The organism is Rhizobium sp. BT03, from assembly GCF_030053155.1.
In the GTDB taxonomy this organism is placed as follows: domain Bacteria; phylum Pseudomonadota; class Alphaproteobacteria; order Rhizobiales; family Rhizobiaceae; genus Rhizobium.
The window spans coordinates 346,028-403,698 of the sequence record NZ_CP125643.1 but is presented as its reverse complement, the minus strand read 5'-3'; the positions used below and the strand labels follow the sequence as shown (position 1 = coordinate 403,698).

Sequence of the window (57,671 nt, the reverse complement as noted above, 5' to 3'; positions counted from 1 at the left end):
CCCGACGATGAGAAAGCGAAATGCGATAGAAATCAGGGCGGCGATGACGATCCACAGGACCACGGAATAGGAAAGGCCGTGGATATTGCCGCTCGTAAGTATTCGAAGCCAGCTTGGCGTTGAACCGGGCGCGCGGCCGGCGCTCATGTATTGGACGATCCCAATCAGAATGGCCGAAACACTTAGTGTGGAGATAACGGCAGAAGCGCGCACGTATGCTACGAGTATTCCGTTTACACCCCCCACAGCTAGCCCAATCACAACAGGCATGAGGACGGTCATTAGCGGTGGATAGTTGTTGAGCTGGCCCGAGCTGGCCAGATAAATCGCGAACGCGAAAATACCGCTGACAGAGAGATCGATGGATCGCACCCGCATGACAAGCGACTGGGCGAGCACCGCGATCCCGAGCGGCGCTGACTGCTTGAGGATTACAAACCAGTAGTTGGGATTTATGAGCGTGGCGCTCACTGCTGGAGCAACCGCAACCAGGATTGCGAGCACATAGTATGCGGGCGGTAGCCCGAGTATCCACGAAATGGCGCTCTTACCCCTCAATGAGCGAGATGGTGCTTCAGTTTTCGAGTCTGATGTGGTCATCGAGAAGTCCATTTCTTTCAAAGTCCGATTGTTTTGCGTCGCTGCGAAACGACGAGTACGAGAAGCAACACACCCTTGACGACCGACTGAAGAAATGCAGAGACGTTGGCCAGATTCATCACATTATTCACTGTCCCGAGGATCGCCGCGCCAACGACGGTTCCCACAATGCTTCCGATGCCCCCGGCGAGGTGGACCCCACCCAATGCTGCAGCCGTTACAGACTCAATCCCGAATGAAGCGCCGCCCTTAGGATCACCCGATGCAAGGCGACCTGCAAGAAACATCCCCGCAGCGCATGCGAATAGAGCGGAAAGAACATACGCTTTGATGATGGTGCGCTCGACGGGAACACCGTTCATCCGTGCGTTGAAGTCATTGCCGCCGGAAGCGAAGAGGTAGAGGCCGAAGGGACGACGATAGAGAATCCAGGATGCGAAGAGCGATGCCGTGATCAACCAAAACAATGAGTTAGGTACGGGGCCGATGGATCCGGCTACCGAGCCGGAAAGCCACTCCGGCACGCGCCCGCCTGGGATTGGCAAAATGATCAACGCGATACCTTGGCCGATGCCCATTGTTGTCAGCGTCATGATGATTGGATGTACATTGAGGCGCGCGACACCGTAACCGTTCGCTACTCCGAACCCCATCGCCACCGCGATGCAGATAAGCACGCGGGTTATCTCAGGAAGATCAAGCGTCATGATCGTCGTCGTTAGACTGATGACGGACCCAACCGACACGTCGAGGCCGCCAGTGAGAATGACGAACGTCTGACCGAGAGCCGAGATGACGAGCACCGTCGATTGCGCCAGGAGATTAGACAAATTCTCCGGATCCATGAAGTCCGGCAATAATATTACCGAGGCGACAACCATCACCAGGAGCGTTCCAATGGAAAGCCCGATCGCTCCCGCGCGATAAGGGAGCTTCAGGCGACTGGCAAATGAATTCATAAGTTATCCTCCTCAATGCACCGCAGCACGGGGATCCGGTGACGCACTCGCCCCCAGCGCAGTCTCGAGGATTCTTTCCTCGGTCGCCCCCTCTGCGGACATCTGCCCGACGATCTTCCTGTCATGAACGACCAAAATGCTGTCGCAGAGCCCTATAAGCTCAGCGTGCTCGCGCGACGAAACCACGACCGCACCGCCACGATCACTGAAGTCCCGCAGCAATCTGTAAATCTCTGCCTTTGCACCGACGTCGACGCCGCGCGTGGGCTCCTCAATAACGAGGATGTCCACTCCGGAGAGCAACCAGCGGCCCAGCAGCACCTTCTGCTGATTCCCGCCCGAGAGTTTACCTACGGGCGCATTGGGATCGGCGGCCGCAACTCGTAACGACTTGATCACCTCGCGGACCCTCGACACCGATCGCCACGCAACGCTTGCCATATTCCGATTGAGCTGTTTTCCCAGCGCGATGTTGTCGTAGATAGGCAGGCGCAGGAACAGCCCTTCCTGCTTCCTGTCCTCAGGGATAAAACCGATTCCTGATCCGACCGCGCGAGCGAACCCTGACCCTACATTCACCACGTGCATGCTGTTGTCGGGGCCGGCACGCCACACGGCGATGGCCTTTGGCGATTCAACGCCCACAATGGCACGCATTATCTCTCGCTGGCCCTGTCCTTCGAGCCCTGCCAGCCCGATGATTTCACCTTTTCTGACAACGAAAGTGACTGTCGAGCTGCTGTCGTCGAGGCGCAAGTCCGAAACCTCCAGCATTGCCGCTCCGGTGGCCTGCGAGCGCGGCGGAAAGAAGTTCTGAAGTTCGCGACCAACCATTGTCGCTACCAGCGTTTGCAAGTTGAAGTCCTGCGCTCTTGCAGTCCTTACCCAAGCGCCATCTTTCATGACGGTGATGGTGTCGCATAGTTCGAAGACTTCATTCATGCGATGAGAGATGTAGACGACAGCCTTATGTTGAGCCTTAAGGTCGCGGATAACCTTGAAAAGATGCGCGACATCGGTCGAGTTCAACGCCGCCGTTGGCTCGTCGAAGATGAATACGTCCGCGTTCGACGTAAGTCCCTTCGCGATCTCTACTGCCTGCTGCTGCGCGACAGTCAGTGTCTCGACGATCGCGGTTGCGTCGAGCTGTGGAAATACGTCAGCCAGCAAAGCGCGAGCGCGTTTCACTACCTCGACGCTATCGATCGAACCGTCAATGCGACGAGGTTCGTGGCCCAGGAACATGTTCTCAGCAACGGTGAGATTGGGGATCAGGGTAAACTCCTGAAACACCGTCGACACTCCCGCCAACCGTGCCTCCTTAGGGGAACGGAAATTGACTTCCTCCCCGCGGAGCCGAACACTTCCTGCGCCCGGCTGATATACCCCCGCCAGAATACGCATCAGGGTGGACTTCCCCGCGCCGTTTTCCCCCATCAGAGCGTGCACGGAGCCACGTTCCAGGGAAAAGCGAACGTCCGAAAGGACTTTCGTGAAACCAAACGATTTGTTGATGCCGACCATCTCGACAAGCGTGCTCATGGGAATTTCCATCTTCGACAGGGATACGGGCACGAGTGATCGTGCCCGTAGTTCATCAAGCCTTGAAATAATCAAGGAGCTTTTCGTTCGGCATTTCGGTCGGCGCCCAGTACGCATCAGTGAGATCTGCGCGATAGAACTGGGAGAGCGTCTCGTCGGTGATCGGCTTGGGGCGGTTCGTCCAGTTACGCTGAATCGGCTTCCCATCCAGCAAGGCGAAGGCGGCCCGTAGCGCGGCAGTAGACAGAGCGGGTGGGCAAATCGGACCGATCGAGGAAAGTTTTTCGTCATTCCAACGACGCATCCAGCCGTTAAGTGCTTCGCCCGTGATTGGCGGGATCGTTGAGGCGCCAGCCTCCTGCAAGGCATCCAAAACGCCAAGAGACATGTTGGCTCCATCGGTCCAGATGCCCGCGACATCTGGGTCGGAGAGATACAAGCTTTCGGCGATCTTCTTTGAGTCCTCATAAGACCAGCTTCCGTGCTGGGTCGACGTGATCTGAAGTCCAGACTTGCTGAAGACTTCCATGGCGCCTGCATAACGATCTGCATCGATGGGATGCCCGGCGACGCCACGCAGAACCCATACCTTGCCCTTGTTGCCAAGCTTGTCGACGAGGAACTGAGCCATCACGCGCCCGAAATAGAAGTCGTCGCCCTGGACCTGAACCGTAAACTCCTCGGTGTCGACGCGTCCGAGATAGACTACGGTTGGAATGCCAGCAGCCTTTGCCTTCTTGATGCCCTCGACGGCGGAACCGGTGGTTAGCGGTGCGATGATGATCGCATCGACCTTCTGGGCGATCAGATCCTCGATATCGGCAACTTGTTTGGAGGCATTGAGATCAGCGCTCCGGAACTGGTAATCAGCGATCCGATCCTTGTTCTTTTTTATTTCATATTCGGCTTCAAACGCCGTCTGGTAGGTATGCGTTGAACCAGCGAGGCCGTAGTGGCTGTGTCCGATCTTCCACGGGCCTGACTTCTTGAACTTACCCGCGTCGACAATTGGGTTGGCGCCTTCGGAGGGCCAAGTGTCAGGTAGGATACTGATCGCGTCGTCGGCGCGAAGAATCCCCGGCATTCCGAACGTGCCGGCTACAGCAATTGCCCCGCTCGCTTGTAGAAATGTACGTCTCTTCATGAAAATTCCTCCTCCGGCCGCTCTGGGCGGCATTGTCTGTTAAGGCGAGAGCCTTGCCTTCCCAAGCCGTGCCGGACTCTCCTCAATACGGCGGAGTGCATTGGTATGAGCTATCAGACAATCTGTCAATAAATATAAACTTCGACGTTTGTTTTTTCGACATCGTTTTGTTTTCACTTGCACATAGTCGCACTTGACGGATTGTCCGATGGTGCGACAATATTCGTGTTCGCTAAATCGATGGGAGGGTTATGAATGTCCACTCTGGTGATTGTCCGGCATGGCCAAAGCGAAGGGAACGCGCGCGGGGAGTTCACGGGTACGAGCGACGTGCCGCTCACACAGGAGGGCTGGTCTGAGAGCAGGCGAGCCGGCTCACTGCTCGCGAACCTCGGCATCTCGTTCGATATTGCGTTTAGCTCTGCCCTCTTGCGCACAGTCGACACTTGCAGAGCGATTTTGAACGAAACCAACGGCGATCTGCTGGAGCCAATCAGGAGAACCGAGTTGAACGAACGCGACTACGGACAGCTCACCGGCATCAACAAGAACGTGGCACGTGAGCGGTGGGGCCAGGATGTTGTCCAGGTTTGGCGCCGCTCGTACAGCACTCCACCACCTGGGGGAGAAAGCATACGGGACATAAGCGCGAGGGTTCTGCCCTTTTTGATAAGCGAAGTGTTCCCCCCCTTGTTGAGAGGGAAATCGGTTCTTGTGGTGGCCCACGGGAATACGATCAGGTCACTAAAGCAGGGCATCGAACGCCTCACGATCCAGGATACGCTCGCTATTGAGTCACCGACCGCCGCGCCAACTGTATACCGGATTGCGTCGGACCTCTCGATCATCGAGAAGACTAACGTCCTGGTTGGTACTGTCTGTTAAGCCTGGCTGGCAGTAGCATCGTTTGTAGTCGGTTGAACTTGGCAATACCGGTGTCTCGAAGCTGTCGATAGCCTTCAGAACCGGCTCGACGTCGGCAAGCGACGCCATCCGGCTCGCCTCACACGTTGCTACTAAATTTTCGTCAGCCGATCTTTCAGCCCAAAGCGGGACAAGACGCATGCTCCCTTTCGAACATGCATCGGAACCCTTTGATCACTTCAAATCAGCGTTCACTCGTGACTTTGCAAAAATGCAGCCCTGCTCCGGTTGAACTGATCTAATTTTAGAGTAATTATTGACTGATTGTCTGACGATGAGTACGTTCGCGCGAATTGCGTTGTGAGCCTTGGAGGAACAGTTACATGAAGCAGGCATATGCGGCGGTCTCGCGCGAAAAGGCGAAGCCCTTGATCTTGGAGTGCATAGGGATTGAGGAACCTCGTGCAGACGAGATTTTGGTCCGCATCGTCGCATCGGGGGTATGTCATACCGACCTGGTGGTCAGGGACCAGGGATATGACGTACCTCAACCTGTTGTGTTGGGACACGAAGGCTCTGGCGTCGTCGAGGCCGTCGGGAGCGCAGTTAAAGATCTTGTGCCCGGTGATCACGTTGCTTTGAGCTACGCCTATTGCGGCAAGTGCGAAAAGTGCCTTTCCGGTACACCTTTCTACTGCGAGGACTTCTTCGGTCGCAATTTCCGCGGCACTCGTCCGGATGGCACCTGCCCGATCCATGATTCTCACGGGAAACAGATTAGTGGCTGCTTCTTCGAGCAGTCGTCATTTGCAACCTACGCCATCGCCAGCGAACGAAACGCCGTGAAGGTTGCAAAGGATGTTCCACTCGAGTTGATCGGACCGCTCGGGTGCGGGCTTCAGACCGGTGCTGGCGCGGTACTGAATTGCCTCAAGCCGAAGCCCGGCTCGTCAATAGCAGTGTTCGGTGCTGGTGCGGTTGGCATGGCGGCTACGATGGCCGCGAAAATCGCCGGATGCGCGACCATCATCGTGATCGACTTGAACGATGAACGGCTGGAACTTTCGCGCGAACTCGGGGCGACGCACACGATAAATGCCCGCAAATTGGACAGCGTTGCCGCGATCAGGAAGATCGTCCCCGCAGGCGTTGATTTCAGCTTGGAATGCACGAGTTCGCCGCGAGTTTTCCGTCAGGCAGTCGACTGCCTTGGTACGCCGGGAACATGCGGTCTCGTTGGCTCGTCCGCTCTCGGCACTGAAGGCACGATCGATATCGGGAACTTCCTTTTCGGCCGCACATTGATCGGCGTTGTCGAAGGACAAAGCGTTCCGTCCGAGTTCGTCCCGCAGTTGATCGAGTATTGGCAGCAGGGACTTTTCCCGTTCGACAAACTGGTTCAGTTCTATGACCTCGACCAGATCAACGAGGCGATGGCTGATTCCGAGAGCGGCAAAGTCATTAAGCCGATCCTTCGCATGAAGCATTAGTTTTGCGAGACTTTTCGAAAGACAAGACGGACCGCGATTAAATGCGATCCGTCGGAACAGCCGTGCTCAAGACGAGATATGGTCGAACGCTGCTTTCGATGCAATCGCGGGCCACATCACTCCGATAGGCCTGCACGAATGATGTGCTGGCAGGGCCCACGCAAAAGCTCTAGGACTCTGCCGGTCAAAGGCGGCCCCCTACAATCACCGGCAGGTAAGTGGCGAGGGCGGCTCCGTTATCCAAGGGGTCCAGAGAACACCTGCGCGCCAAACACTGAAAAGACGTTGCTCCGGCCGACGTGTTCAGCTGACGTGTCCTGGTCCAACAGGTGGCCAAACCGATCGCGCTTTGTCTTAAAATAAGTGATGTTGGACGCGCTAGATGCGGCGATCAGACTCTGGCGAGACGACACGATGACGCCTGACGTTCGCAGCGCCTCTATTTTTGTAGGATTGTTGGTCAGAAGCCGAACGCTGCCGATACCGAGGTCGCGGATGATATCCGCCGCTGCGTTATATTCGCGGGAATCAGATGCGAAGCCGAGTTCCCGATTTGCCTCAAGAGTATCACGACCATGATCCTGCAGGCTGTAAGCCGCAATTTTGTTTCCTAAGCCAATGCCACGCCCCTCTTGCCCACGCATGTAGATCACGCAACCAGCGCCCGCTAACTGGACCGCCCGAAGAGCCATTTCGAGCTGTTGACCGCAGTCGCATCGCATGGACCGGAACGCCTCACCTGTCAGACATTCAGAATGCACCCGTACCAGAACGTCTTCCTTCTCGCACAACTCGCCAAGTGTCAAAGCTAAGTGTTCCGTTCCCGTCAAACTATCGCGATAAGCAATTGCCTTGAAATCCCCAAACCGCGTTGGCATAAAGGACTGCGCGTAACGCTTTACCCTCGTATCACGACTCCTGCAGTACTCAATCAAAGCGTCGATCGTTACTATGTGCAGGCCATGTTCGATTGCGAACTTCTCGAGATCTGGCAGTCGAGACATGGTTCCGTCGTCATTGGCGATCTCGCAGATTACGCCAGCCGGCGCCAGGCCGGCAAGTCGTGCAAGATCCACGGCAGCTTCGGTGTGGCCAGGACGGCCCAGGACACCGAGACGATTTGCACGCAAAGGAAAAATGTGACCCGGTCGCGATAGGTCTTCCGGCCGCGTCTGCGGATCGATGAGCGACTTGACGGTTGCTGCTCGATCTTCGGCTGAAATCCCTGTCGTTGTGCCGTGTTTGCAATCGACGGAAACGGTAAATGCCGTCTGCAGTGAGTCCGAATTACGTGTGACCATCAGGGGGATCTCGAGTTTGTCGAGACGTTCGGCTGGAAGTGGCACGCAGATAAGGCCTCTCGCATATTTCATCATGAAAGCGATGTGCTCAGCTGTTATTTTTTCGGCAGCAACGACTAGGTCGCCTTCATTCTCCCGGTTTTCGTCGTCGACCACGATAACCATCTCGCCCGCTTCGATCGCCTCGATCGCCTCATCTATGCTCGAAAAAGACATGGAATCCTCCTCCTTATTATGGGCTGACGGCGCGACGCGCGGCATCGAGCTCTCTGTCGACAAGCGCGCGCAGGTTCTCAGAAAGAGCATCGTTCTGAAAATCTTCATCGAGAGCGAAAATGAAACGGCTATGTATTTGCGCTTCGAAAAAGTCGAATAAGGCTTCCATCGAGGCTTCGACGAGCGGCTTGTGACTCGATGCTTTACCGGTTGCAAAAGGGATCACATAGCGGCCCTTAAGCGCTTTCATGTCGACAAGGTCGAATAAATGCTTCAGCAACCCAGTGTAAGATGCTTTGTAGACCGGACTACCAACAACTAGCACGTCACTAGCCAAAATATCGTTGAGTGCCGCTTTAACAATCTCAGCGGCGCTGGAGGGCAACACTGTTGCCCCAAGGTGCGGATGAAGGTCGACAAGGTCCCAGCAGCTTGCTTCGTTGCCGGACGCGCGCACCCGATCCACCATGAAGTCTGCTACGGCCCGGGTTTTCGAGGGGCGCGATAAATTCCCCGTTATTACAACAACTTTCATGTCACAGGACTCCCAACATTCTCGCATAAGACAATCTTACAATTTTCACTCACACCGCAATGGAGGTCGTTGAGGACCCGTGGGGGCAAAAATAGTCCTGCGGTGTCCTGAGCCCTCACAACCCGTAATTTCCCAACCTCGAAGGCTGGATTGCTTCGCAGAAGTCTTCTGTCTCGTACGACTTTATTCTCTCAATGGGTGGGCTCGCCGTGCAAGCGCACCTACTGTCTGCAATCCCTGCCGCTTTTACCGACCCAGCACGTTTGCGTTAGAACCTCCTGGACACGGAATGAGGCGTTGCCGCTTGATATACGGTCGCCGTGGCTCCACCTCAGTTACGACAGGTAGTATCCCGGTCACTTACGGGAACTCTGGTGAGCTTGCCTTCGATGGATCATGGGCGAGCCAAGGTTCCGCATGCGATACCCATACGTTTGACATCGGCACACTTCCAGGATCGGTATCGAACGTGCCGGCTCTAACGACTTTGAGCTCCGGGCTGGCCGGCCGCTCCGCATAAACGTGCGAGCCACATACCGAACAAAACCACCGCAGCTTTCCAGGCGTCGATTCGAAGCTATGAAGCGTATCTTGGCCTGTAAGGATCTTGAAGTGCTCGCTTTTCACCTTCGCAGCGGTATTGTGATCAGCGGCGTGTGACTTCCGGCATGTTTGACAGAAGCAATTCCACATGGGTCCATCAATTTCCTGAACCTGGTACGTTACCGCTTTGCATTGGCATGATCCGAAGATTGGCATCGGGTATCCTTTCACTGATTCATTACGTTGATTTCAAATTTCTCGTCGCCGCTAAGCCAGCGTTTGATGTTGCGCGCAGCCTGGCGGATGCGGTGTTCGTTCTCGACGAGCGCCAGACGGACGTAGTCGTCGCCCATTTCGCCGAAGCCGATACCCGGTGCAACGGCGACGTCGGCCTTCTCGACCAGCAGCTTGGAAAACTCCAGCGAACCGAGATGACGGAACTTTTCCGGGATCTTTGCCCAGGCGAACATGGTGGCAGCCGGCGGCGGCACGTCGAAGCCGGCCTTCCCGAAGCTTTCGACCATGACGTCGCGGCGACGCTTGTAGACGTTGCGAACCTCCGCAATGTCGGAACCGTCGCCGTTCAGCGCATGGGTCGCGGCCACCTGGATCGGCGTGAAGGCGCCGTAGTCGAGATAGGACTTGACGCGGGTGAGCGCCGCGATCAGCCGCTCGTTGCCGACGGCAAAGCCCATGCGCCAGCCGGGCATGGAAAAGGTCTTCGACATCGAGGTGAATTCGACGGTCACATCCATTGCACCCGGCACTTCGAGAACCGATGGCGGCGAAGCGCCGTCGAAGTAGATCTCGGAATAGGCAAGGTCGGAAAGCACGATGATGTCATGCTTCTTGGCGAAGGCGACGACGTCCTTATAGAAATCGAGCGTCGCGACGAGGGCCGTCGGGTTCGACGGATAGTTGAGGATCAGCGCCAACGGCTTCGGGATCGAATGCCGGACCGCCCGCTCCAGCGGCGGGAAAAAGCTCTCATCCGGCTCAACCGACATCGAGCGGATCACGCCGCCCGCCATCAGGAAACCGAAGGCGTGGATCGGATAGGTCGGGTTCGGGCAGAGGATCACGTCGCCGGGCGCGGTGATCGCCTGCGCCATGTTGGCGAAGCCTTCCTTGGAGCCCAAGGTGGCGACCACCTGGGTATCCGGGTTGAGCTTGACACCGAAACGGCGGGCATAATAGGCGGCCTGGGCACGGCGCAGCCCCGGAATGCCCTTGGAGGAGGAATAGCGGTGGGTGCGCGGATCCTGCACGACCTCGCACAGCTTGTCGACGATCGACTGAGGAGTGGGAAGGTCGGGGTTTCCCATGCCGAGATCAATGATATCGGCGCCGCCCGCTCGCGCGCTTGCTTTCAAACGGTTGACCTGTTCGAAAACATAAGGCGGCAAACGTTGAATTCTGTGAAAGTCCAGCACACTATTTCCAATCAAATCGCAGATACCTCCCGCGCCGATTATAGAAACCGACGCGGGAGGCTGGGAGGTCTCCTTCCGGAGAACATTCATTACTTCTTCGGCCGCCAAGCTAACGGATCTTCAGGACGTTCGAAGTAGTTTGCAGCGACGTCTGCAGGCCACCAGCCGTTGTTCTTCGGCTCGATCCAATCCGTGGAATTGGGATCGCAATCTTCCTTCAGCACTTCCTTCACGTCATCAATGGTGTAAGGAAGCGCAGGACGAAGAATCGACTGGATCTTTGGTCCCTGGCCTTCGAGCGTTCGCATCATGACGTCCCACACAAGGCGGGCATCAGACCGCGGCGGCCAGAAATGGAAGCTCTTGCTTATGAAATCAGGGTTCTTACGCCAGTAGCAGGCTGCCGAAGCCTCACCCCCGAGCACGATAGGCATCATGTCGCGGCCGGATTGCTGTACTGCGTTCACGACACCGTTTTCTGAAGCGGACTGAACGAGAATGCCATTAACCTCAGCAAGATTGGTGGCAAGAAACTTCTGAACCTCAACCTGGGCGACCTGGTCGGTCCATTTGCCAGCTATCGTGCCTACAATTTTGATACCGGGGAATTTATCGAACGCGTTCTTCGCGCCGATGTCGAAGCTGTCCGATGATGCGAAACCGGGGATGCCCGATACCATCAGGACGTTGCCTTTTTCACCGATTTCCTTGGCAAGCCATTCAGCAGCCTTGTAGCCACCGTCGGTGTTATTCTCTGTGGCATTGATTGCGTAGGGTGATGTGACATAGCCCGAGACTGAGAAGACTGGCACGCCTTTCGAATGAGCATACTCTATGGTCTTGTTAAGTGCGGTAATGTTCGAGCAGCAAATGACGATCGCATCAACACCGTCGTCAACCATCTGCCGCATCTGCTGGATTTGGACAGCGTCTTTGAGGTCAGACTGCGTGACGATTAGATCGGAGACTAGGCCTGCTTCCTTATATCTCGGAAGCAATACGTTGGTGAATTCGTCCAGGATGTTCGCGCGCCAGGTATTACCGGCATATGTGGATGCATAACCAATTTTCCACGGCGGTGGACGTTTTGGAACAAAATCTTTGTACACCGTCCCCCCGAGCGGAATGGCGGGATCGATATTCTCGTAAAGCGCCTTTTGGTCCGGCGGCAACGAATCGAGGCCGTCAGCCTTCGCCACGCCGTTCATGTGATAAAGGCTCGACAGCGTAAAAAGCGCTGCAACGATTTTCTTCAGCATTCAGGGCCTCCTCCCCTTGTGGTTCCGCTCAACCGCCGGCCCCTTTGGCCGCCAGCCGCGAAAATCCTGCCAGAATCTGGCAGAGTTCGTGTCGGGACGGCAATCGCCGTCCCGAGGACTGGTTCAGTTGCGCAGACCGGCTTGCTTGAGCAGCGGCATGACACGGTCGTTAAAGAAGGGAAGTTCCTCGTTGTAATCGACCATTGTCAGCAAGGCGCCGTTGACGCCTGTATTGCTGAGATCCACGAGCTTGTCGGCGACTTGTTCTGGATTGCCGACGATCGGGTATCCACCCCAGCCAGCGACGAAGCGTTCCTTGAATTTTTGATACATTTCGGCAGAATGGTTTTGAGATTGCACCTGCAGAACTTCACAGATGTTCTCGCATGCCTCCCAGTCACCCTTCTGGTTGACGTAGTAGTCGTAGTATTCCTTTGCTTCCTTCTCCGTTTCGCGAACGATAACGGGGCAAGCTGTGAATGTGCCAAGATCACGGTTATATTCAGTACGCGCCAGGTCCTTCACCTTTTTGACCCAGGCAGCGCCGGATTCCATGTCTTGCATGAAGCCGAAGTTGAAGTCGCAGAACTTGGCGGTGAAATGCAGTCCCTTGCCCGAGGCGCCGGCGCAGATCAGGAGCGGGCGACCCGCCTTGTTGTAGGGTTTGGGTTCACTGAAGGCGTCTTTGACTTTGAGGAACTCGCCTTCGAAGGTAACGCCATTGCGTTTCCAGAGCGTCTCGACGATATCCATCCATTCAGTGGCGTATTCATAGCGGGTGTCGTGCTCCATCATAGGAACTCCGAACATTTCCATTTCGGGAGTGAACCAGCCGGTAACGAGATTGAGGCCGTATCGACCCTTCGAGATGTGATCGATTGTTGTCGCCATCTTGGTTGCAACAATCGGGTTTAGCGTCGGAATGTGAGTCGTTGAGAAGAACTGGAGCTTCGTGGTGACCGCCGCGAGAGCGGCCGCCCAGGTGAACGTATCCATGTTCACGCCATTGAAGTTTGAAGGACCGCCAAAACCACGCCAGCGTGCAATCGGCACCATGCATTCCCAACCGGCTGCCTCAAGCTTCTTTGCAATCTCGACGTTGTGGTCGAAGGTAGGTTCGAACGTTGTCTCAGCGAGCGTAATCGCGCATGCATTCGAGCAATTCGTGCCAAATACGCCGAGCTTGAGCTTGTTATCATTGAACATTGGGTTTCCGGCAGCGCGGAAATCGTCTTGTGCGGTCACTGTAGTCCCTCCTCGGGCTGGCAACGGATGATGCTCAGCCCACTCAAATGCGTTGAATAACTAGATGCCCATCTCGTCGAAAACTTCCGCTGCCACGCGGAAGCTGTCGATGGCCGCAGGAACACCGCAGTAAATCGAAACCTGGAGGAAAACCTCCCGAATTTCCTCTTTGGTAAGACCGTTGTTGATTGCTCCGCGAACATGCAGTTTCAGCTCATGCGGACGATTGAGGGCCGAAATCATCCCGAGATTGAGGATGCTGCGCTGCTTGCGCTCCAGGCCCGGCCGATTCCAAATCGCGTCCCAGCAGTATTCTGTGACGAGGGTTTGCATCGGCCAATTGAAGTCGGTGGCTTTGCTGACCGACGCATCAACATAGCCCCCCCCCAAGACTTCGCGCCGGGTCTTTAGTCCGCGCTCAAAGCGCTCTGTGACTTCACGTCCATGAATTTCTCTTGCGGGTGCCATATTGCTCACGCTTTTCTCCTTGCCGCCCTTGGGCTTTCGATGAGTGATGTGATTGGTGGTTAAAGCCACCTACTATGCGGCCGATCCACTGATGGACGACGACCTGACGAGTTGACCGTTTTCGTAGAGAAGCGGCGCGATTGACTCGATGAACCGTGCTTCGAGCACTTCTCCGAGCACAACATCATGCGTTCCAACGTGAACGACATCTTTTAGCTTGCAGACAAACGCCGCCTGCGCATCGGACAGGACCGGCATGCCGTCGAGAGACAGCCACTCGCCGTAATGAAAGCGCTCTTCACCCTTCAATTGCCCACTGAACAGCGGCACAAGATCGGCATGTGAAAGATGCAGCATGTTCACGGCGAACTTCCCGGAGATCTTCAAAGGCTGATTCACCGAAGCCGATTGGTTGATGCAGACAAGAACAGTTGGTGGGTCCGCGGTAACCGACTGGACCGCGGTGGCGGCCATGCCATGACGGACCCCGTTGAGTTCGGTCGTGATCAAGCAGATGGTTGATGTGAACCGACGCATAGCTGCCTTAAAAGCCAACTGCGCCTCAGTGCTGGTATCGGCCATATTGTCCTCCCACGGCCAAATTCGATCGAGCCTAGATAAACAGATCAGCAGACAATCTGTCAACTGGATTTTCACAATTGACAGATTGTCTGCTAAAATGTCTTCTAAGGCACCCAAAAATGAGGAGATGGTCGATGGATTTGAATCAAAGAGTTTGTATCGTCACAGGGGGCGGCAGCGGCATTGGTCGTGCGACAGCCGAGCTTTTCGCAAAGAACGGCGCCTATGTGGTTGTTGCTGATGTCAATGAAGACGCCGCGGTTCGTGTGGCGAACGAGATCGGCTCGAAGGCTTTCGGTGTTCGCGTCGACGTCTCGTCCGCCAAGGACGCGGAAAGCATGGTTGAGAAGACGACCGCAAAGTGGGGCCGGGTCGACGTGCTCGTCAATAATGCCGGGTTCGGAACGACGGGGAATGTGGTGACCATTCCTGAAGAAACTTGGGACCGGATTATGTCCGTAAACGTCAAAGGGATCTTCCTTTGCTCAAAGTACGTCATTCCTGTTATGCGACGGAACGGCGGAGGTTCGATCATCAATACGACTTCCTACACCGCAACCTCAGCAATCGCGGACAGGACTGCCTACGTAGCATCGAAAGGAGCAATATCTTCGCTGACGCGCGCGATGGCCATGGATCATGCGAAAGAGGGAATTCGTGTCAACGCGGTCGCTCCAGGGACAATCGACTCTCCTTACTTCACGAAAATCTTCGCCGAAGCGAAGGACCCCGCGAAGCTTCGCAGCGATTTCAACGCCCGTGCCGTCATGGATCGGATGGGGACAGCTGAAGAGATTGCTGAAGCAATGCTTTTTCTTGCGTCCGATCGTTCGAGGTTCGCGACCGGTAGCATTCTGACGGTCGATGGCGGCTCCTCGATCGGAAACCACCTGGTCAAGTGAAGGAAAGGGCGGCACTCGTCATGCCCTTACATTTGAGGCAGGAACACCGGGTATAAGGCTCCAGCCTCGTTGATCATTGACGTGTTCCTAACCCGTCAATGACAGCACAGAGCTGTTGGCCTAGGCGCAGCTCTTGTCGGACTTGCGGCACGCTCCAGCAAATATGATAGAGAAGGAGAAGGACTGCCGGCGACAACTAGATCTAACAGCGGAAACTGGATCAAGGACATTTCGCAATTTTTGTCGAATAACCCCACGATGTCGGTCAGATGACGTCATGCGAGTGCCGACCTTCCGGAATAGCCGCATGCTGGTTCCGAATGCCCTCTATCGCAACGCTGTCGGCATAAGTTTAGTCCGGAATACAAGGTGATACGATCGTGTCCCGGGAGGTGGTGTAGGTCGCGGCTGATGGCCGTGCTTTCCCGACATGGGTCGGAAGGGGATATCAGCGTGCCACAGCGGGGCAGGCTGATTTGGGGCTCATCTCATTTGGGCCATGGTCTCAAGCGTCATATACTTGGCGCGTTGAACGGCCCATTCGTCATTCTGTTCGAGCAGCAGTGCGCCGACGAGACGGACGATGGCTTCGTCGTTCGGAAAGATGCCGACGACCTCGGTGCGTCGCTTGATTTCGCCGTTGAGACGCTCAATTGGATTCGTCGAGTGCAGCTTTGCCCGGTGCTCTTTCGGGAAGGTCATGTAGGCGAGCACGTCCTCTTCAGCGTCGTCCATGATGGTGGCAAGCTTCGGCACTTTCGGCCTGATTTGATCGGCGACACTGCGCCATTGTGCGGCTTGCTGCCTCCGGGGTCTCCTGGGCAAAGGCCGTCGCGATGAAGGCGGATACGACCCGCCTGCCGCTCTTTCCAGCATGCGCGAGCACGTTCCTCATGAAGTGAACCCGGCACCTTTGCCAAGTGGCATTGAGAACCTTGGAAACGGCAGCCTTGATGCCCTCATGTGCATCAGAGACAACCAACTTCACCCCGCGTAGACCGCGGCGCGTTAGCCTGCGCAGGAATTCCGTCCAGATCGGTTCGGCCTCCGAGGTGCCAACTTCCATACCCAGGACCTCGCGCCGACCGTCGTTATTGACGCCGACCGCGATAATGACGGCGACTGAGACGATGCGGCCGCCACGCCGGACCTTGAGATAGGTCGCATCCACCACAGGTCGTCGACAGAACGAGTCGAGATTCCCTGGATATACGCTTCCTGGATAACGGCCGTCAGAGCTTTCTCTGCCATGCGGCGCGGTTCAAGGAAGCTCGGAAAGTAGCTGCCTTTGCGCAGCTTCGGAATGCGAAGCTCGACGGTGCCAGCCCGCGTCTCCCAATCGCGGTCACGGTAGCCATTGCGTTGAGTGAGCCGCATGGGGTTCTTCACACCGAAGTCAGCACCCGTAGCCGAGCCGACCTCCAACTCCATCAGCCGCTCGGCGGCAAAGCCAATCATCTCACGCAACAAATCTGCATCGGCACTCTTCTCAACAAGGGAGCGCACGTTCATCATGTCATTGGTCATCGGTGATCTTTCCGTCAGGTTGGTCTTGAACAACCCGACCCTAGCGGAAAACACTGATGGCCGCCCGCAAAGCCGATCACCCGCTACAGCGCAACGAGAAGCGCGCGGGCGCTCGGCTTTACTCCCTACCGTCACCTACGCCACGTACTGGGACACGATCGGTAAATGGCCAACGCGGTTGCTTTGTGATCAGCCGTTATCTTCGACGAACCGAATAGCGTCTTGCAAGAAGCTCCGGAAATAGTCAGGATTTTCGCACATCGGAAAGTGCCCAAGCCCCTCCATAACGACATGACGGCTGCCAGGAATGAGGGCCGCTAGCGCTGCTCCGTCTGCAGGCGTCGCAGAGTAGTCATAGGTCCCGGAGAGAAGAACGGTCGGTGTTCGCTTGGCATCAATCTTCGGACCGACGACGGCACCGTCGAACTCGTCGCTGTAGAACGAAAGATCGCCGGGATAAACTCCAGGAGCACCCTGCGAGTAGATCCAACTGGCGCGGCGTCGCTCTTCTTGCGGGCTGAGCGGGCTCATGATTCCGCGGACATAGGCTGAGTTATGAAGCGACCCATGAACGTTGACGTTGTGTTGAAAGGGGTTGCGACGGCCCTTTGACTTCAACGGCGGCTCGACCGCAATTACACCCATTAGACGTTCCGGTCGCTCCGCCGCCAGCACCATGCACATCGCCGCGCCCATAGATCCTCCAACGACGATAGCTCTGTCTCCGACGAGCTGGTCGAGTATCGCCGTGCACCAGGTCAGGTAGAGATCCGTTGTGAGTTGATAGGGCGAGCCGTCCCAAGTTAAAGGAGGCATCGAACGTCCGTGAAACGGCAGATCAACTGAGATCAATCGGTTCGTACGCGCAAACCCAGTGTCGGAGAGTTGCGGTAGAAACTGACGGCCGTCTGCGCCAGCCGTATGGAGGAAAAGGATAGGAGTTCCTGCACCGGCTTCCTCGTAAAAGATATCGTGTTCTACGCCGCCGACCTCTACCCGCTTATAGCGTCCGGTGACCTGTTCAATATTTCGATCGACCTTCGGCGCAACTAGGGGCGGAGACGCTACGACGATTTCGAACAGTCGCTCCAGAGCGGGACGCGCTTGAGCGATTGCTACGGGCGAACCAGATAACGTGAACTCAGGGTTAGCGAGTTGAAAGGCGGTGAACGAATGGTAGGTTGCCGGCGGCGGCACCTGCATAACCTTTTCCCAAGCTCCTTCTGGGGCACTCAGTATGACGTCAGCATTTTCGTCCGCGCCGTCCAGTGCGACTATCCCGCCTCCCACAGCAAGTGATGACTTTTCTGGTCCAACTTGCAACGAGATCCGTGTTGTAAGACCTGGGGTCAGTCGCGGTAGCTCCGGATCTTCGATCGCCAGGGTTACGCGTTTAATCAGCTCGGCATGGGCGCCCATACGTCCTCCCTAACAAAATGATGTTGTTGGGAAGCCGCACTTCCTGTGTCTCACCTCCCATAAGAGAGGTAAGCAGATTTTCAGACAATCTGTCAACCTTAGCCGTCGCCTGAACTTCGTTTTGTGGAACTACTCGGAGGTTTCGACGGGGTTCTTGCTCAAGTAGTCCAACGCCACCTTAGCCGCGATTTCGATATGGCGCTTGCAAAGCGCGGCTGCCCTGTCGCCATCACGCAACGCAATAGCGGCCGCAATCTCTCTTATTTCGAAAACGCTGTTCTGCAGCCGCCCTGGCTGGGTCATCGATGTCATCCGCAACAATGTGACCCGGTTGTGCAACGACGTGAGCATTTGCTTCACAAACACGTTCTTGCTGCCGGTCATCAAACAATCGTAAAAAGCGGTCTTGGCTTCGATGATCCGCGTTCCGGAACCGCTCTTGGCTGCGGCTTCGAACGCTTCCACGGTCTCGAGGAGAGCAACGATCTCTTCATTCGAACCGTTCTCGGCGAACTCCTGGCCGGCAAAGCTTTCAAGCAGCGCGCGTACACTATAAAGCTGCCTAGCCTCCTCGTAGCTGATAGTGCTGACAACCGGCCCCCGATGCGGATAGCTAGTAATAAGCCCTTCAGCTTCTAACTGGCGTAGCGCCTCGCGAACTGAAGTTCGGCCAACCCCGATAAGTTCGCACAACTCGCGCTCCACCAGCCGCTGCCCGGGCTTGAAACGGCCACTTGAAATAGCCTGCCGGAGCTTATCCTCAACAAGGATTCGAAGAGAGGCGTTTTGACGTCTAATCTGGAGGTCGATCGTTCCCATTCACAACAAACCTTCGATGAAATTTCTAGTGACGCACAGAATCAATATACTGCCGGAGCGTTTCGTAGGACAACCCGATTGTCTGCAAACAGCAAAAAATTTCAATCGGTTTATTGTGGGTCACAGGAGAACTCTAGCGAACTGGAGGTCTGGCGCAAGGGGAGAAAATTTCTGTAGCACCTCAGGGTCATGACCCGGAATGATGAGTCCGTTTGCTCCGGCAAGGACGCGGAGCTTGTTGTAACCCTCGATGACCTCTAGGTAATCTGCAAACAGGGGAAACGCGCCGTCATTTTCAAGATAGTGCTGGAAATGAAGCGCGTCGGAAGCGATAACCAGCAAAGCGCCGCCTGTTGCCACCGTAACAACTTGCAAACCTTTCGAGTGACCGCCAACCAGATGCACCCTGCATCCAGGAACAATTTCCCCATCCCCATCATGGAACCGTACCCGTGACTGAAAAACGAGCCGGACCGCGTCGACGACACCTTCTGTAGCAAAAGGCCGACGCATTCGCTCATGGCACATACACCGCCCCGTTCCATACGCCATCTCCCGATCCTGAATGTGAAAAGTGGCGTTAGGAAAGGCCGGGAGGTTTCCGGCGTGATCGTAGTGCAGGTGTGTCACAACGACATCAGTAATTTCGCTGGATTTGATGCCAAGGCTGCTCAGTGCTGCCACCGGATGGATCAAGAGGGTCCGCCCTCTGGCCGCGCCCTCTCCGGCTTCGAAACCAGTGTCAACAAGAATTAATCGGTCCTCGAGACGGATCAGCCACACGAAGTAGTCGATTTGTGATGGACGATCATGAATGTCATTCGTCTCTAGTATCAGGTCACTTACTGGTCTTTGCGCGGTGCCGTAATGGATGGCGAGCACTGTCCACTCGTTCAAGAGAATTCTCCCCGCCATCAGTCCATCAAGACTAGGTGTCGATTGATCTCGGCCCTGTCAAGACGGTCGAAAACCTCATTGATCTCATCAAGGGGGCCAGTGCTCGACAGCAATTTGTCCACTGGCAGCTTACCTTTGAGGTAAAGGTCGATATAGCGGGGTATGTCGCGCGATGGCACGCAGGAACCCATATAGCTGCCCTTGATCGTTCTCTCCTCTCCGACCAACGGCAAGGGCGAAACCTCGAAACGGGAATTTGCGCTGGCCAGTCCGGCCGTAGCGGTCATCCCTCCGCGCCGGGTAATCTCATATGCAAGCTCGAATGCCTTTTTGGATCCAGCCATCTCTATCGCGTAGTCTACCCCGCCGCTTGTCGCGCCTTTTACTTGGGCAACAATATTCGGCGAGGTGGCCAAAAAAGTCTTCGTCGCTCCCAGCTCCTTGGCAAGATCCAGCTTCGCTTGGATTAGGTCGATCGCCACGATATCGCTTGCACCGCTCGCAACAGCGCCAAGTATCGCCGAAAGGCCTACGCCGCCGAGCCCGATTACCGCCACACTACGGCCTGGGCGGACCCCACACGTGTTCATCACAGCTCCAACGCCGGTCATAACGGCACAGCCGAAGAGAGCAGCTGTCGCCAAATCGATATCTTTGGTCACTTTGACTACCGAGCTCGCCGACACGACAGCATATTCGGAAAACGCAGAAACGCCGCTATGGTGGTTAATTTCGTATCCTCTCAAACGGATGTGCTTGCCGCCGGATAGAAGCGTTCCTGCAGCATTGGCCTGGTAGCCCGGTTCGCAGAGGCTGGCGCGGCCTTCAGCGCAATATGAGCAATGGCCACAAACCGGCAGAAATGACATGACTACATGGTCACCAACCTCAACCTTCTCGACACTCGGTCCGATTGCTGCGACGACGCCAGATGCCTCATGGCCTAGAGCGACTGGAAGCGGACGCGGTCTGTCCCCATTGATTGCGGACAGGTCAGAGTGGCAGACACCGGCAGCCTTGATCTTGACCAACACCTCCATGGGGCCAGGCGGCGTCAGTTCCACAAGCTCAATCTTAAGAGGTTTCGAATTTGAATAGGGCTTCGGCAGACCCGACTCCCTGAGGATTACCGAACGCATCTGCATCTTTGAAATTCCTTATCGATGTGCAAGCAACTGCATTGGAGAGGGGATATAGCGGAATCCGTCTCCGTTTCGCACCACATGCCCGGCACCTGGCCATGCGAAGTGATAGGACATTACCGCAATGCGATCTGTCGCCAGCATATCAAGCACGCGCGTGCGGGATCTAGCTGACAGCTTCGGGTCCGTGTCGTATCGGAATTCCATCATCGGCCTCTCCATCAACAGGATATGATGGTGCGTAAGGTCGCCGAGAAAACAGAGGCGATCGTTTCCCGACTGCAGCATAAAACAATGATGACCGAGCGTGTGGCCGGGGGCCGAAATCGCGTGAACGCCCGGCAAGAACTCCTCGCCGTCTTTGAAAAAGAAGGTCCGATCCTTGTGGGGAAGCAGGTTTCGCCGAGCGTTATCGATTTGAAATTGAAATGAAGAATCGATCGACGACCCGTCCGTCCAGTCCGTGAAGTCTCGCTCACTGATGAAGATGTCGGCGTTCGGGAAATTTAACCTTCCATTGGCATCGCACAGACCGCCGATATGATCGATATGGGCGTGCGACAGAACCACCGCATCGATCTCCGTCGGATCTCGACCTGCCTCTCTCAGGCTGGCTAGGAGTCGACCTGTGGTGGGCCCGAAAGCTTTGGAAGACCCCATCCCGGTATCAAATAGAATTGTTCTTCCATTTATCTCAACAAGCGGCACGTTTTGCTCGAGTACAACTTTGTTCGTTGGCAGGAAATTGTCCTCTAGCATCAGGCTGACCGTGCGTGGCTCTACCCCCAAGAAGTTCAGGCGAGGATCTCCTAGCTCTAACGGCCCGTCGGACAGTACCGTGATTTTTCCATCGCCAAATTCGAACGGATAAAAATACGGAAGCTTGGCCAGGTGATGCATACTAAGAGACACTGATTTTCCTCCCATCAGGTGCTTGGCGACATTTTTGGCAGATTGTATGATAATCTGTCAAATATTTTTGAAGAAAGCCATATCGAGAGCGACTGCCTTGCTTTAGGAGCCGGTGTACCGCGTTTTCCCCGGCCTACCGAATGCCGCGCAGTAGGAGCAGAGCATTCGAGAATGCGGCTCGCGGGGCCGCACAACGCATGGTCGTTGACCCAGCGTTGCCCCCTGTTCCGCGAAAAACCGCAGACATTCAGAGATTGACGAGGCTCAAGTTGAGTTGTCTCACAGCGCGCACCGCATCACCGTCCATCAGACAGGTGACATTTTCCCTTATTCGCGCTCATCATCGCGAAGCGGCGTAACGATCTGAAACGAAGCCGGTGGCGGACGCGCGCACCCAAAGAGCGATCAATTCCATCTTCGGCAGGGCCTTGCTGTAAAAGAAGCCTTGCGCCGAACCGCATCCGTTCGCTGCGAGAAATGCTGCCTGCTCGGCGGTCTCAACACCTTCCGCCACCACGTCCTGCCCAAGACATTGTGCAATGGACAGAATCGCTTTGACCAATTCTTCGTTCCTTTTGTCCGAGCTATTTATGAATGACCGATCGATCTTCAGCGTGTCGATCGGGAAGCGGGCTAGATAGTTGAGCGCCGAGTAACCGGTGCCAAAATCATCGATAGCAATCGAAAATCCCATTTGACGCAGCTTAAGAAGCGTCTGCAGGGTCTCGCCCTTCCGATCGAGAAGCAGACTCTCCGTGATTTCGATTTCGATCCATTCCGCGCGGCAACCGGTTTCACCGAGGATTGCAGCGATCTCGTTTACCAACCGTGAGCATTGGAATTGCTTACCCGAAAGGTTGACTGCAATCTTGTGCAGGTGGTGGCAATCGGCGTTCAGCTCCTTCGCCGTCTTGCACGCTTCACGCAGCACCCATCGCCCGAGTTCAACGATCAGCCCGGTATCCTCAGCGACCGGAATGAATCGAACCGGCGGAATCATGCCCATCTCGGGATGAGGCCATCTCAACAACGCTTCCGATCCTATCATTACGCCGCTGTCCAGAAGCACCTTGGGCTGGTAGTGCAGCTCCAATTCTTCGCGCTCGATAGCGCGGCGCAATTCAGATTCCAACTGCATGCGCTCCTCCACGCCCACAGTCAAATCCTTCGAATAAAAGCGAAAACTGTTTCTCCCCGAGCGTTTGGCAAGATACATCGCAGAGTCGGCGTATTTCACCAGATCGTTGACATCTGTGCTGTCGTCGGGCGAGATCGCGATGCCTACACTGCATGACACGTAGACTTCCTTGCCATCCAATAGGAAAGATTCCTTGAATCTCTCGAGGATCGAGCACGCAACCCAATCGAGATCGTCGGTTGTCTGGATTTCCGGCAACAGAATCGCGAACTCGTCGCCGCCGAGACGCGCAACCGTGTCGAGATCGCGGACAGATTTCTTAAGCCGGGTAGCGACCTGGCAGAGTAGTTGATCACCCACAGGGTGACCCATCGTATCGTTCACGACTTTGAAATGGTCGATGTCAATCAGCATTACCCCTGTCCGCCGACGTTGAGACGACGCGTCACTGACGACCTTTTGCAATCGCTCGTTAAACAGCAAGCGGTTCGGCAAAGAAGTCACCGGATCGTAAAAGGCCATTTGCCTGATTTTTTCCCGCGAGGCGTTCAGTTCCGTGACATCGCGAGAGACCCCGAGGACTCCTGTAACCTCTCCCCCGGCGCCGAGGACCGCAAGTTTACGTGTTTCGAGAAGAATGGACTGACCGTTCTCCGGGGAAACCACCCAATTCTCGTCGATAAGTATGCCACCGGCTTCGATCGTGGCCTCATCAGATTTTCCGGAAATGTGAGCTCTCTCAGCCCCGAACAATTCAAGGTCCGTTTTTCCAACGACCTCCGCCTCCGATTTCCCGGTCAGCCGCTCAAATGCATGATTGCACAACAGGTGTACGCCATCGACATTCTTTACCCAAACCATGTCAGGAATGGTTTGCAGCACACTTAGCAATTGCGTCCGCACGGAGTTGATGGCGTCTTCCGCCTGCCTTCGTTCCGTGACATCACGCGAAAATGCCAGGAGCGTGGTGGCGGCGTCAGGATCGGCGCTTGGTCGTCTAGCCACCGACAACTCGAACCATCGGGTCTCGCCGTTTGGCAAGGATACGCTAATGCATCGACCGTAGGCAACTCCTTCACTGCTTGCAGTTCGAAGCGCCTCCATTGCAATAGCCGCTTGATCAGGCGCAAGAACTTGGTCGACCGTCCTACCCAGTAGCATTTCCCGCTGCTGGGCTAGTAGTTCGGGATTTCTGGTCCAGACCTGAAGATATCGCCCATCCTCGTCGACCTCAAACAGAACGTCTGGAATAGCGGTGACGATCCCTTGGGCTAGTTCGAGAGCGTTTTTGAGTTCCTGCTCCGCCAACTTGTGTTCGGTTATGTCGATGATAACGCCAATCAGACCCGCGGGCTCGTCGTCGTGACCTCTGAAAACTGCCTTGTTGCAGACAACATCCAGGATGGCGCCGTTTGCGAGAGCGATCTTACGCTCGGAGACTTGGGCTCCACCCCTTTCAAGAAGGCCTTTCTCTTCAATAGAATAAATTTCCGCCAGTTGCGTTGAACTGAGATCAAAATCTGTATTCCCGATGATCTCGTCGCGCGAGCGACCGAGGAGATCTTCGAAAACCTTGTTGCAACCGACATAGCGACCGTGCAGATCTTTGAAGAAAATTGGGAGGGGCAACACGCCGATCAATGCTTCAAGCAGCGCTCCTCGGTCGGCTGAGGTATCATGATGCAGCGCTTCGTCTCTCCGGCGATTGCGCCTTTTCTGAAAAAAGGAGCGTTGCCAAAGCGGTTGTAAAGTCGAATTCATCGTGAAGCTCCTTACCGAGGGCCAAGACAGATGCATCATCCATCCGATCAGGAATTCCGGGAACGCCACCCAAATCATTCGAGCAACAAATTGATGCAGATATGTCAGTAAGGCGTCGAACCGCGCGTCGGCCTGAGCCGGATAGTGCGGTCGGAAATGAACTTTGCTTTCACATTCGAAGCAACAACCTTCGCGGCAGCACGTAGATTGAAAGGCGCAATGAGTATGTTGTCCCGTTTGGCGAGAGGAGGGCCGGAGTAAGAATGCTACCGCGGAGCAAATATGTTCGTTGGAACCGGATCGCTTGTCTCATGTCTCCTGAGGCGACCCGGGCATTTCCCAATTTGAACTGTCATTCCTTAGCGCAGCCTACCTTGCACGAGAGCCGATCATGAAGGCACCGCATTCCACACAGACCCCGCATGCGATCTTCAATCGGCCGGCTTCCAGGAGAGCGGATCCGCTGGGTTATCGAAATATTTAGCAGCAGCGCTGGCAGACCACCAAGCTGTATTCTTCGGCTCGATCCAATCCTCAGAGTTAGGATCGCAATCAGCTGGCAAATCCGCCATTACATCCTCTATGGTACTGGGAATTGCTGGCCGCAGGATTGTCTGAATTTTGGGGCCCTGTCCCTCAAGAGTTCGCATCATTACGTCCCATACGAAACCCGCCTCAGAGCGCGGCGGCCAGAAATGAAAACTCTTGCTTACGAAGTCGGGGTTCCGTCGCCAGTAACAGGCTGCCGAAGCTTCGCCCCCTAGAACGATTGGGATCATGTCGCGCCCGGACTGGCGCACCGCGTTGATAACACCATTCTCAGCTCCCGACTGAACGATAATACCATCAATTCGACCGGGATTCGCTGCAAGGAATTTTTGCACCTCGGCCTGCGCGACCTTGTCTGTCCACTTCCCGTCGACATGACCTACGATCTTTATCTCGGGATAATACTCCAGAGCCTTCTTTGCGCCGACGTCAAAGCTGTCCGAGGAGGCAAAGCCGGAGATCCCCGAAACGAGAAGCACATTGCCACTTCCTTCGATTTCTTCAGCGAGCCACTTCGCCGCCTCAAACCCGCCTTGCATGTTGTTCTCAGTTGCGTTGACGGCGAACGGCGATGTTACGTAACCAGAGTACGAGAACACAGGCACTCCTTTTGAATACGCATACTCTATCGTAGGATTAAGCGCCGTGAGGTTCGAACAGCAGATAATAATTGCATCAACGCCGTCGTCTACCATCTGCCGCATCTGCCTGATCTGGACAGCGTCTTCAAGATTTGACTGGGTGACGATGAACTCGGAGACCAGCCCCGCTTTCTTGAAAGCTGGAACAATCTTGTTTGTGAACTCATCAAGAATACTCGCACGCCAAGAATTGTCAGCATATGTCGATGCGTACCCAATTTTCCACGGCGGTGCTCGCTGTGCCTTAAACGTGCGGAAGACAGATTCACCTGTAGGCAACTTTGGATCGAGCAACTCGTAGGTTTTTCGTTCCTCCCGCGGCAATTCCGTAAGGCCACCGGCGGCCGCTACAGAAGGGATCACCAAGCCGGTGATTAGAATAATGGCTCTTGTAATTTCACGTATGCGCACGGATTTGATACCTCTCGTGTCTCTGAGCATTGCAAAGCAGTTGATCTCTTGAAGGTTGATCGGCTCTAGGTGGGTTTTTTACAGTCAGACGGGCGGCGAAAGGGAGACCAAGAGCCTATGGCCGGATTTCGCTTCCGTAAGCGGATTTCCCTTCAGTAGAACGCCGCTATCACAGTGGCCATCCGACGCGTGGCAGTCCCGTTCGATGCGTAGCTTACGCCACTAACCTAACCCGACGCGTCGACTTATCTTCGGTCAATTTGAATGAAGCGAGCCGCTCGCTGAGTTCGTTAGTCTGATCCGAGAGAGTCTTTGCCGCGGCATTTGTCTGCTCGGCCATGGCAGCGTTTTGTTGTGTTCCCTGGTCAAGTACATTGACGTTATTGTTGATCTCGGCGAGGGACGCCGCTTGCTCGCGGCTCGAATTGACGATTTGATCAATCCGATCGGAAATCTTCAAGATCGACGCCGTTATGTTGTGTAACGCCTCACCTGCTTTCCCCACGTAATCTGAGCCGATCGCCACCTCCGAAGAGGATTCCGAAATCAGGTGGCGAATCTCGCGGGCTGCAGCTGATGATTTCTGGGCAAGTTCGCGCACTTCCTGGGCTACGACTGCAAAACCCTTTCCGGCATCTCCAGCACGAGCCGCCTCGACACCAGCATTTAGTGCCAAAAGATTTGTCTGGAACGCAATCGTATCGATCAAACCAATGATTTGGCCGATCTTGTGGGACGCGTCTTCTATTCTGCCCATTGCGTTGATCGCATCGGTCACAATGGTTGCCGCACCCTCGGCGTGTTCTTTAACAACGGACACGAAAGCCTGGGTTTCATAGGCATTCTCGGATGATTTTCTGACCGTGACCGTCACCTGTTCGACGGCGGCCGCAGCCTCCTCCAGTGAGGCGGCTTGCAATTCAGTTCGCCGCGACAGATCATCTGAGGCTTTGAAAAGCTCGCTGGTTCCCCATTGAATTTGATTGGTATTCTCGTCGATATGAGACACTGTCTCTCTCAGGATCGAAAGCGAGTGATTGAAATCGCGCCTCAGCGGCTCAAGATTGGGATGGAATTGGCGGTCAATTTCTTGAGAGATGTCGCCACGCGCCAATCGAGATAACGCCTCTCCTAGAATGGTGACGGCAGTTGCGACCTCCTCCTCCATCTGAGCGCGTTCGCGTTCACGATCCATCCGCTCCTGTTCAACGGTTTTCCTATCGGCTTCCGTTCGTGTCTCGATGTCCATCTTCGAGACAGCATTTTCACGGAAAACCTCGAGTGCGCGAGCCATTTCACCTATTTCGTCTCTCCGGTCACGTCCGACAATCTGCGATCGAAGATCGCCCTTTGCCAGCTCTTGCATGCGCTTCGCGATCCGTTCGATCGGGGCGCGAAGTGTCGCCATCAGGCCGGCGCCAGCCGCCAAGGCTACCAAGACGCCGGACACTGTGGCGATAGTTGACAGCAAGCGGGCAAGATTGCTTTCATTGCGAGCATCGTTTTCCTGAGTTGCTGCAAAAGTTACGAGGTTTTTCCAGATCTCCTGACCGGTTTTGTCCGCCTCAGAATATTGCGCTTGGCGGGCTTCCGCTATCTTGACCAGCTTCTCTGTGTTCTCTTGGATAGAATCCACCTGGGCGAATAGATCTTCCTGCATTTTATCGAAGCCAGATATCGAGCTGGCAACGCCTCCAACTGCCACGGTGTCACGCGCCAATTTTGTAAGTTGCTCAACGAGGCGCTGCTGATTCTCTGCGTTGGCTGTACGGAACAGGTTATTGATTTCGATTTCGATCGAATCGGCGTCCTGGCCGATCGTTGTCGCCGTCGCAACAAGCATTTCGGAATCCGTCAACGCTTTATCCAACGCCCGGATCGCATTTGTTCCTTCAATCATGTGCTGGATCGCATCCACTCGCAGGTTCGTCGCAAAGCTCTGTAGGTCAGAGCCGGCAAGCCGTGTGGAAGGGTCGACAAATTCGGGGTTGGCGATTAGCTTGGCGATAGTCCTCTCAATTTTAGTAACGGCCTGCTCGTCAGCAGTCGAGACTACCCGCTTAACTGTTTTTAGCGACTTTTTGATCACAAGCCCTTGCTGGGCGACAGTCGGAGGCTGCTTCGCTCCGTCCGGCAAGCTCACCAAGTCTTCCGCCATGTGTTGCATAACTGATGCCGTATCGAGTGAGCGGGTAGCCTCCCGGAGCATGGTTTTCCCGGAGTTCTCCTGATTGCGTACTTGTGAGCGCACATCAACCGCAGCCAATTTAAGGGCGCCTCCGACCTCCTTGATCTTCGACAAGTTGGAAACAATGTCGCTGCGAACGGATTCCTCGTCATTATGCAAAGACCACATGCGGCCGATGCTGCCCGAGATAACGGACATTGCCGATACACTGTTTTCGAGCGCACCAGTTTCGCTCCCGCTACCTGCCGCCGCTTCCTGGAGCGACTGCATGGTTGCGCTCTGCCCGTTTAAACTTGTCAGCGCCTCATCTCGGTACTCCGTTGAGCTTTGCGCCAAAAAGCGGTTCATGCTTTCCGCGACACTTCGAAACCCGCTCAAGGTCTGAAGAACCTCATTTGAAAGCCGAAGACGAGACTGAAGCAAGCCAGTTGCTTTTAAGCCGACCCCACCAACTGCCGCCAATATCAGGATCAAGGGTACAAGTACCAATAACACCTTTGCTCTTATGGTAAAGGTGGATAACAGGCGATCGACGAACATACTTACCTCCAAAGGGCTCAAACGGTGCTGGGGCCTCGCTTTTGGAATAGTAATGTTTGAGCCTGAACGAACATGGATAAGAGTTTCACTAAAACAATCGAAACTTTTTTACGTGTTGTTAGGATTTGACCTCTTACCCATTGCGTCTTTCGAGAAACTTAACGGAAGGTTAATACCTGCAGATTTGCCGGATCAGAACGTGGGAGTGGATCTATCTGCACCGAGGATCGATCTCCAGCACGTTCCCTGTCAGCTTTCCGGACAGTTCCGAATTCGCCAGGAATTGCACGGCGTGGATCACTGTTCGAAGCACGTCATTTTCGCTTGAAGACGTAGAGTTCACATCGCTGGCGTGTACAGCATTTATCCTCAGCCCGGAACCGAAATATTGCCTAGCAATTGCGGAGGTAGTAGTGCGCAACGCCGCTTGAAGGACGGCTTCTGCTTCCAGCGAGGTCGTCTCTTCGAACCATGCGACGTCCACTACGGCAAGCTCCGCGCCCTGAAGTCGAGAGCTAAAGGCACCTGTAACTCTGATTAGATTGGATACGGCATCAAGCCCCAGATTCGCGCTGGATAGCGATCCCGTTACAGTTTGGGTTGTTTCATTTCTGCGGAAAACTATGTTCACCAGAACGTCGACCCGTCTCCAGCGCAAATACACCTGGTCAGCCATTGAGTTGACGTAAACGTCTCTGTTCGGGTTGACTTTGACCGGTAAAAAATTGTTTCCCTGGCCTTCAGCCAGGGAGGCGAAGTCGGCGGGATTGGCGTCGCCTACGGCGACCCGATAGCCTTTTTCTATAAATGAGCGCGCCAAACAAAGACCAACAGGATTTGACGCGCCTATCAAGACACAGACTTTTTCCCCAGGAGAAATGTTGGCGTCACTGTCACGTTCAACCAGTACCTCGGTCGATGGAGTATGACACGCCTTGTGAGTCAGAGACGCTTGTATCACGCGCCGGTCGCCGCTTCCGGCAGATTAAGAAGGTCGACAATTTGTGCATTTTTGGCCAAGTTTAGCACTTATAACTCCCGGTCCGTCGCTGCGTCTCCCGCGAACAAGCAATGCGCGGGCGATATAGTAAAATTTTTGTCCGACAATCTGTCAATTCCTTTTTTGCGATTTTCGGCGGACACATGTCGAGACCGGCGTCATTTTGAGGCCTCATGCACGCAATGCCGTAAGCATCGGTATTCCGACACCCGGTTGAGTTTGATGTGGTCTTTCCTGTTAGTCTTCTCTCGCCGCCACGTTCCGATTTGATCGCGCTTTTCGCGTTCGCGCGGCACAGACAACAGCACGCCTATGGCAGCACAAGCTGTTTGACCATCATCAGGTTTCGTCCTTAAGCTCTTCTTTTGCCCAATCAGACGCCCGGAGTCCGTACCCGCTAAGAAGAGCGCAAAGTCAACTCAATGCGACGAGGCGCGGCTTACGCATTGATATTTGCCGCGACCGCCTCGCTTAGTAGGCCAAAAGAACTCGTCGACGTCTTTGCGTCTCCGAGTGTTGAGCCTGGAGCGTGCCTCTCTTATACGTCATAACCGAAGTATGCTGATGCGCAGGTTAAGAGGACCAGCGTGTGGCGAAATCGTGGGGCCATCCTACAGCACAATCATTTTTCTCCGTGTCGACTCAACGGCCTCCAAGGTCGGTTGGCGTAGGTTCTCTCCCACTCATAGCACTCCCACCCTTCCCGTGACGGGCTGCGATCGAAAGCAGCCCGTCACCCCTCGCCTTGGGAGGCATCTTTAGATTGATTTGCCGTGCGGGAACTCCACTAGAACCGTGGCAGATTTCCCTGATGCTGCCTTGCCTTTGATCAGGAATAGCATTAACGTATATCAGACAATCTGTCAATCTGTTCGAGGCTTGTGGAAGCCAGTCATCGCATCATTAGAGGCTTCCCAACTGCAGCGCTGAAAAACTAGGAGGCCATCTCGAGCGGGAGAACGTGGATGTCGGTGCTGGTGATGATCCGCCATGACGAAAGCCTAGGGAATGAGAGATTCAACCGGCCTCCACAAAGGTCCGAATCGGTCATGTACGCGATCAAAATCGCTCGCACGCCATCCGGTCTCGAGCTTTGAAGGTTTGGAAAACTAGTCCCGGCATGTGCGAGTTGGTGTTCATAGATAGGTTTATATTGGATGACCGAAAGTTTGTTCAGCAAGCCCGATGAAGGGACCTTAGTGAAAGACAACTTTATCGAGGGCTCCGATCCCGAACGTCTTTTGCCTTTGATATCATCGCCCCTGGCGTCCTCTGACCTTGCTCAACACGACAGTAGATCGCTTAACTCTCGCTGCAGTCGAATTTCCCTTGATGGTTTTGGCGTTGCGGATGCCCATCATGAAGGGGCGTTCTCGGTCATGATAGATTCCCCAGTTGACGTCGTAACGGTCTTCCTGCCGGCGTCCGGGAATGCAGTCTTTCATTGGTCTGGGCAACAGGTAGAGTCGCCGCATGTTGCAAATGCTCCGCTGAATGCCCGACAAGATGGCATAAGATCTCAACTGTCATTGACGATCGATACGCAATCCTTGCGTGACAAGCTTTCTCGCATGCTCGATCGGACGATCAGCGGAAATCTGCAAATTCAGCCGACCCTTGATCTTGCATCGAGCGCGGGAACGCTCATGCGAGAACTAGCCCTGTCTGCCCATCGCGGCCTCAGTGCCGGGGGGGCTCTGCGACAATGCCCGTCGGCCTATAGCTCGCTCCTCGACGCGATAGAGTACCTTTTGATCGAAAGCTGTATGCATCGCTATACCGATGAACTTCGTCGTCCGTCTCCGTCTCCCACGCCTCGCCACGTGAAACGGGCAATGGAGTTTATGGAAGAGCATATGGCTCAACCCATTTCCCTTAACGATATCGCCGCTGCGGCCAAGGTCAGCGTGCGGACTTTGCAGCACGGCTTCCGACAATTTCGTAATACCAGCCCCACAATGCACCTCCGAGACTTGCGTATGTGCGCAGCTCGACAGGAACTGCTGCAAAACGGCGCTAAAATCAGCGTTTCGGAAATAGCGCTTAAGTGGGGCTTCACACACCTCGGCCGTTTTGCTGCAGAGTACAAGAGACGTTACGGCGAACTGCCATCTAAAACAGTGCATATGAGCGATGTTCTGCCGCATAGGCGATCTATGTGTGCTTCGCAGGCCTCTCCGCCCGAAAGCTGACCCGGAAATAGCCCTTCGCGATGGCGCTGTGGTTCGCAGCGCTCCACCGGGCTATACCATCGCTGCGCCCTTAATTTTTCGGTCTGTCGCCACAGACGGTCAGCAGCCGAGCGTACAGTGCTTCAAGGTGATTGGTGATTTGGATCATTTGCAGCCGCTCTTGCTCCAGGCGCTGCGACTGTGCATCTTCGTGGCTTTCTAAGTGGGTATCTGTCTTAGCCTGTTGCCCGAAATTGATTGCGATAACTTTGGACATCTTCGAACTCTCGTTGAATTTCGTTAATACTCCGCGTCTTGAAGGAAGACAGTCGCGGAAGGTGAAAAAGCAAAAGTCTGCTAGGCAGCTGCGATGCGTCCTGATTGGTGCCAAACCTTTGCTCAAAACTAAGGAAGCATTCCATCCCTTGTTCAAGCGGAGTGATTCCGTAGCTGAAGGTTGGGTCGAAGTCGCGCCTAAGTCCGAACCGGTTGGATCCGATCGCCGTTGATCGATAGAATGCCAGAGACCTGATCGACGACCGGGCCGATGATACCATCTGCTACCTCAACGACGACAATGGCGCTGTGGCTAGACCGATGGGATTGGTTATCTCGGCAGCAAGCTCTATCACCGGAATGACAGAACCGGCAGATCCCTGAACCGAGAACATGCGTTAGGGGCAGCGGCGTCGCCTCTGCTAACCCCCGGATTTCCGGGATCAACGTCGTCTTCATGCAGAACTGCTGGCTGCCAGATGGAAACCGATAATATCCTGCGGTGAATTATGACATGATTCATTAAAACTCTTCCCATTCCTTAGTCGCGACAGCGGCTGTAGTACGTCCGCCGAAGGCGCCGGCAAGCTTCTGGGAGAGGGCACGCGCTGGCGAGGCGGCCGGCTTACCGTTCTGGTGGGCAACACGCCGTACAACAGTCGAACCGTCGAGCCTGAAGCGCGCAATAAGCCGCGCCAGATTGGAAGCCTCATCCGCCAACCGGTTGGTGGCCGCCGTCGATTCTTCCACCATCGCCGCATTCTGCTGGGTCGTCTGATCCATCTGGTTGACCGCAGTGCTGACTTCCGCCAGCCCGGTCGATTGCTCTCGTGCCGCCGTCGAGATCGTATGAACGTGCTCGTTCACCTTGATCACGTGGCCTCGGATTAGACCAAGGGCATCGCCTGTGGCCGTTACCAGCCTGACCCCAGTTTTGACCTCGTCGCCGGACCGGTTGATCAGCGCCTTGATATCCTTGGCGGCAGTGGCGGAGCGCTGTGCCAGTTCACGCACCTCCTGAGCCACAACGGCGAAACCCTTTCCAGCGTCACCCGCACGCGCCGCCTCGACGCCGGCGTTAAGGGCCAAAAGATTGGTCTGGAAGGCGATCTCGTCAATGACGTTAATGATCTGGCCGATTTCATCCGAGGCCTGCTCGATGCGGCCCATGGCGGCGACCGCGTCTTTGACAACCGCGCTCGACTGCTCGGTGCTTCTGCGTGCCTCATCGACCATATGGCTGGCTTCCGTGGCTCTTTCTGTCGAGCTTTTTACCGCCACCGTGATTTCCTCAAGCGCCGAAGAGGTCTCCTCCAGGGCCGCGGCTTGCTGTTCCGTGCGCTTTGAAAGGTCGCCTGAGGCGATGCGCATCTCGCCGGCTCCGCCGTTGATCGTGTCGACGGCGGAGCGAACCTCGCCTAATACGGATCGAAGGGCTGCCATGGTGGCGTTGACATTACTCTTCAGTTCACCAAAGGCTCCCTGAAACTCGCCGCACATGTTTTCCGTCAGATCCCCATCGGCAAGCGCTGAGATAACTCGGCGAGTTTCGGCGATGCCCCGGTCAACAGAGGTGACCAGCTCGTTGACGCTTCCTGCAAAACGGTCGAGAGCCGCATCGCCGTATTTCTTGGTGATGCGATGGGTGAAGTCACCGGCTACGGCGGCTGACACCACCTCGGCAATGCTCGACTGCAAGTCGGCGCTCTTGGCCTGCAACGCGGCCTCCTGCGCGTTCAGATCGCGGGCCTTGATGCTGTTTTGCTTGAATACCTCAACGGCTCTCGACATCTTGCCGATTTCGTCGGCGCGCATTGCGAAAGGAACCTCAGTGTCGAGATTACCATCTGCCAGTACGCCCATCGTGGTAGTCAACCGCGAGATCGGATCGGTAATCTTCCGGATGCAGTAAAGCAGGGCTATAATGCCCGTCGTAGTTGCCAGCGCCATGGCAAGAATGGTGACCAAAACCGTCGATGAAACGGCGCCCATCGTGTTTCCGACGGCCGCGACTCCACCACGCTTGTTAACTGCGACATCCTGGTCAAGGAGCGCTCCGCTATCATTATACAGTTTCGTCGTGGCGTCACTCGTTAGAAGAGCAAATGCTTCATCCTTCTTGCCTGCCTGCATTAGTTTAACAATCCGCTCGCCATCCTCCTGATATTGCGTCCACAAAGCGGAGAACGCGTCATAGGCCTGACGCTCCTCGCCGGATGTCACCATCGGCTCATATTCACCACGGGCATTCGCGAGATCCTCCATCTTCTGGCGGAAGGTGGTGATATTATGCGCAAGGCTCGTCGAATCTGATGAGTTTGTCACCAGCCTGAACTGCAGGATGCGGTAGTCCCCGGTGATCGTATTGATCCGATTTATCACATCGATCGATGGCAGCCAGTTGCTGGCAACTTCGGATATATTGCTCCTAATGGACAGCAGCTTGACGATACTCACGATGCCCTGGCCCGCCGCGAGAAGAGAGAGCAGAACAAATATCAAAGATAAAGCGAGTCTAATGGACTTGGGCATAAAGGCAAACCTTTTAGGTGAGGTGGACGATCGACTTGTCTACTCAAATCTTCCAATTGCCGTTTCATTCATTCGAACGGCAGATCAATCTTGTGGGTCTGTGACATAGCTGAGAATACCTATTGGTTGCGTTGGTTAATGAAGCCTTTCCTGCCCGTCTCGAATGCAAAAAGACGACGTTTTAAGGATAGTCAGGCGTCCAATGGATCGTCCGCGCTTACAAGGAGGATGCAGCCGGCAAAATTTTATTTGGCGCCGTTCGAAGAGCATCATCGTTTTCAGCAACCGAGTTTCGCCCCGCCACGAGCGACCTAGAGCAAGTCCTGCGATCGATGAATCGATTGTGATGTGACGGCGTCCATCGAAGCTGATTCAACTCCACAGAGAAGAGGTGGATGATGGGACAGGCCCTGAGCGATGATCTTCGAATACGGGTTTTGAAAGCGTCTGCGGCGGGCATGTCGGCTCGACAGGCTGCGGCTCGTTTCGGAGTTGGGATTTCGACGGCGATCCGCTGGATTGCAAGAGCGAAAGAGGGTGAGCTGACTGCTCGGCCACAGGGCTGGAGACGACCTTCGGCAGTGGATGCACACGAGGAATTCGTTGTCGCGTTGATCAACGAGCGTAGGGATGTGACGCTCGATGAGATGGTTGAGCGCTTGTCCGTCGAGCGGCAGGTGAAGATCAGCCGCAGCGCACTTGGCGCTTGGCTTCGAAGCCGTGGGTGGACCTTTAAAAAAGACCGCACACGCACTGGAGCAGGACCGACCGGACGTCCTGAAGCGCCGGCGCGCCTGGTTCGATGGTCAATTGGACCTCGATCCGGAGAAACTGATCTTCATCGACGAAAGTGTGCTGCAGAGGCACGGAAGGAGTTCAGTGTGAGCTAACCCCGTAACGTGAAGCTGCGTGAATGATGGAGGATGGCCCTCCGGGATCGGCTTTCAGGAGCGGGTCTCAAACCAGTCCGAGCTGCTGCGGTAAAGAGCCGTGGTGGTGAGCGCCGGATGAAAAGTTCGGACGAGATCCGAGCAGGTGCGTGTCCGAAGACGAACGAAAGTGAACCCTCCGAAGACGCGCCGTTATGAATATAAGCGTCGTCGAAACCAGGACTGTTTCGTCATCCTGGGACAAGTCCGCCGGGTGCCTGATGATTGGGCGGGCGGCGACCGGCGTAGAGGGGGCGTGAGTTGGACACAGGCTTTCACCCGGAACTGCAGGAACCAGGCTCCTGATGCCAAGGGAGAAGCCCAAGCGGAGAAACCGTAAGGCGAGAGTACCGATGCAGGAGACTGGGGCGGACCGATCCGTATGAGCGTTGAGGGCCCTGTAATGGGGCCGGAGCAAAGGGATCGGATCAGGTGGTCGTATTGTTTGGAACAACTGGAAACAGGATGACTTCGATAGGTACGACAGACAAGCCGTTTCGGATTGAGAAGCGGCAAGTGTACGAAGCTTACAAAGCGGTCAAAGCCAACCGTGGTGCAGCCGGGTGGACGGTGAGACCCTGGAGATGTTTGACAAAGACCTTGCGAGAAATCTCTACAAGATCTGGAACCGGCGGTCAGTGATCGGATCGCGCAGATGGTGGTCAAGCAGATGATTGATCCGGAATCCGACATCAAAGCTGTTCGACAATCTTCCGCATGATCTCTTGCTGAAGACGGTCAGAAAAGACGTTAAATGCAACTGGGCTCTGCTCTACATCGAAAGATGGTTGACCGCGCCTATGGAAAAGAACGGAGAAGTCATTGAGCGGATGCGTGGTACCCCGCAAGGGGGCGTGGTCAGCCCGATCCTATCGAATCTCTTCCTGCATTACGCGTTTGACGTCTGGATGACCCGGACGCATCCGGATCTACCATAAAGGCCTGGCGCCGGCGAAGATCGGCGGCTACGTCAAACCGACACTGAGGGTGCGGCCGCCGACAACTACACCTTGACGCGTCGCTGGTTGACGCGAATGGCTTTCGCTTGACCCTCCACGCTGGCACGTGCAGCATCGTCGGCCTGATCGATTTCAGGACGAACGCGTGCATCGATCGGGTGGTGATCATGCTCCTGCTCAGGACTCCGATACGTTGAAACGACAACGCCACGGTGCAACAGCTCGTTCATGTCGTGTTACCTCTTCGAAGGCTACAAGCTATCTGGGAAAGACTTACCTTGTAGGGCATTGGCGGAAGGATCGACAATCGAAAAGACAGGCAGAAATCTCGTCTGCAAGGCCGGCCCCAGAAGGGGTCGGAAGGGAAGATCCGTAGGACAGCTCCCGCGAAACCTCTAGAAAAGTCCAGCCTTTTGAGACCTCGCAACCGGCGGAGAGGATGTTGCTGTCCTGCCTCTATTCAACAGACCTCTCCCCCTTTAAGTTCAGTCGGCGAGCGACCCTTGGGCGATCGCTATGCGCCGATCCCGCCCATGCAGACGTATTTCATGGATAAGAAGTCATCCATTCCGTACTTTGAGCCCTCTCGGCCGAAGCCGGATTGCTTGACGCCGCCGAATGGCGCTAATTCGGTGGAAATCAGACCCGTGTTCACGCCAACCATGCCGTATTCCAGCGCCTCTGTGACCTTCCAAACGTTCCTGAGGTCGTTGGCGAAAAAGTAGGCTGCCAAGCCGAATTCCGTATCGTTCGCGAGTTCGATGACTTCCTCGACAGTATCGAACTTGAACACCGGAGCCAGAGGCGCGAAGGTTTCCTCACGCGCAACCTTCATATCCTTTGTGGCACCCGAGAGAAGCGTTGGTTGGACGAACGTGCCTCCGCGAGCATCGCGGTCACCACCAACCACGACAGTCGCACCCTTGGTCACAGCGTCATCGATATGACCATAGAGCTTTGCTACCGCTTCATCGTTGATCAACGGGCCGATCGTCGCCCCGCTCTCAAACCCGTCAAGAACCTGCAAGGCACTCACGCGCATTGCCAGCTTCTCGACGAACCTGTCATGGATCCCGCTCTGTACGTAAATACGATTCGCGCACACGCAGGTTTGACCCGCGTTACGAAACTTAGAAAGCATAGCCCCCTCGACCGCCTGGTCGAGATCTGCATCGTCGAAAACGATAAACGGCGCATTGCCGCCGAGTTCCAGGCTCAGCTTCATGATCTTCTGGGCGCCTTGCGCCATCAAGATACGGCCAACTTCGGTCGAACCGGTGAAGGTCAGTTTCTTGACGACCGGGTTGGAGCAGACCTCCTCGCCAAACATTCTTGCATTATCCGTCGGGAGGACGCTGAACAAGCCATCGGGTATTCCGGCACGCTCCGCGAGGATCGCCAATGCAAGCGCCGATAACGGAGTCTCGGCAGCAGGCTTGAATACGATCGCGCAGCCGGACGCGAGCGCCGGCGCGATCTTGCGGCACACCATCGCCGACGGAAAGTTCCAAGGAGCGATGGCGGCCACAACGCCAACCGGCTGCTTGATGACAAGCAGTCGCTTGTCGGCCTGGTGACCTGGAATGGTGTCACCATAGACACGCTTGGCTTCCTCACCGAACCATTCGATGTAGGAAGCGCCGTAAGCAATCTCGCCACGCGCTTCCGCCAGTGGCTTGCCCATTTCCGATGTCAGAATTACGGCCAGGTCTTCAGCGTTAGCTACCACCTCTTCGTAGAACTTCCGCATGATCAGCGAGCGTTCCTTCGCCGAAACCTTAGCCCACTTCTTCTGTGCAGCCTTTGCAGCATCGATAGAGGCTCGCACTTCAGCAAGGCCAGCGCTAGGCAAAGAGGCAAGGACGTCCATCGTGGAGGGGTTTAGCACGTTGATGCGTGTGCCGTTTACCCCTTCGCTCGACCACTTTCCTCCAACCAGCATCTGCTCGCGAACGAGAGTCTGGTCCTTTAAACGGCCTAGCAGGGTGCTGGAGATTGCCATGGATCTTCCTTTCTATGCATTGATCATATCTGATTTCGAATGTGTGGTGACCGTGCGTATATCGCGACCATCGGAACGATGAGCAGACCGACGACAGCCTGCTGCGCCGGAAAGTTCAGTCCGAGGCCAACTAGAAGCGAGGTCAGTACAGTCAGGACAAGAACACCGAGCACTGTCGCGCCATAGCCGCCCGCCCCACCAAGAAGCGACGTCCCTCCAATCACCACCGCTGCTACGGTGGTGAAAAGATAAGGGTCGCCCACGCCGACGAAGCCACCACCGGAAAACCCTAGTAGCAGCATGCCCGTGATTGCAGACATGGCACCGCTGACGCTATGGATGACGGTCCAGACCTTGAATTCGGAGATTCCGAGGCGGGCGGCCGCCGTCCGGCTTCCGCCGACGGCGTAAATGCTGCGGCCAAACCAGGTGTTGTACATGAACCATCCAAGCGCGATGGCGACGATAGCCCAGATCACGATGACCGGAGGCAGCGACAGGCCGAAAAACTTTCCGTTGAACGCCGAAATGTTCCTCAGCCATTCGGGTACCGGAGCAAACACTGTACCACCAAACGCCGAGCCGAGTGAGGTGTAGATCTGGACCGCACCGACGGCCGCGAAGCCAACTCCGAGCGACATGATCAGCGCTTGCCCTTGGAGACGGAAGCTCAGGGCGCCATTGGCGGCCCCGACAAGCGCACCGAGGAGCATGACAACCAGCATCGCGAGGGGAGCGGGAATACCTGCGACCATAAGGCTGGGAAGGAGGATGTTCGCGCCTCCAATAATATATGGTATCGAAAGATCGAGCGCACCGACCAGAGCGCACAGGGTCTGGCCAATGGAGGCAAGCCCCAGAAACGCTGCGAGAAGAAGGATTGAACGCGCGTTTTGGGATGATACGAAGCCGGGGACCAGCAATGCACCGAGTGCTAAGAGAGAGGCCAGAAGAACAAAGCCAATGACGATGCTCCGATGAGCCTTGAGCGGGTTAGACTTCTGAGCCGATTTGATTTCGGAATTCATAACTGTCGCGACCATTATCTTGCTCCTTACACAACCGCGCGGCGACTGATGACAAAGACGTTCACGAGAAGTGATCCGACGAGGATTAAGCCGAATGCCATCTGGGTAACGAACCCCGAAACCGTGCCGAAGTTGAAGGTGGAGAGGAGATAGGAGATGAGGAACATGTTGATCGCGCCAAGCGTAGATCCAAGTGCTCCACCACGACCACCGGAGAGGCTCGCACCTCCGAGAACCAGGGCCGTAACAGCCTGAAGGGTGTAGGTGCTGCCCTGCGTCGGATCACCAGAGGAGATCAGCGCCGTGTAGCTGAGGGCGGCAAGTCCAGCGAATGCTCCACCAACAACGTGGGCGATGATGCGGACTGCGTCCACTCGAACGCCGCTCGTATACGCCATGCGCTCATCCGCACCCGTCATGCGAAGGTTGCGGTAAAACATAGTCCCCCTGAGAAGGAGCCATAATGCATACGCTGCAACCAGCAACAGCAAAACAGGTGACATGATGTCGGTCCCCGCCCCCCAGCTAAGCATCCAGTCGGGCGCGACTCCACCCGGTCGGGACATCACCATCAGGTTCAACCCGGAGAGGACAAGAAAACCCGACAGCGTAACGATTATCGGAGCGACACGCACATAAATGATAACCAGCGCCTGGAGTAGCTGGAATGCCGCTCCCAGGCCGACTGCCCATACTATCACTGCGATAGGGTTGGTAATTCCGTTACCCACAAGCCAGGTAATAAGGGTAACGTTGATGAACCCCATCAAGGGGCCAACTGAAAGGTCCACTGCTCCACGACCCGCCATGACAATGGGGGTGAGGGCAAGCGCCGTTAGAATCAAGGGCGTGGCGACAAGGATTGCACCTGCGAGGCCGTTGTTCGTGAATAGCCCGTGTCCGCGTAGGGCAACGGCGACCAAAAGGACAATGAATAGGCCGGCCGGCACGAAGAGGGAACGGTCCTGGGTGATTTGACGGAATGCGATTCCAGACATCATGCAGTCCTTTCCAGATCGAACTCGATGGAGGCGTTTGGCGATTTTCCAAACATTGCGGCCAAGATTGGCTCTTCCGCTATGTCCTCGCCTGCTAGCGACCGGAAAAGCCTTCCAGCAAAGAAGACGTCGACGCGGTCCGCAAAGCCGATGAACTCTTCGATTTCGCTTGATAGATAAATCACGCTGCCACCCTTCTCCGTGAACAGGCGCAGTTCGCGGTAGAGATCGCGCTTCGTTCCGAGGTCGACACCGCGAGCGGGATCGTTAAGGACGATGACGGACGGTTCGTTTGCAAAGGCACGGCCGATCAAAACTTTTTGCTGATTTCCGCCCGACAGTGAGGTGATCTTGTTCGCCGGACTTCCAATCTTAATCCGGAGCCGATCCACCTCGCGTTTGAACATGGGTTTGAGGCCGGCCTTATTGATTATACCAAGAGGACCGAGGTTCTTGCGATAGACGCCGATGGCAAGATTTTCGAAGATGCTCTGCTGAGGGAAGATACCTTCACGCTTGCGGTCGCCGGAAATATACGAGATTCCTGCTTTGGTAGCGTCTTCGAGCGATGCGACCTTTTTCATTCTCTCGGTGCTGGATGACCAGACTTGGACATTACCACCAAAAGGCTGGATGATACCCGCAACGGCGCGTACGAAAGCGTCCTGCCCGTGCCCGTCGAGTCCTGCAACACCGATGATCGCTCCTTTCGGTAGATCGAAATCGAAGGGCGCTGCCGCGCTGTGAGTAACGAGGTCTCTTACCGCTACCACGGCCGGCGCGGCGGCGCCTACTTGCTTTGATTCGTACGCCTTCGCGTCGCTTGCGTTTCGGTCCGCGGGCGTCATCATTGAAAGCAGGTTCTCTTCAGTTATTTCATGCTTCTCGAGCGTACCAATGGTGACGCCGTCGCGAAGGATCGTGGCTCGATCGGCGATGCGGACAAGTTCAGCGATCCGATGCGTTACGATCAGCACGGTCGCACCTTCCCTACGGAGACGATCAATTTCCTCGTGGAGGCGGATCGTGGAATCGAGGTCTAATGCCGCAGACGATTCATCGAGGATGAGGACCTTCGGCCTGCGCAAGACCGCTCGCGCAATAACTATCCATTGCTTGACGCTCAGAGGCAATGCCCCAACGTTCTGATCGAGATCCACGGGCTTGCCGACGAGGCGTTTCAGGATCTCCTCAGCCTCGGTACGCCGACCACTGCCGCCCTGCGAGCGGAAGATGCCGTCGCGCCCGACATACAGGTTTTCCAATACACTGGCCTCGTCGGCCACCAGCACTTCCTGGAAGATCGTTGTCAGCCCGATGCGCTTGGCGTCAGTCGGAGTCGAAATCTCTTCTCCAAGGACCGAAACGCTCCCGGAATCTGGGTGCAACACTCCAGACATGATCTTCGCCATCGTGCTTTTGCCACTTCCATTCTCTCCGACGATGGCGTGCACTTCTCCGGCCCGGGCTTCAAAATCACACTTCTTTAAGGCCTTAGTCTCGCCGAAAGACTTGGCAACATTGATCAACTTGATCGTAGTTTGGTTTTGCATCGGAGATCCTCTAATCCCAACGGCCGCGCGAGGCGGTCCTCCCACAAGAGAAACTTCTGTCCGGTGGCAAGACCCACCGGGCAGAACAGTTTCACTTCGACACAGGCTTCCAGGGATCAGCCGGGCGTTCGAAGTAGTCTGCAGCAATCGCAGCAGGAAACCACCCGTCCGCCTTGGGCTCCACGAAGTCTGTCGAGTTCAAGTCGCAATCTTCTGGTATTGCCGCGCGGACTTCATCGATGGTGTAAGGCAAGACGGGTCGAAGGAAGGACTGAACCTTAGGGCCTTGTCCCTCCAATGTGCGGAGCATGATCTCCCACATCTGTTGCATCTCGCGACGCGGCGGCCAAATATGGAAACTCCTGTCCACAAACTCGGGGTTCTTGCGCCAGTAGCACGCGGCGGAAGCTTCCCCCCCGAGAGTAATCGGGATCATGTCTCGACCTGACTGCAGCATTGCGTTGAGAACGCCGTTCTCTTGGGCCCCCTGCGTGAGGATCCCATCAATCTTCGTCGGGTTCGTCGCAAGAAACTTCTGAACTTCGACCTGGGCCACCTGGTCGGTCCACTTCCCTGCAACTTCACCGACGATCTTTATGTCGGGGTACTTAGCAAGTGCTTCCTTAGCCGCTTTGTCAAAGCTGTCCGAAGAAGCGAAACCGGGAATACCAGAAACGAGAAGGATATTGCCCTTCTTTCCTATTTTTTCCGCCAGCCACGTCGCCATCTCGGCACCGCCCTGCGCGTGATTGGCCGCGCCATTGATGGCGTATGGCGACGTCACGTAGCCCGAAAATGAGAACACCGGCACACCGGCTTTGTAGGCATATTCGATCGTCTGATTAAGAGCCGTGACGTTCGAGCAGCAGATGATGATTGCATCGACGCCTTCGTCCACCATTTGACGCATCTGCTGGATCTGAACGGCGTCTTTAAGATCCGACTGGGTGACCACGACATCAGACACCAGGCCCGCAGCCTTTGATCGCGGTAAAAGATCGCTCATGACCGCATCGAGAGCTGCGGCTCGCCAGGTGTTGCCAGCGTAGCTGCTTGCATAGCCGATCTTCCACGGAGGACCCTTTTTGGGCTTGAAGTCTTTGTAGGCGCTCGCCCCCAATGGAATCTGCGGATCTACAGTTTCATAGATCTTCTTTTCTGTAGCCGGTAGCTGATCGACACCATCCGCGTAAGCGGTTGTCGCCAGGGCGCTAACCGAGATCAGCGCCCCAAGTGTGACATTCAGAATGCACCTCATTGAAGTTCTCCTCCCGAGAAAAGGATCAGGCAACCTTAGACCGGGCTGCTGATGACTGTTGGATCTCCTCAAGAATCGGCAACAGATACTTCCGGAACTCGCTATAGTCCTCAGTAACGGGAAAATGTCCGAGCTTTTCCATTGTCCAAAACTTGGAGCCTTTGACCAGGTCTGCAGCAATCTTGGTATCGGCCGGGGACGTGTTTGGATCGTATTCGCCCGTGAGGAAGTATAGCATACATTTCGACGTATCGATTTTGCTGGCTTCTTCTGGCGACACATCGTGGTCGTAGTAGTAGTAATAAAGATCACCCGCGAAGATTCCCGGTCCACCGCAGCTGTATTCCCACTGGATTTCACGGACATTCGCTTCTGGCGAGTACGGTGAGATATTCAGCATCATCGCCGCACCGATGGAGGTGCGATTGACGTTTGGATTGTCGAACTCCCTGCGGATGCCAGCCATACCGACGTCGACGTACTCCGCCGCCGAGCGCAACGCACCTTCGACCGAGATCGTGGCGCGGAAGTTGTCCGGATAGTTCGATGCCAGGTCGATCGCGAGATGGCCGCCCATGGAGCTGCCCAAATAAACGGGGCGGTCTAGGTCGAGCGCTTTTGAGAGTTCGAGCTGGAAGTCCATCATGAACTTCTTGGTCATGTTGTATTCCTTCTCCCACCAGCGAACGCCGTAGGGGGGAAGGGACTTGCCGTGATACGGCAGATCGAACGCGATGACGCGAAAATTTTTCGTCACGTCGGAATCGCAAAGCATATGACGGTATTGGCGACCGTCGGACCCTGCCGTATGACCGACGAGAAGCGGAATCCCCTGGCCCGCTTCTTCGTAATAGACGCGGTACTCGATACCTTCTACGGTGAGATAGAGATAACGGCCGATAATGGGGTCAAACTTGGTCATGCTGCTGCTCCTTCAGAACGGGCATTGCGCATCAGGGTGGTCATGCGGTTGAGAGCAGGCAGATACGCGAAGGTTTCGTTGTTACTGCTAAGGTAGAGGCCATGCTTGATGTTTGATGACTGCAAGCACTGATAAAACGGCAAGGGTTTGTGCTGAAGCAGCGCCTCCCACTGTGAACCGGTCCCGCGTATGACGATAGTGCACTTGTCGTCGTCGTATTCGGCCTCTTCCACCTTTAGCAACGTACCGTCCTCGAAATGAAGCGCTACACTGCGGGTAGGGAAATCGCATTTTAATATACCGTTAAGATAACGAGTTTCGCGCTTGAACTCGAAATCCTCCCGCACGAATTCTATGAATTTCTTGAGATCTATCGCCATTTTAGGCTCCTCCCTTGTTGATAAGCGCTGAGAACTCCGCGCATGTTGTACATGCCCCCTCACGGGACAGCACATTCTCAAATGCCCATTTCGGTGAATACTTCCTGGGCATGCCTGAAACTGTCGATGCCTGCTGGCACACCAACGTAGATAGCCACCTGAAGGAAGATCTCCTGGATCTCCTGTTTCGTAACACCGTTGTTGATGGCGCCGCGGATGTGGCCTCTGAGCTCGTGCGGTCGGTTTAAAACCGCTATCATTCCAAGGTTGAGGATCGATCGAGCGCGACGGTCGAGGCCAGGTCGGTTCCAGATATTGTCCCAACAATACTCGGTGACGAGTTCCTGCATCGGCCAGGTGAAGTCGGTCGCCTTTCCGAGGGCCGCATCAACGTAAGCGTCCCCCATCACCTGCCGACGAGTAGCAAGTCCGCGCTTGAACTGCTCCGATGGAGCTGTTCGCTCGCCGGCCTTAGACCCCTTATCTTTCCTGTCCAAAGTGGCCATTGGGTTTCGCTCCCTTCATCATATTTGACAGATTATCAGACAATTTTCAACTGTCAGTTTGGCGTAGTTTTTCGCGGTCAGGCCTGATCTTTCACGAACTGCGCAATTTTCGTATGGTCGACATCGGGGCCTAAAGCATGCCGAGCAGCATCCCAGGCATCAGCGGTACCGGCCAATGTCGGCAGCTGGAGATTGAGCGCCTTCGACAAGTCCGCTGCAATCCTAATGTCTTTCGCCATAAGCCCCAAAGCAAAACCAGAGCCAAAAGTCTCCGAGAGGATGAACTGCTTCATCTTCACTTCTGTTGCGTTGTTCTTGCCAGACGACGAGTTGAGAATATCGACGATCGTTCTAGGATCGAGACCAAACGTTCGGCCAAGAAGAACGCCTTCGATAGCTGCCAGAACCCCGGCTCCCGATACGAAATTGTTGATGGCTTTCATGGCGTGCCCTGAGCCGATCGGGCCTGTCCTAAAAATCTGGCCGCCCATGGCGCACAGGATGGGATCAGCTTGATCGATATCGTCAGAAGCACCGCCTGCCATGATAGTAAGAGAGCCTTCGACGGCTCGCTTCACTCCGCCTGACACGGGAGCATCGACCAGCCGCAAGCCCTTCTGATGCAAGCGCTCTGCGAGCTCACGAGTATCATTGGGCGCCGATGAGCTCATGTCGATGACAAGCGCGTCAGCACTCAGGGATTGCCAGGCCCCATCCTTGAAGAGCGCGTCTTGAACAACCTTGCCGTTGGGAAGCATGGTAACCGCAACATCGGCCCCATTGAATGCTTCCGCTACCGTCTCTGCCGGAACGCCGCCGACGGCCGCGAACCTTTCCCTAGCCTCGGCCGATAGATCAAAGCCAGTGACTTCGAATTGAGCCGACAACAGATGTTGTGCCATCGGCCCGCCCATTGCGCCGAGACCAATAAAGGCGACGCGCAGATTTTTTCGTGGTGACAACGTCCCGCTCCCGAATGTGAGGCAAGCACAATCAGCTACCTCCGTTAGTGAGGAGTAGTTAACGACCTATCAGACAATCTGTCAATCGGAAAATTCATGCTTGGGCCGGCGCGCCCTCGCTACGACGCCAATTTTGCCGTCGCTTCTTCAATCACCTCACTTAAAATGACGTGCAAGCAGCACCCATCTTATCGTCCGATGGACACCAGAGAGGTTGTTGCGTTGTCAAAAGCACCGTGCCTGAAGGATTTAATTACACCCGGCCACCTCCAGCATCAGACAATCTGTCAATTTTCGGAAAATCTTATGGCATCAGCCTGAGGTGTTGTTGCGCAGGTACTCGAGTGCGACTTTCGCAGCCATATCAATGTGGTGCTTACAAGCGGCCGCAGCCCTGGGTCCGTTGCGATTTTGGATCGCTTCGGCAATCTCTTTGATTTCTGCAATGCTATGTTTGAGGCGCCCCGGTTGTGTCATCGAAGTCATGCGCAGAAGATTGATCCGGTTGTGCAGCGATGTTAGCATTTGCCTGACGAAGACGTTTTTGCTGCCATCCATCAAGCAGTCATAGAAGGCGTTTTTGGCAGCGATGAGCCTGTGTCCCACGCCGCTTTCCGCCGACGCTTCGAATTCTCTAACGGCATCTTGCAAAGTGGCAATATCTTCCGCCGTTCCATTTTCGGCGAACTGCTGACCAGCAAACCCCTCGAGCAGCGCGCGGACGGTGTAGAGCTGAGCGGCCTCCTCATAGGTTATGATACTGACAACTGGACCCTTGTGGGGGAAGCTTGTGATCAATCCCTCTGCCTCAAGCTGCCGAAGCGCTTCACGGACGGACGTGCGACCCACGCCGATCATTTCGCAAAGCTCGCGCTCGACGAGCCTTTGCCCCGGCTTGAACTTGCCCGTCGCAATAGCCTGTCTGAGCCTTTCTTCGACTTGCACTCGAAGAGAGGCATTTTGCCGAGCGACCTGCAGCTCCACATCTACCATGATCAATGTCCTACGTAGCACTAATGAATTTGAGCTAAATATATGGCTGCTTCGCGGGGAACTTTCAATCAGATTGTCTGATGAGCGGTCATTAGCAACTATTCTCGAGGATTGAGCCCGCTGTGTAGAGGTCGGCTTCCCGATCCATGAGGAACCGATCGGTTGGCGCGCCATAAGTGGAAATTCTAGTCCAAATGGCCTAGTTCAATTGGTGTCCTGATGGCCGACAATGTCCGCCCGCCGATTTCTCAAAACCAGCCACGTTGCGACCCTGATCGACGAGGTGTCCACGGTCACCGACACCACCGCATCTTCCAGGAGCACCCGTTCGACTAACGGCCGGGTGCAGCTTGGCAATCGGCAAAAGCCGCATCAGCAGACGATAGTGGTTCCGATCGCGCCTCCGGTCCGGAGGCGGCATCTATCTTGAGCGCCTCAAGATCCGCCATCTTTCTTCGCCTGCCAGCCTGGCTCGTACTTGCGCTATCCGCAATTCCCATTCTAACCACTTTTCTCTCTGACCATCTCTCTTGAAAAATTGTAACCTTCGTGCTACATATCTAGTGCAATCTGTAGTGCGAAGGTGACAAATTCCGACACCTCACAACCCTCCGGGTGCGGCGCGCGCTGCGCAAACTGGGCGCAGACATCCACGTCGACGTCGCCGCCTGCCTATGGCGGTAGTAGCCGAACGTGCCTTCACCTCACGCTCAACGCTTCAAAAGATCGAGGCCGGCGACACCAATGTCAGCATCGGCATCTATGCAGGCGTCCTCCAGGCACTCGGCCTGCTAGATGGGCTGAGCCAAGTCGCCGACATCGGTGACGACAGCGTCGGCCAGTCTCTGGCCAATGCAGAGTTGCCCAAGCACGCTCACCCAAGGCGATCACCGGGATCGTCACGCGATGGCTGATTTCGAAGTTCATCTCGACCTTCACGGCCGCACACGTCCCATCTGGCCCGGAGCAATCGCGCCCGTGGTGCCGAAACAATCGTGTTTGAGTATGATCGTGCCTGGCTCGAGGACCCGGGCCGCTTCTCGCTGCAGCCCGCTCTAGCTCTGAGCTGGGGAGAAAAATCACGGCTTTCTGTGGCTCAATAAAGCCAGCTGGTCGTTGTCCCCTGCCTATGACCTCAATCCAGTGCCTACGGATGTCAAGGCGCGCGCGCTGACGACAAACATTGATCTTGATGAAGGCACCTGCTCCCTTGACCTGCTGGAAGAACCTGCAGGGCTCTACGCCCTAACGCTCGCCGAGGCTCGCGCGATCATTAAGGAAGTCGCGACACCGCAAGGTGGCGCGAGACCGCCAAGGCGGTCGGTGCGCGGTCAGCCGAGATCAACCGTATGGCCAGTGCGTTCGATCACGATGATTTGCAGCGAGCGCCAGCCCTATGACGAGAGCCTTCCTCCACAGTTTCAATCCGCCCTCTGCCGGCCCGATCACTGAACCGGATTACGGCATCGTTGCGTTGTAAAGGACGGATGTCCAATGGCAATTTTCCGATCTGCGGTCCTGGCTGGATTTGCGATGGAATTGTTTCAAGCGCCTCCGTGACCAACGAGCGAAAACCAATAATTATGTGATTCGGTGAGATCGAGACGCTACTCTACGAACAAACTATGTCACTGCCAGCGGATCCTCAATCACATCGACGATCGATGGCTGGCCAAGCACGTCCGCGAAGCGCTGTAGCATGGCAACAGTACTCGATGACATCTCCGCCCTGGAGCCCGGGATATAGCAAGCGGCTGCATAAGCGAGTTGCCGTTGCCTCGGTTCCGTTAGCAACAGCGGCAGCGTCTCGATTGCTTGCTCCGGCTCAAAGGTGACGATAGCCGTCTGCACGCGAGTGATTTCGGCCAAATGATCAGCGCTTAGTGAGCGGAAGGGCTCGTCCTCGGTCAGCACCCGTGACCAGCGCGCCAGGCGGTCGCGTCGGATCCCGCCACGATCGCTCACCAGGAGTACGACCATACGGATGATGGCATCGGCGAGTCCGCCGATCGCGATCCTCCTGAGCGCATTGGCGATGTCCGGCTGCCATCTCATATCGTCAAGTGTCGTCCCTTTGCGGTATGCTTCGTGGGGATTGTCAAAATATCGCTGCCAAGGGTTGTTCCAGATCATGTGAAACGCGAGCTCATAACCCATGTCGCGCCAGTCGCGCATGACCACGATCGCCTGTTCGACAGCCTTGAAATAGAGCGCTTCCGCAGCCAGGAAAGGATTTTCCGCTGCTGCGTTCGCCCGGGAGTTCCGTACCTGCTCTGAAATTGACTTATAGCCAACCATGATCGGATTCTGAGAAGACAGCAGCGATCGCTCCAGCCGCTTTGGATGGAACATTCGGCTGGCGTCTGCTGAGATGTCTGTGACCGCGGCCTGCACAAAGGGGCGGGCAACTGTGTGATAGATCTGCGCTTGCAGTTCAGAGACGCGGGCGACGGCAGCGAAGGGACCTCCATCGTCATGGCCGTCGTTAAACTCACGGATATTCTCGAAGGTGCGCTCGATCAGTTCAACACTATAGCTCTTGTGTCCAGCATCTTCTTGAATGTCCGTGATGCGCATCTCGTAAAGGCCAGGCAACAACGCCTCAATTGCCTCGAGCGTGCTTGCAACCTCATTGTATTCTTTGTTGATTACTCTCGAGGAAACGAATGTACCGAGGTGACCGACGTCGTTGTGTACCATATAAATAATGTGCTGGCCGAGAAGGCGGATTTCCTCCTCGTTGTCATAGATTTCGGGGATCCAATTCAGCGCCTGCTGCGGCGGCGTTACATTGTCGCCATGACTGGCAAATATGATAATAGGCGCCCTGATCTTCTTAAGGTCGAAATGCCGCCGGTCCGGCTCCCCATACGCCTTGTTGTGCGCCAGTCGATTACCAACAAAGAGGTGCTCAACTATCCAGCGGATCTCGTCTCCCCGCATCAGGCAGAAGCCGCCCCACCACTTCTCAGCCTTAAGGAAGGCTTCGCTCGCCGCATCCACATCTCGGAACAGTTCGACATACTTCATGAATAACTGGCGCTCGGGATTGAGCGTTTCGAAATTCTGTACGAGATGGGCGCCGTCGAAGATGCCTCCGCCCAGATCTGACAAAAACATGGTTATCCAAGCTCCCCCGAAGAGGCCCGCCATGTAGCGGAGGGTATTTTCGCCGATATTTCCCGAGGTAGGTGTCACCGGCGATCCGTTGAGGATGATCGGGCCAGCTAAGTCGAGATTTGTCGCAACCATCAGAAGGGTAGCCCAGCCAGCTTGGCAGTTGCCGACTACGACTGGAAGGCGGGCAAGCGGATGCAGGCGCATGACCTCACGAACAAAGGCCGCTTCCGCATACGTGACATTAGAGAGATACTGCCCCCCTCTGGCTCTCGGCGGAAGGACACCAAATAAACCGGGTGACCTTCCCGGAACGCCACGCCGACCTGGCTGTCTTCTTTGTGGCCACCGACGCCGGGACTATGTCCGGCGCGCGGGCAAATGATTATGAAGGGGCGCTTCGTGTCATCGACGTTAACACCTTGGGGCGGGATCATTCGAAGTAACACGTAATTGGATTTCAAGGGCAGATCGTTTCCATCCATAACTGTCTCGTAGTCGCAGAAGAAAACCGGCGGACAGCCTGCCGCTTCATGTTCGAGGAAGATGTCGCCGCGCTGTCGGAGAAGATCCATGCACAATATGGCGCGCTCACTAGCGTCGCGCAGGTATTCCGCCCAAGCGTGGCCCAAATTCCCATTGCCGTGCACCTCGCGTAGACTCTCGGCAAGACGTTCGGCCTCAGTAAAGAGCTTTCCCTGGCGGGTAGAGTGGGTGTCGCACATGACTTGCACGCGGCGCAATAAGGCAACCTGCAGAATTTTAGCGGTTTCAGCGCCCGCTGCCGCCAAGCGTTGGAACATCGGGAATAGACTTTGGGTCACTTGGCTGTCCAGTTCCGTGGATGGCGCTTCAATCCACCGGAGCGGGTTTAGAGATGTAAGAATATCCGCCATCGTTTCAACTCCTCTATGGTTATGATCCCGTACGCATACATACGTGCCAGATCGATCGTGCTTCCGTCTGGCGAGGTGCTCGGTAGGCAATGCCGACGCCTAGGAAAGCAGTTTGACGACTTCCGACCCCAACGAGTTACCGCCGCATTCATCCCCTGCAATGTCTATGCCAAGCACTGGGTCAGCCAGCTACGCCGGGAGAGGGGGCAGCAAGCTCGTCGCCAGGGAAAGCCACACAAAGTCTTCATTCAGCCTGGATCAGCAGTTTCTCCCAGCTCGTTGGAGACTATCGGAGGACAGGAGGTGATGGATTCGCCTGCGGTGTGGGATCCCACCAACTAGGATGTTTCAGCGGCCGTCCGCGTGGCTTTGGTTGGGGCTAAGGCTGGTGGTGGCACGGTTATAGACGATGCCTTCTGTCTGACGCTCACCGATGACGGCAGTCTTCATCCGGTCGCAAAGCACTCCCGCGGAGCGCCGCCGAGAGCCTCGAAGGCCGCGATGTGGAAACGCAGGCCGGTCATCTGATGCATGACGAAGCGTGCCCAGATGGGACGGCTATGACCCGGCACTATCGTGAACAGCCAGATGATCCTCGGCGCCAGTTAAAGTGCCGACCGCGTGACACCGCCATTTTCGCTGGCGTTAGTGTTGGTCAGGTTTACAGCAGATCACCGATAACAGTGGACAGGTTAAACGGAACGATTCCGATCTCACCACGCGGCATCCTGTCGAGCAAGTCGACCGTGCGGGCAAAGGTTTCGACTTGCTGAAAGGCGTAATCAGGGTCGAGCCGGTCCAAGCCTCCGCCCGGCAAGACCTGGCAAAGATAGTCCGGTATCGGACAGCTTGATATCGTCGGAATTCCTGATGCGTATAATGGCTGTCCTTCGCCCAACATCACCTGCGCCGCCGCTGGGGCGACTATCAGCGCGCGTACCTTTTTGCGCCCGCGTGCGGCAGCGATGTACACGTCACTCATCGACTTATTACTGGTATAGATCAAATCGAGTTCCGGCTTCCCGGTGGGCGCGGGGTGCCCTTTTGCAAAGTCATCTCGCCACTCGGTACATCCAAGATGCTCAATCGTAGCTCCTGCAACGGCTTTAGCATGGCCGGGTTTGCCGTCCCACAATTCTGGATGCATTTCGAGCCAGGTCGCCGTCGCCTGATTCCCGTGGCGGCCGAACTGGGGAAGCTGGAAATGACCCGTGACGAGTACGAAGACGAGGCTCCGGTTGCGGGCAGATTTCGGTAGCGAGGAGAAATAATGCGCCAGAGCGAGTACCCCAGCACCGCCGTTCTCTTCGCACGCATTAGGTCCATCGGTGTGGGTGTTGATGATGATTGTCTCAAGCAGGTTGCAGCCCGGCAAAACCGCATAAATCGTATCGGTCGCAACGTCTTCCAACGTGCCATCCAAGGTCAGGCGACCGCTCAAACCGTGCTTGCTCGCGGCTTTGATCCGCTCTCCTTCAGATTGCGCCACCCATATTGCAGGTAAGCCCCAATACGGTGTGGTGAATGGCAGCACCTGCCCCTTCAACTGCACTTCCGAGACGCCTTCGAAAATGCAAACGACGGCTAAAACCCCTGCTTCACGCGCCTTGTCGATCGGTACGCCAAGCAAACCGGTGATAAGCGGCGTGGTTACGGCTTTGGGAAAGTCTATGCCTTCCGGCAGGCTGCCGCGTCGATTGGTCACCAGTTCGAGGAATGCCGCCAGATCCCGACGCTTTACCGTCACCACCGCAATTTTGCCGCGGGCTTTCTCAAACGCCTGAACCCGACCGTTGAAAAGAACCATCTTACCCGAGATACCGCCGGGAGGTGTAAGCCCGGAATACGGGAACGGCGCCGCTACCTCAATTACTTCACCATTTGACAGTTTGAACGCGGTGGTTCGTGGCATCCACCGGCGCATCGTGAGTTGATCGCGCTTCACCTCAAGGCCCATCCCTCTCAACTCACCAGCAAGATAATCGATTGCCCGTGCTTGCGCCGGGCTGCCGGTCAATCGGGGGCCGAAACTGTTGAGCCTTTTGATCCAACTCCAAAGTTTCCGCTGATCAGGGAGTGCGGGGATGGACGGCTTTCGCTGCTCACTGAATCCGGTGCTGGGAAAAGCCGGGAATACGATCCCGGCGAGAAGAGCAGTGAGCCCAACAGTCGAAAAATCTCTTCGTTTCAAGACTAACCTCCGCGCCTCTCTATCACGAATGGAAGCGATACCTATGGCCGCACGCCGCCCGTGTCCTTGCAAATCCAGTGCCATTAAAAGCACACGTCTAATCTTCAGTTTTGAATTGAACGCGCAGTCTGAATCGGTTTTGGACCGCGTGCGAAGTCAATGCAGCTTTCGGACAGCCTCCGCGCAAGCATCTGAAGTGGTTGAAGAGTCACTTTACTGATCTAGGAACGCGTCGTTGGTTCAATGCCTTTAAGAGCGACTTTATCTTGAGCCTAGTCTCGGGTCGGCCAAAAACCTTTGCCTGCTTGCAGACGACCATCAGTCGCCGAATGCAGCGGCAAGACTGTAAACTGTTGACCACGATAGGCGCTGCGCGTTGGACCTTTGTCACAACAACCTATCAAAACCCTCTATTTTATCCGGCGGACTTTCATTGCCGCCAAGGTTCTGGAGCTAGCGGCAAATCAGCCCCGACTGCCAATCTATTCAATGCTAGCGTCGCTGATAGTGATGCTGGCGCCCGAACCGCCGCCTGTTTGAGGCTCCAGCCGGATAATGACGGTCTGTGGCTGACGGCAAGACGGGTCATCGGGCAAGGGAAACCCAAATCGTTGAGGCTTTGCCCCGTCCAATACCGAAAACGCCTTGTTCGGAAAAATACCAAACCTACCAATTTCGCGAACGTTACTGCCGCAGTCAAGCGAAACGACCGTCGTCACTGGTCCTGAAGTCGACGGTTCATAACCAGTGACAGTAAGGACGACCCGCGCACTGGTATCAACCGATGAGTGGACTGCTCTGCTCGATATGGTTATCGTCGCGGGCTTACTGGTCGTTGCCCGCATGTCGCTCTCGTTAGCTTGAACCGGGCTGACGATGCGCAGCATCGATAATGCCGCCGCACGAATAGCGATAAGCACCCAACGATGATAGCGCATCGATGTCTCCACAACCCAGCCAGTCCGGATGTTAGGCGGACACTATGGCTATTTCTAGCTTTGCGGGCTCTACGGCGCCGGGTTTGCCCGCTCCCGATCCGACAGGAATGAGCTGCAGGTCGATGGCCTCGCCATCCGTCTGCCCCCTTCCGCCGTAAACCCGCTGGATCGCGTCCGTCAGATCGAGGACGAAGGATGGTTTGCGATGATGGTCGCCGTCATGACCGAGAACGGCGAAAGAACCGACGTAATGGGGATCGGTGACGGGCGTATCGGCCTTAAGGTCGTTCTTGCCGAGAAACACCCGAACGCTGGTCGTGCTGGCACTGGTGATCTCGACATCGCGCAGGAATGCCAGCACACGAGGAGCGGAGGCCGCCTGCTCCTGTGCCGCGCCGAAATCCATTGTATCCATGCCGGATGGCAGAGGCGGTTGGCGGACGATCTCCTGCAATGCGCCCGCCGGGATCTTGATCGGCAGCGAAAGCGGCACGTTTTCCGTTGCCGCCTTGCTGTTGTCCGTGGAGGTGGTCGTCACGCCGGCGATTGCAGCATCGGTCGCCGTCGCCGCGATCACGGACGTGAGTTTATCGTTCAGGGCCAGCGTTTTGGCGCTCGCCGCCGCGACCTTGAAGTAGGTCCGGAAACCATAATTGTATCCGAGTTCCTCTGGAACATAAAGGTCAGAGACCTTCGGGGACCAGAAGTTGCCGTCGACATCGTAGAAATTGTCGGTGAACGGCATGTCGGCCCAGAGTCGATCCGTGCTGTTGGCGTTGCGCAAATTCCAGGTCGCCCAGATGCGGTCGATGTTGCAATGATGCATGAAGAAGATCGGATCGCGGGGCGACGACATTTCCGGCATCCAGCCACCGATATTGTTGTGCACCTGATTGTGCGGTGTGTATTCCAGCGCCCCCTGCGTGCCGCTGCTGGTGGTGACCCAGGAAGGATCGAGTGAGTTCTGTCCCTCGGGGCGGGTGGTGCCGAAGACCTCGTATGGCTTCGCCGTTAGGATGGTGTTGAGAACCTGTGGCCCAACTATATTGTCCGGCATCGGCTGCGTGATTGGCCAGGTGCGCGACGAAACATAAAGTGGATTGTCCTTGCCGTCGGGCGTCTTTTGCATTGTGAACACTTCGGGCAGGTACGGATTGTCGGTCCAGTCCCAGAACGGCATAGCGAAATCGTTGTTCTTGGTCACGTGCCGAACGATGCGCTCGTACATAGCCGTATAGGCCCTGTGCCACGGCAGGAAATACCAGTTGCCATGCGGGCAGTATTTGACGACGTCACCGCTGCCGTGAATTTTCGAGAGGTTGACCCAGTTGAATTTGTCGCTGGCGGGAAGGGCGTTGAGAAGGCGCACTGCGTCGCGATAGGTCTCGATGATCGGGTCGTTCCAGGCCAAGCCCTGCAGTGAGCGCCGCCAAGGGATTGACGGTATCTGCGCGAAGGCTTTTGTCCCCGGTAGGCCGCTGGCGAGCAGGCCTGCTGCAATGACGCCACCCTGAACGATGACATGTCTGCGTGTGATGCTCATCTTACTCTCCCTTGGATTTGAATTGTCCTTCGCCAAGATTAATGCCGCTTTTAGGCCGGTTCCGCGCCGTCTGGGCGCGGGAGCAGTGGGCAATTCGCACCACCATAGAGCTTGCGTTGGCTCTTTCTGAGTTTCGGTGAATCGGCGGCACGAGAAATGAAGCAAGCGACATGCCACTCGAAAATGCAGCGTAAAATGCGAGCTAAAAACGCTACTACCGATCGTATTCCTGCATTCCAGTTGGAATCCAGATTCCGGAAAACTTAGTATCGCATTCCATGATCGTTCGAGCGACGGCTTGCCGACCAGCCACGGCAAGCACGTTCGGTTGCGAAAACCTCAAATGATCAAGCTGAAACAGTTGTTCAGACCGGTGAGAGGGCCCAAGATGCTGAAAACGCCCTGTGCGACGATAGAGAAGCACGCATCTCGAACAGGCTTTCCCTATCGGACCCCCAGCAATGACGGAGCCGTAGCCCGCTCGCTCTCAAATTCAAAGCTGCGAAGCAGGCACCACTCCGTGGCTTGACGGGTGCGTAGAGCAGAGCGGGACAAACCGATTGTCGTGATCTCGACAAATGCGACAAAGGGCGGCGGCTGTCCGACATTTGCGAGAATAGCGGCGGGAACTCCGCGCGGGAACAACGGGCTCACCAAGTGATCCCACTTTCAGTCCCATTGTGCCCACTCATTCGGGCTTACTGTCGGACCCTATCGAGACCTCGCCGCAGCTGCGAAGCCCCACTCATATCCGTTTGAATTTGGCATCAAGGCTTGACGCTTGCCGTCCACACGGGGCAATTCGGGCAGTGTATTAGCCTGCTGTCCCGCTCGTTTCCTGACCCGACATCACAGCGGGGCAGGCTGATTTGGGGCTCATCTCATTTGGGCCATGGTCTCAAGCGTCATATACTTGGCGCGTTGAACGGCCCATTCGTCATTCTGTTCGAGCAGCAGTGCGCCGACGAGACGGACGATGGCTTCGTCGTTCGGAAAGATGCCGACGACCTCGGTGCGTCGCTTGATTTCGCCGTTGAGACGCTCAATTGGATTCGTCGAGTGCAGCTTTGCCCGGTGCTCTTTGGGGAAGGTCATGTAGGCGAGCACGTCCTCTTCAGCGTCGTCCATGATGGTGGCAAGCTTCGGCACTTTCGGCCTGATTTGATCGGCGACACTGCGCCATTGTGCGGCTTGCTGCCTCCGGGGTCTCCTGGGCAAAGGCCGTCGCGATGAAGGCGGATACGACCCGCCTGCCGCTCTTTCCAGCATGCGCGAGCACGTTCCTCATGAAGTGAACCCGGCACCTTTGCCAAGTGGCATTGAGAACCTTGGAAACGGCAGCCTTGATGCCCTCATGTGCATCAGAGACAACCAACTTCACCCCGCGTAGACCGCGGCGCGTTAGCCTGCGCAGGAATTCCGTCCAGATCGGTTCGGCCTCCGAGGTGCCAACTTCCATACCCAGGACCTCGCGCCGACCGTCGTTATTG

At 55.7% G+C, this 57,671-nt stretch carries 41 protein-coding genes and 8 pseudogenes (2 of these 49 running past the window's edge); 8 read left to right on the top strand and 41 right to left on the bottom strand.

What is annotated here, in order from left to right; translation table 11 throughout:
* The 4 genes in view from QMO80_RS29305 to QMO80_RS29290 are tightly spaced (at most 55 nt apart) and all read right to left on the bottom strand, a layout consistent with a single transcriptional unit that may run on beyond the window.
* Window positions 1-612 carry the 5' portion of an ABC transporter permease gene (locus QMO80_RS29305; protein WP_026188838.1) on the bottom strand. It extends 387 nt beyond the left edge of the window, so 612 of the gene's 999 nt are visible here — the first part of the coding sequence; its start codon is at window positions 610-612; the stop codon falls past the left edge of the window.
* A gap of 5 nt (window positions 613-617) precedes the next feature.
* A complete protein-coding gene (locus QMO80_RS29300; protein WP_004671512.1) occupies window positions 618-1,559 on the bottom strand; it encodes an ABC transporter permease in 942 nt (313 codons plus the stop codon).
* A gap of 12 nt (window positions 1,560-1,571) precedes the next feature.
* Window positions 1,572-3,101: a sugar ABC transporter ATP-binding protein gene (locus tag QMO80_RS29295; RefSeq protein WP_283201246.1), complete on the bottom strand. Its 1,530-nt coding sequence runs from the start codon at window positions 3,099-3,101 to the stop codon at window positions 1,572-1,574.
* Window positions 3,102-3,156: 55 nt separating this feature from the next.
* Window positions 3,157-4,245: a substrate-binding domain-containing protein gene (locus QMO80_RS29290; RefSeq protein ID WP_064811973.1), complete on the bottom strand. Its 1,089-nt coding sequence runs from the start codon at window positions 4,243-4,245 to the stop codon at window positions 3,157-3,159.
* Between the two features lie 255 nt (window positions 4,246-4,500).
* On the opposite strand from QMO80_RS29290, the gene QMO80_RS29285 reads away from it, so the two are divergent.
* Both QMO80_RS29285 and QMO80_RS29280 read left to right on the top strand, forming a co-directional pair.
* Entirely contained in the window at window positions 4,501-5,130 is a 630-nt protein-coding gene (locus tag QMO80_RS29285) for a 2,3-bisphosphoglycerate-dependent phosphoglycerate mutase (RefSeq protein ID WP_008534389.1), read from the top strand.
* Window positions 5,131-5,492: 362 nt separating this feature from the next.
* Window positions 5,493-6,599 carry an NAD(P)-dependent alcohol dehydrogenase gene (locus tag QMO80_RS29280; protein WP_004671520.1) on the top strand — a complete coding sequence of 369 codons (1,107 nt, stop codon included), beginning with the start codon at window positions 5,493-5,495 and terminating at the stop codon, window positions 6,597-6,599.
* A 236-nt stretch (window positions 6,600-6,835) separates the two neighbouring features.
* Here QMO80_RS29280 and QMO80_RS29275 read toward each other — a convergent pair whose 3' ends face one another.
* The 8 genes from QMO80_RS29275 to QMO80_RS29240 all read right to left on the bottom strand — a co-directional run bounded on the left by QMO80_RS29275 (window position 6,836) and on the right by QMO80_RS29240 (window position 14,181).
* The gene (locus tag QMO80_RS29275) at window positions 6,836-8,116 is read right to left on the bottom strand and encodes a bifunctional 3,4-dihydroxy-2-butanone-4-phosphate synthase/GTP cyclohydrolase II (RefSeq protein WP_004671523.1); all 1,281 of its coding nucleotides are present in this window, start codon (window positions 8,114-8,116) and stop codon (window positions 6,836-6,838) included.
* A 16-nt stretch (window positions 8,117-8,132) separates the two neighbouring features.
* Window positions 8,133-8,651, bottom strand: a complete 519-nt coding sequence (locus tag QMO80_RS29270; protein WP_004671524.1) for an NAD(P)H-dependent oxidoreductase — start codon at window positions 8,649-8,651, stop codon at window positions 8,133-8,135.
* A gap of 360 nt (window positions 8,652-9,011) precedes the next feature.
* Window positions 9,012-9,410, bottom strand: a complete 399-nt coding sequence (locus QMO80_RS29265; RefSeq protein ID WP_010029274.1) for a GFA family protein — start codon at window positions 9,408-9,410, stop codon at window positions 9,012-9,014.
* 11 nt (window positions 9,411-9,421) lie between these two features.
* On the bottom strand, window positions 9,422-10,639 hold the full coding sequence (locus QMO80_RS29260) for an LL-diaminopimelate aminotransferase (protein ID WP_081277766.1): 1,218 nt from the start codon (window positions 10,637-10,639) through the stop codon (window positions 9,422-9,424).
* 77 nt (window positions 10,640-10,716) lie between these two features.
* A complete protein-coding gene (locus QMO80_RS29255) occupies window positions 10,717-11,886 on the bottom strand; it encodes an ABC transporter substrate-binding protein (protein ID WP_004671529.1) in 1,170 nt (389 codons plus the stop codon).
* Between the two features lie 123 nt (window positions 11,887-12,009).
* Window positions 12,010-13,131: an LLM class flavin-dependent oxidoreductase gene (locus QMO80_RS29250; protein WP_011053356.1), complete on the bottom strand. Its 1,122-nt coding sequence runs from the start codon at window positions 13,129-13,131 to the stop codon at window positions 12,010-12,012.
* Window positions 13,132-13,191: 60 nt separating this feature from the next.
* A complete protein-coding gene (locus QMO80_RS29245; protein ID WP_004671531.1) occupies window positions 13,192-13,599 on the bottom strand; it encodes a carboxymuconolactone decarboxylase family protein in 408 nt (135 codons plus the stop codon).
* A gap of 72 nt (window positions 13,600-13,671) precedes the next feature.
* On the bottom strand, window positions 13,672-14,181 hold the full coding sequence (locus QMO80_RS29240; RefSeq protein ID WP_008534378.1) for a flavin reductase family protein: 510 nt from the start codon (window positions 14,179-14,181) through the stop codon (window positions 13,672-13,674).
* 134 nt (window positions 14,182-14,315) lie between these two features.
* Between QMO80_RS29240 and QMO80_RS29235 the strand changes: the two genes are divergently transcribed.
* A complete protein-coding gene (locus QMO80_RS29235) occupies window positions 14,316-15,083 on the top strand; it encodes an SDR family oxidoreductase (RefSeq protein ID WP_004671535.1) in 768 nt (255 codons plus the stop codon).
* A gap of 495 nt (window positions 15,084-15,578) precedes the next feature.
* On the opposite strand, the pseudogene QMO80_RS29230 reads toward QMO80_RS29235, so the two are convergent.
* From QMO80_RS29230 to QMO80_RS29185, 10 genes and pseudogenes are all read right to left on the bottom strand, one after another.
* Window positions 15,579-16,610, bottom strand: a pseudogene (locus tag QMO80_RS29230) (IS256 family transposase); the annotation flags it as partial.
* 189 nt (window positions 16,611-16,799) lie between these two features.
* Window positions 16,800-18,029, bottom strand: a complete 1,230-nt coding sequence (locus tag QMO80_RS29225; RefSeq protein ID WP_008534369.1) for an alpha/beta fold hydrolase — start codon at window positions 18,027-18,029, stop codon at window positions 16,800-16,802.
* A gap of 129 nt (window positions 18,030-18,158) precedes the next feature.
* Entirely contained in the window at window positions 18,159-18,848 is a 690-nt protein-coding gene (locus tag QMO80_RS29220; protein WP_004673291.1) for a GntR family transcriptional regulator, read from the bottom strand.
* A 120-nt stretch (window positions 18,849-18,968) separates the two neighbouring features.
* Complete coding sequence (locus QMO80_RS29215) at window positions 18,969-19,763, bottom strand: N-acyl homoserine lactonase family protein (protein ID WP_018247149.1); 795 nt, start codon at window positions 19,761-19,763, stop codon at window positions 18,969-18,971.
* Window positions 19,763-20,890 (bottom strand): zinc-dependent alcohol dehydrogenase family protein, encoded by a 1,128-nt coding sequence (locus QMO80_RS29210; protein WP_004673287.1) that lies wholly within the window; start codon window positions 20,888-20,890, stop codon window positions 19,763-19,765. Before QMO80_RS29210 ends, QMO80_RS29215 begins: the two co-directional genes overlap by 1 nt.
* A gap of 12 nt (window positions 20,891-20,902) precedes the next feature.
* Window positions 20,903-21,799, bottom strand: coding sequence for an MBL fold metallo-hydrolase (locus QMO80_RS29205; RefSeq protein WP_237350508.1), 897 nt, complete (start codon window positions 21,797-21,799; stop codon window positions 20,903-20,905).
* A 340-nt stretch (window positions 21,800-22,139) separates the two neighbouring features.
* On the bottom strand, window positions 22,140-24,698 hold the full coding sequence (locus tag QMO80_RS29200; protein WP_004673285.1) for an EAL domain-containing protein: 2,559 nt from the start codon (window positions 24,696-24,698) through the stop codon (window positions 22,140-22,142).
* Window positions 24,699-25,129: 431 nt separating this feature from the next.
* A complete protein-coding gene (locus QMO80_RS29195) occupies window positions 25,130-26,329 on the bottom strand; it encodes an ABC transporter substrate-binding protein (protein ID WP_008534366.1) in 1,200 nt (399 codons plus the stop codon).
* A 184-nt stretch (window positions 26,330-26,513) separates the two neighbouring features.
* Entirely contained in the window at window positions 26,514-29,027 is a 2,514-nt protein-coding gene (locus QMO80_RS29190) for a methyl-accepting chemotaxis protein (RefSeq protein WP_008534365.1), read from the bottom strand.
* Window positions 29,028-29,238: 211 nt separating this feature from the next.
* Window positions 29,239-29,880 (bottom strand): SDR family oxidoreductase, encoded by a 642-nt coding sequence (locus QMO80_RS29185; RefSeq protein ID WP_010031458.1) that lies wholly within the window; start codon window positions 29,878-29,880, stop codon window positions 29,239-29,241.
* A gap of 1,304 nt (window positions 29,881-31,184) precedes the next feature.
* Here QMO80_RS29185 and QMO80_RS29180 point away from each other — a divergent pair.
* Window positions 31,185-32,219: an AraC family transcriptional regulator gene (locus QMO80_RS29180; protein WP_008534360.1), complete on the top strand. Its 1,035-nt coding sequence runs from the start codon at window positions 31,185-31,187 to the stop codon at window positions 32,217-32,219.
* 70 nt (window positions 32,220-32,289) lie between these two features.
* Here the strand turns inward: QMO80_RS29180 and QMO80_RS29175 are convergent, their stop codons facing one another.
* The gene (locus tag QMO80_RS29175) at window positions 32,290-32,475 is read right to left on the bottom strand and encodes a hypothetical protein (RefSeq protein ID WP_004673279.1); all 186 of its coding nucleotides are present in this window, start codon (window positions 32,473-32,475) and stop codon (window positions 32,290-32,292) included.
* 521 nt (window positions 32,476-32,996) lie between these two features.
* Complete coding sequence (locus QMO80_RS29170) at window positions 32,997-35,006, bottom strand: methyl-accepting chemotaxis protein (RefSeq protein WP_012489469.1); 2,010 nt, start codon at window positions 35,004-35,006, stop codon at window positions 32,997-32,999.
* Between the two features lie 398 nt (window positions 35,007-35,404).
* On the opposite strand from QMO80_RS29170, the pseudogene QMO80_RS29165 reads away from it, so the two are divergent.
* Window positions 35,405-35,855 (top strand): annotated as a pseudogene (locus QMO80_RS29165) (helix-turn-helix domain-containing protein); the annotation flags it as partial.
* Between the two features lie 545 nt (window positions 35,856-36,400).
* Window positions 36,401-36,870: pseudogene (locus QMO80_RS33095) on the top strand (reverse transcriptase domain-containing protein); the annotation flags it as partial.
* Between the two features lie 68 nt (window positions 36,871-36,938).
* On the opposite strand, the gene QMO80_RS29155 reads toward QMO80_RS33095, so the two are convergent.
* The 11 genes from QMO80_RS29155 to QMO80_RS29105 form a co-directional block, all read right to left on the bottom strand.
* Window positions 36,939-37,124, bottom strand: coding sequence for a hypothetical protein (locus tag QMO80_RS29155; RefSeq protein ID WP_004668636.1), 186 nt, complete (start codon window positions 37,122-37,124; stop codon window positions 36,939-36,941).
* 284 nt (window positions 37,125-37,408) lie between these two features.
* The gene (locus QMO80_RS29150) at window positions 37,409-38,896 is read right to left on the bottom strand and encodes an NAD-dependent succinate-semialdehyde dehydrogenase (protein WP_008534338.1); all 1,488 of its coding nucleotides are present in this window, start codon (window positions 38,894-38,896) and stop codon (window positions 37,409-37,411) included.
* 23 nt (window positions 38,897-38,919) lie between these two features.
* Window positions 38,920-39,939, bottom strand: a complete 1,020-nt coding sequence (locus tag QMO80_RS29145) for an ABC transporter permease (RefSeq protein ID WP_004668632.1) — start codon at window positions 39,937-39,939, stop codon at window positions 38,920-38,922.
* An 11-nt stretch (window positions 39,940-39,950) separates the two neighbouring features.
* Complete coding sequence (locus QMO80_RS29140) at window positions 39,951-40,925, bottom strand: ABC transporter permease (protein WP_008534336.1); 975 nt, start codon at window positions 40,923-40,925, stop codon at window positions 39,951-39,953.
* Window positions 40,922-42,475 (bottom strand): sugar ABC transporter ATP-binding protein, encoded by a 1,554-nt coding sequence (locus tag QMO80_RS29135; protein ID WP_064811971.1) that lies wholly within the window; start codon window positions 42,473-42,475, stop codon window positions 40,922-40,924. The genes QMO80_RS29140 and QMO80_RS29135 overlap by 4 nt, the downstream gene beginning before the upstream one ends.
* Before the next feature lie 91 nt (window positions 42,476-42,566).
* Window positions 42,567-43,733, bottom strand: coding sequence for an ABC transporter substrate-binding protein (locus tag QMO80_RS29130; protein ID WP_008534334.1), 1,167 nt, complete (start codon window positions 43,731-43,733; stop codon window positions 42,567-42,569).
* A 25-nt stretch (window positions 43,734-43,758) separates the two neighbouring features.
* On the bottom strand, window positions 43,759-44,655 hold the full coding sequence (locus QMO80_RS29125) for an alpha/beta fold hydrolase (protein WP_004668623.1): 897 nt from the start codon (window positions 44,653-44,655) through the stop codon (window positions 43,759-43,761).
* The gene (locus tag QMO80_RS29120) at window positions 44,652-45,035 is read right to left on the bottom strand and encodes a hypothetical protein (RefSeq protein WP_004668622.1); all 384 of its coding nucleotides are present in this window, start codon (window positions 45,033-45,035) and stop codon (window positions 44,652-44,654) included. Before QMO80_RS29120 ends, QMO80_RS29125 begins: the two co-directional genes overlap by 4 nt.
* 77 nt (window positions 45,036-45,112) lie before the next feature.
* Window positions 45,113-45,541 (bottom strand): carboxymuconolactone decarboxylase family protein, encoded by a 429-nt coding sequence (locus QMO80_RS29115; RefSeq protein WP_004668619.1) that lies wholly within the window; start codon window positions 45,539-45,541, stop codon window positions 45,113-45,115.
* 77 nt (window positions 45,542-45,618) lie between these two features.
* Window positions 45,619-46,503: an NAD(P)-dependent oxidoreductase gene (locus tag QMO80_RS29110; RefSeq protein ID WP_004668614.1), complete on the bottom strand. Its 885-nt coding sequence runs from the start codon at window positions 46,501-46,503 to the stop codon at window positions 45,619-45,621.
* 312 nt (window positions 46,504-46,815) lie between these two features.
* Window positions 46,816-47,496 (bottom strand): GntR family transcriptional regulator, encoded by a 681-nt coding sequence (locus QMO80_RS29105; RefSeq protein ID WP_004668612.1) that lies wholly within the window; start codon window positions 47,494-47,496, stop codon window positions 46,816-46,818.
* 590 nt (window positions 47,497-48,086) lie between these two features.
* Here QMO80_RS29105 and QMO80_RS29100 point away from each other — a divergent pair.
* Window positions 48,087-48,410: pseudogene (locus tag QMO80_RS29100) on the top strand (hypothetical protein).
* Between the two features lie 160 nt (window positions 48,411-48,570).
* A pseudogene (locus QMO80_RS29095) lies at window positions 48,571-48,896 on the top strand (HipA domain-containing protein); the annotation flags it as partial.
* Between the two features lie 223 nt (window positions 48,897-49,119).
* On the opposite strand, the pseudogene QMO80_RS29090 reads toward QMO80_RS29095, so the two are convergent.
* The 6 genes and pseudogenes from QMO80_RS29090 to QMO80_RS29065 all read right to left on the bottom strand — a co-directional run.
* Window positions 49,120-51,188 (bottom strand): annotated as a pseudogene (locus QMO80_RS29090) (DUF3141 domain-containing protein).
* A 720-nt stretch (window positions 51,189-51,908) separates the two neighbouring features.
* Window positions 51,909-52,105, bottom strand: a pseudogene (locus QMO80_RS29085) (IS21 family transposase); the annotation flags it as partial.
* A 65-nt stretch (window positions 52,106-52,170) separates the two neighbouring features.
* A complete protein-coding gene (locus tag QMO80_RS29080; protein WP_064812014.1) occupies window positions 52,171-53,700 on the bottom strand; it encodes a hypothetical protein in 1,530 nt (509 codons plus the stop codon).
* Between the two features lie 482 nt (window positions 53,701-54,182).
* Window positions 54,183-54,638, bottom strand: a complete 456-nt coding sequence (locus QMO80_RS29075; RefSeq protein WP_011053334.1) for a hypothetical protein — start codon at window positions 54,636-54,638, stop codon at window positions 54,183-54,185.
* Window positions 54,639-54,669: 31 nt separating this feature from the next.
* Window positions 54,670-56,181, bottom strand: a complete 1,512-nt coding sequence (locus QMO80_RS29070) for a tyrosinase family protein (protein WP_029875549.1) — start codon at window positions 56,179-56,181, stop codon at window positions 54,670-54,672.
* Between the two features lie 767 nt (window positions 56,182-56,948).
* Window positions 56,949-57,671, bottom strand: a pseudogene (locus QMO80_RS29065) (IS256 family transposase); it runs 430 nt beyond the window's last position.

Excerpts from the sequence above, each read along its gene's own strand:
- QMO80_RS29300 (WP_004671512.1), bottom strand. The coding sequence starts at position 1,559 with ATGAATTCATTTGCCAGTCGCCTGAAGCTCCCTTATCGCGCGGGAGCG.
- QMO80_RS29295 (WP_283201246.1), bottom strand. The coding sequence starts at position 3,101 with ATGAGCACGCTTGTCGAGATGGTCGGCATCAACAAATCGTTTGGTTTC.
- QMO80_RS29290 (WP_064811973.1), bottom strand. The coding sequence starts at position 4,245 with ATGAAGAGACGTACATTTCTACAAGCGAGCGGGGCAATTGCTGTAGCC.
- QMO80_RS29285 (WP_008534389.1), top strand. The coding sequence starts at position 4,501 with ATGTCCACTCTGGTGATTGTCCGGCATGGCCAAAGCGAAGGGAACGCG.
- QMO80_RS29280 (WP_004671520.1), top strand. The coding sequence starts at position 5,493 with ATGAAGCAGGCATATGCGGCGGTCTCGCGCGAAAAGGCGAAGCCCTTG.
- QMO80_RS29275 (WP_004671523.1), bottom strand. The coding sequence starts at position 8,116 with ATGTCTTTTTCGAGCATAGATGAGGCGATCGAGGCGATCGAAGCGGGC.
- QMO80_RS29270 (WP_004671524.1), bottom strand. The coding sequence starts at position 8,651 with ATGAAAGTTGTTGTAATAACGGGGAATTTATCGCGCCCCTCGAAAACC.
- QMO80_RS29265 (WP_010029274.1), bottom strand. The coding sequence starts at position 9,410 with ATGCCAATCTTCGGATCATGCCAATGCAAAGCGGTAACGTACCAGGTT.
- QMO80_RS29255 (WP_004671529.1), bottom strand. The coding sequence starts at position 11,886 with ATGCTGAAGAAAATCGTTGCAGCGCTTTTTACGCTGTCGAGCCTTTAT.
- QMO80_RS29245 (WP_004671531.1), bottom strand. The coding sequence starts at position 13,599 with ATGGCACCCGCAAGAGAAATTCATGGACGTGAAGTCACAGAGCGCTTT.
- QMO80_RS29240 (WP_008534378.1), bottom strand. The coding sequence starts at position 14,181 with ATGGCCGATACCAGCACTGAGGCGCAGTTGGCTTTTAAGGCAGCTATG.
- QMO80_RS29235 (WP_004671535.1), top strand. The coding sequence starts at position 14,316 with ATGGATTTGAATCAAAGAGTTTGTATCGTCACAGGGGGCGGCAGCGGC.
- QMO80_RS29225 (WP_008534369.1), bottom strand. The coding sequence starts at position 18,029 with ATGGGCGCCCATGCCGAGCTGATTAAACGCGTAACCCTGGCGATCGAA.
- QMO80_RS29220 (WP_004673291.1), bottom strand. The coding sequence starts at position 18,848 with ATGGGAACGATCGACCTCCAGATTAGACGTCAAAACGCCTCTCTTCGA.
- QMO80_RS29215 (WP_018247149.1), bottom strand. The coding sequence starts at position 19,763 with ATGGCGGGGAGAATTCTCTTGAACGAGTGGACAGTGCTCGCCATCCAT.
- QMO80_RS29210 (WP_004673287.1), bottom strand. The coding sequence starts at position 20,890 with ATGCAGATGCGTTCGGTAATCCTCAGGGAGTCGGGTCTGCCGAAGCCC.
- QMO80_RS29200 (WP_004673285.1), bottom strand. The coding sequence starts at position 24,698 with ATGAATTCGACTTTACAACCGCTTTGGCAACGCTCCTTTTTTCAGAAA.
- QMO80_RS29195 (WP_008534366.1), bottom strand. The coding sequence starts at position 26,329 with ATGCTCAGAGACACGAGAGGTATCAAATCCGTGCGCATACGTGAAATT.
- QMO80_RS29190 (WP_008534365.1), bottom strand. The coding sequence starts at position 29,027 with ATGTTCGTCGATCGCCTGTTATCCACCTTTACCATAAGAGCAAAGGTG.
- QMO80_RS29180 (WP_008534360.1), top strand. The coding sequence starts at position 31,185 with ATGACCGAAAGTTTGTTCAGCAAGCCCGATGAAGGGACCTTAGTGAAA.
- QMO80_RS29175 (WP_004673279.1), bottom strand. The coding sequence starts at position 32,475 with ATGTCCAAAGTTATCGCAATCAATTTCGGGCAACAGGCTAAGACAGAT.
- QMO80_RS29170 (WP_012489469.1), bottom strand. The coding sequence starts at position 35,006 with ATGCCCAAGTCCATTAGACTCGCTTTATCTTTGATATTTGTTCTGCTC.
- QMO80_RS29155 (WP_004668636.1), bottom strand. The coding sequence starts at position 37,124 with ATGAACGAGCTGTTGCACCGTGGCGTTGTCGTTTCAACGTATCGGAGT.
- QMO80_RS29150 (WP_008534338.1), bottom strand. The coding sequence starts at position 38,896 with ATGGCAATCTCCAGCACCCTGCTAGGCCGTTTAAAGGACCAGACTCTC.
- QMO80_RS29145 (WP_004668632.1), bottom strand. The coding sequence starts at position 39,939 with ATGGTCGCGACAGTTATGAATTCCGAAATCAAATCGGCTCAGAAGTCT.
- QMO80_RS29140 (WP_008534336.1), bottom strand. The coding sequence starts at position 40,925 with ATGATGTCTGGAATCGCATTCCGTCAAATCACCCAGGACCGTTCCCTC.
- QMO80_RS29135 (WP_064811971.1), bottom strand. The coding sequence starts at position 42,475 with ATGCAAAACCAAACTACGATCAAGTTGATCAATGTTGCCAAGTCTTTC.
- QMO80_RS29130 (WP_008534334.1), bottom strand. The coding sequence starts at position 43,733 with ATGAGGTGCATTCTGAATGTCACACTTGGGGCGCTGATCTCGGTTAGC.
- QMO80_RS29125 (WP_004668623.1), bottom strand. The coding sequence starts at position 44,655 with ATGACCAAGTTTGACCCCATTATCGGCCGTTATCTCTATCTCACCGTA.
- QMO80_RS29120 (WP_004668622.1), bottom strand. The coding sequence starts at position 45,035 with ATGGCGATAGATCTCAAGAAATTCATAGAATTCGTGCGGGAGGATTTC.
- QMO80_RS29115 (WP_004668619.1), bottom strand. The coding sequence starts at position 45,541 with ATGGCCACTTTGGACAGGAAAGATAAGGGGTCTAAGGCCGGCGAGCGA.
- QMO80_RS29105 (WP_004668612.1), bottom strand. The coding sequence starts at position 47,496 with ATGGTAGATGTGGAGCTGCAGGTCGCTCGGCAAAATGCCTCTCTTCGA.
- QMO80_RS29075 (WP_011053334.1), bottom strand. The coding sequence starts at position 54,638 with ATGCGCTATCATCGTTGGGTGCTTATCGCTATTCGTGCGGCGGCATTA.
- QMO80_RS29070 (WP_029875549.1), bottom strand. The coding sequence starts at position 56,181 with ATGAGCATCACACGCAGACATGTCATCGTTCAGGGTGGCGTCATTGCA.